Raw genomic sequence first — 56,279 nt, 5'->3', positions numbered from 1 at the left:
ATGATCTTCATGCAGCAGGCCGTGCAGCTGGACCAGACCAGCGTCTACACGCTGATCCTGATCGGGTTCATCATCGGGGCGCCTACCTTCGTGCTGTTCGGCTGGCTGTCGGACCGCATCGGCCGCAAGTGGATCATGATGGCGGGCCTGTTCATCGCGGCCATCGGCTACCACTCCATGTTCGACGTGCTGCTCAAGGCGGGCAATCCGGCCCTGGCGCAAGCCATGCAAAGCACGCCGGTGCGCGTGCATGCCGACGTGAGCGGCGGCGCCTGCGATTTCGGGCTGCAGGCCGCGATGATCGGCAGCCATGCCGACCACAAGAAGGTGTGCGTGCAGGCCAAGAAGTTCCTGGTCGGCAAGGGCATCAATTTCGAGTACGCCGCGCCGCTGCCGGGGCAGGAAATCGCGATGAGCGTAGGCGGCAAGACCGTCGACGGCTTCGACCGCGCCGGCTATGCGGCCGCCCTGTCCGCTGCGGGCTATCCCGAGCGCGCCGATCCCGCGCGCGTCGACAATGCGACCATCGTGTTGATCCTGGTGCTGATGACCGCCGTCGTGGCCATGGTCTACGGCCCGGTCGCATCCTACCTGGTTGAATTGTTTCCCGCCCGCATCCGCTATACGGCGCTATCCTTCCCGTACCACATCGGCGCCGGCATCTTCGGCGGTATCGTGCCCTTTACCGCGACCTACCTGGCCCAGGCCAGCGGCAATATTTTCGGCGGCCTGATGTATCCGGTCGCCGTGACAGCGGTAGTCGGCGTCATCGGCAGCCTGTTCCTGCCGAACACCCGCGCCCGCGCCATTGACGAAGACGCCGCACACTGAGAGAAAGGAGAGACATGTCCGCGCAACAGAGCTTCAAGGCCGCCGTCATCCAGGCCGCATCCATTCCCACCGACAGCATCGCCTGCGCCCAGAAGGCGGCGTCCCTGATCCGCCAGGCGGCGGAGCAGGGCGCCCGTGTGCAGGTGTTCCCCGAGGCGTTTCTCGGCGGCTACCCCAAGGGCAATTCCTTCGGCGCGCCGATCGGCATGCGCAAGCCCGAAGGCCGCGACGCCTTCGCCAGCTATCACAACCAGGCCGTCCGGCTGGATGGCGAGGAAGTGGCGCTGATCGCCGAGGCCGCCGCCGAGACCGACAGCTTCGTGGTGATGGGCTGCATCGAGGCCGATGGCGGCACGCTGTACTGCACCGTGCTGTATTTCAATGGCAGGAACGGGCTGGCGGGCAAGCACCGCAAGCTCATGCCCACCGCGGGGGAGCGCTTGATCTGGGGCTTCGGCGACGGCTCCACCATGCCGGTTTTCGACACGCCCTACGGCAAGATCGGCGCGGTCATCTGCTGGGAAAACTACATGCCGATGCTGCGCATGTACATGTACAGCCAGGGCGTGGCGCTGTATTGCGCGCCCACCGCGGACGATCGCGATTCATGGATCCCCAGCATGCGGCATATCGCGCTGGAAGGGCGCTGCTATGTGTTGACGTCCTGCCAGCACCTGCGCCGCGACGCCTACCCCGACGATTTCGAATGCGCGCTGGGCGACAAGCCCGACACGGTGCTGATGCGCGGCGGCAGCGCCATCATCGATCCGCTGGGAGAGGTGCTGGCCGGCCCCGACTTCTCGGGCGAGACCATCCTCTACGCGGATATCAACCCCAAGCAGATCCTGCGCGGCAAGTACGATTTCGACGTCTCCGGCCACTATGCGCGGCCCGACGTGTTCCAGTTGCAGGTGGACACCCGCGCCAAGCGCGCCGTTTCCGCCATCGACGACGCCCAGCAGCAGGAGGCTTGATTCATGCATTTCGATTTCAGCGCCTTGCCAGCGCAGACGGTCTACAACGTGCTGACATCGACCGTCACCCCGCGCCCGATCGCGTGGGTCACCACGGTATCCGGCAAAGGCGTCGTCAACGCGGCGCCGTTCAGCTTTTTCAACGTCATGGGGCACCAGCCCCCTACGGTCGCCATCGGGCTGATGCGCCATGCCAATGGCGAACTGAAGGATTCGGGCGCCAACATTATCGAGAACGGCGAGTTCGTCGTGAACCTGGTGCCGGAATCCCTCGTCCAGCAGATGAACCAGACCTGCGCGGACTATCCGCCGGACGTGGACGAGTTGGCGGCGGCCGGCCTGGCCGCGAAGCCCGCCATCCACGTGCGTCCGCCCTTGATCGAGGGCAGCCCCGTGTCCCTGGAGTGCGTGAGCCAGGCGACGGTCGTCACCGGCCCGCGGCAGATCGTGGTGATCGGCCGCGTGCTCGGCGCGCATGTCGATGACGCCTATGTGCAGGACGCCGCCCGCGGCTATGTGGACACGCCTTCCATGGCGCTGATCGCGCGCATGCACGGCGGGGGGTGGTACGCGCGCAGCTCGGACCTGTTTCAGCTGGCCCGGCCGACGGCGCCGGTCTGACGGAAAGCAAAAGGCCAATCCCATGGGATTGGCCTTTTTGAATCGGGAGCCTTGCTGGGAAGGGGGGCGTGCTCCTGCGCTCTAAGATAATGTAGCGGTGCTTAACTAACGCTCCGCGACTTAAAGGTTCGGTAATCTTATCTATTTACACAGGAGATTCTATGGCGTATCCCAAGAACATTGAGAACCCCGGCATGTATATGGCTTGGGGTGTTTTGAAAGACCGTGATGGATGGGACCTGCGCGGTCCTTACGATTCGAAGGAAGCAGCAGACCAGGTGTTTGAATTGTGCGGGGATCCATATGAAGTCGTATACGGATCGTGGCGCGCAGGTACCGACGAGTTCATCCGCAAGCCGAGCGATAACTAAGAATTAGTAGGCCGCCTCTCGGCGGCTTCTTTGTGTCCAGAGAGCAGGGGTCAGAGAGACCGTACGCCGCGCTGAATAGGCTCCGGCTGGCAGACATAAAGCTCCGGTTTGATCCCAATGCGGGGTGCGATAAGAAGTCCGGGAACGCGTCAATATTTGCGTTCCGCTGTTTCGGTTTGGCCCCGACTAAGTAGTTTACGGTCCTCGACCGGTGAATGAGTCGGTGCAGATAACGGCTCCACTGCATTCGACTTGAGAAGTTCAGCCCTGGCTAGGTCGGAATCGAAGCTCGCTCGTTCAAAGGGGTGGAGGTCTAGGTGCATCGCCAGTTTGATGCGATTGTGGCCAACGCGCGGCAAGTTATCCAACAGCGCATACCGATGGACGTATGCGTTGAACTTTCTTCCCTCAGGTAGAAACCCATTGAAAAAGATAGCCCGCAGTTCTGGGCCCGAAAGCCGAGCTCGTAGGATCAACACAGCGTCCCACTTTTCCGCCCAGCTCACATTCGGGTGTGAATCCACCCACCTCAGCAACGAATAGAGCGTTCTAACAAGCGCGCCTAGCTGAGGCTCGTTCTGCAAGAATACGCGCTTCCACCGATCTGCGGCCTCGATCTTTTGCTCAGATCGAAGCCTGTCTTGCTCCGCTTTGCTGGCAGCTTGATACTGTTCTATCAACGTCGCAGTCTGAAAGTTATTGAGTGCGCAGCCTCGAATGATCGCGTCGAGCGCAACTACACCCCCTGTACGTGGGTCATCCTCGGTGCCGGCGCCGTACTGCAACTCTGCAATCAATTCTCGGTAGCTGCTCGTCCAGCCAAAGAATGATTGGTCGAAGGCTTGCTTGGCAAGCTGCCTGCGCTGCTCCTCCAGCTCGTCCTGTTGCGAGCGTAACGTGAGTACGAGTAGCACGATCGTCACAAGGCCCGCGATGGGGTTGACAATTCCTCCCAGAAAGTCGCCAAACGTGCCCCAATCTCCGGTTTCTGGAGAGAGCGACCGGCCATGAAACTTATAGATGAATAACCCTATGGCGATTGTCGCGACCGTAGCGGGGAGTGCGAGAAAGAGCATGATTAACCGGCGGGTTTTCGCAGTTTTGGTTCGCTGCCGCTGGGTAGTTGGATGCATTTTTTGTTTGTACGAAATAGGCACAATGGGAATATATTCAGTATGGCGCTAACAGACAAACAGCGCCGCTTCGTGGATGAGTACCTCGTTGACCTCAACGCCATGCAAGCGGCGATAAGGGCGGGTTATTCCCAAAAGACTGCGAATGAGCAGGGAGCGCAGCTCTTAGCAAAACTTAGTATCCAAGATGCCGTGAAAGCGGCTCAGGATAAGCGCTCAGCGCGGACCGAAATTACCCAGGATATGGTCTGCGGGAGTTGGCCAAGATTGGCTTCAGCGACATCCGCAAGATCGTGCGCTGGGGGAAGACTGAGCGTCGTGTTGCCGACGACGAGGACGATGGCAAGACTGCCCCAACAAAGCCAACACCAAAATGGGCTTTTGTTGCAGGTCGCAAAACCCTACAGGCCCCCTACAGTCTGAATGACCATCGCTCGGTCGAATTAGACTAAAGGCACTTCCGAATGGAGCTCATAACGCCCGCCGGCCATTCAACCTGGAGTAGGTGTAAAGAATCCTGGGATGGCGAGAACCCGTCAAAACCTGACATGGCCCCCGCTACGAAGTCGTCAGCCTGTTGAGGAATGTTGAGGTCGGTGGAACAGGGACCCTGATACCTAAGTGAACCGCTCTCAATGCTTGCGGTACCAGTTCTAAACCCACCTACGCGGCAGACAAGCGCAGTCAGAACCGCCTCACCGCGGCAGAGTAGCTGCAAGCCTGCCGCCCGAACCCGGCGGAGCCCCCCAACGCTCGCCGGAGCGATGCCGGCGTCGCGGGCTCGGCCCGCCGGGATGTACCCGGCACGGCCCCGCAGGTCGGACAAGAACATGCTGGTCCAGCGCAAAGCGGCAAGTCGCTACGCCTTAAGGCGATTCCGATCTGCTGTACCTTGAAAAGGTCGCTTACGCAGCGCTCATTGCGATTTAGGGTACCCGGGTAATACCCTACCAACTGCCAAGTCGTGGGGGGGCAGCAGTGTCAGGGGCCGATTTTGAAGCATTCCAGCGATTCGTCAGTACAACGCACCAGAGATTTAAGTCCATCGCATGGAAGACACACAACGAGTACACACCTGAAGATATCGAGGGCGAAGCTTGGTTGATGGCGCCCGTGGTGGCTGAAAAGCTGGGCGTAGCACTCAACTTCGATGACTCGTTTTTTCAAGATCGACTAGTTGCATTCCTATACAACGAGTTGACGACCTATGGCGAGACTGTGGTGCGCCACGCCGTCAAGCTGGATCGTCACATCGACGGCGAAGAAGTCAGCATCGATGACCACCCGGCAATGCGCAAGCTGGCCGCGAATGGCTTCAGCGATCCTCTGCTGCACTTGATCGCGGCAGAAGAAGCTATGACAGAGCCCAGAGAACACGAGCCGCACGAATCGAGAGCTGGCGCATACCTCCACCTGCTGCGTAGGTTCGACAACAGGATGAAAGAGGTGGCCGACCACCTGCTGATTTCAAGTTCCTATTGCTACTTCCGATACAACGAAGCGCTTGCCATGGTTCAGCGTCAATTGCCGCTGCCGGCAGAGGGCTTGATCAGTGATTCTGCAGGAGAACCCAAGCCCTGGCGGCCTTTCCGGGCGGTGCGCCGATGGGTGCAGGTTGAGTTTGATTTCCATCCGACCACCGAGCTTTCAATTCAAGCCCCGTAGGCGTGCCTGGCCAGGGCCACCTATCTCCCGCTGGGGTCAGCCTTGCCTCCCGAACAAGAGCCCACTCACGGCAGGCTGGTTGGGCACTCCAGCGCAGAGAGCGCCTACGGAACTGGTACCGGCCTTTCTGTTGGCCAAGTCGACACTGTCCCAAACCAACCTCGGAAGCGGCAACGTGTGAGCATCAAACTGATTGGAATGGAGGTGGTGAGCTATGGCGACGGGTGTAGCGCGTCCTGTTAAGTTCCGTGCTGTTCATGACCGAGCGGGGTGGCGGAAGGCCACTTTTGCAAGCATCGCCGATGCAAAAGAAGGGCCGCGAGGCGCGAAGAATAGGTTCGTGGACCGAGGCTGGCGAAGCTTCGAGGAAGAGGACCAGGCGCGCTTTATTGTGATTTGGGGCCCGGAAGGCGACAGTGCCGGTTGGATTCTGACGCACGACCGGTCGGTGCCGCTGGGTTACCGAGAGGCCGAGGTTCCGATGGGAGTTTTGTTGGACTTTGAGGCGCGCGGCGGCGCATCACAGGAAGAGTTGAGAGGATATTTCTAGCACCACCCTGAGCCCAGAGTCTGGCGGCAAAAGGCACAAAGCAAAGCCCCTTCTGAGGGGCTGTTCTGTTTCGCTGGAAGCCGCTCAAATGAAAAAGCCACCCGGAGGTGGCTTGGAGCATGGGTGCCGCTGCTAACTATCTTCCTTGGGGAGGCTGAGCGGGAACTGGAACCGGTGCTGGAGTCGGCGTCGGTACCACCTGCGGAGCTACTGCTTGCGGATATCCTTGGGGTGGGACTACAGGCGCTAACCGCTGAATGCCGAAGTAAATTGCCCCAACCACCGCGATGATGCTGACAATCCATTTGTAGATGTCGGTGTGAGCCTTCTCCACTGACGCGCGAATGCCACCAATATCGAGCTTTGCATCAATGCTGGCGAGCGTGGTTTTTATCGTGTTGACGTCGGACTTCAGAGTACTGACATCCCCCTTTAGGGTGTCCACGTCCTTCTCGATCCGGCCGAGTCGGCCGTCGATGTCGTCGACTCGCTTTTCAAGGTGATCAAGGCGATCCATGCCACCATTGTCGCCGCCACCGCCTCCTTGTGCAACCTGCCCGAAGGAGGCAGATCTCCCGTATGGACCGCGGTCCTTGAGAGGAACGTTGTAGGCGTTACTCATCTGCGATTTCCTTCGATGCCCCTTCTTTGTTCTTTTGCGCCTTCCATTTTTCGAACGTTCTATAGCTATGAAACCGCAAGAAACCGCAATTATTACATTCGGCGATGATTACCCGGCTTGCCATACGCGTCGTGTTGCCGTCTACGGTCAAGCCGCGCGTGGGGATCACTGGCCAAAGCGAGTTCTCGGCATCCTCAGTCCCAATTAGATCCCACGAGGCACTTCCGCATGCAGGACATTTGGTAGATACCTTCTTGGCCGCCATGAATGCAACGATATCTCGGAACAATGTTGGTTCTTCGGCGTCTGAATCATCAATCGGGTCCGTCATTCGATCATCTCATTCGTAATGCAAACTTCGGGATCTTTGCTCATGGACTAGCTCCCGAACTTGTCGACAGAAAAATTGCGAGGGTTCTTTAAAACTGATGGGGCGACTCCGACGATACCAGCCCGCTAAAGCAAGAGGAAAAAGGGCGTCCTAGCTCCGCAACCACTGCCCAGCTTCATCATCCCGGAGCTAGGCGCCCGCGCAAAGCATAGATGCTACTTGAGAACGTTTGATGGGGTTGGGCTGAAGCAACAGCGAACACGCATGAAAAAACCCCACACGTGGGGACACATGTGGGGCTGATTTTTCAGTATGTCGTTTTTTTATTAAAAATCAACAACATACAAACAATACTTGGCGGAGAGGGTGGGATTCGAACCCACGGTACGGGGATACCGTACGCCTGATTTCGAGTCAGGTACATTCGACCACTCTGCCACCTCTCCTTTCCACTACTTGGTTTCGAAAACGGTGGAAAATCAATTCCACGAAAGAATCCCTGGTCGGAAGGATCTACGTCGTCGAAGTAGCGAAGCCCGCAATTCTACAGGATTTTTTTCCTTTGTGTAAAGCGGCGCCTGAAAGACGCCCATAGCGGGTTTCAACGGACTTCCGGCGGCGGCATTCTTTGCCCAGAATCTTGGCAGAGCCGGCCTTTCCGCGCCGTGCGTCCCACCGTCCACCCGTAGCCCATCGCCCCATGGATCTGATCCTCATCCTCCTGCTAGCGGCCGTGCTTTGCGTACCCGTGACCCAGCAGTTGGGCCTGGGCGCCATCCCGGGCTACCTGATCGCGGGCGTGCTGGTGGGGCCGTCCTGCCTGAAGCTGGTCACGAACGTCGACACCATGATCGGAGTGTCCCAGTGGGGCGTGGTCATGATGCTGTTCATCATCGGGCTGGAGCTTTCGCCCAAGCGTCTATGGGCAATGCGCAACGAGGTCTTCGTACTGGGATCCCTGCAGATGCTGGTCTGCGGCCTGCTGCTGGGGGTGGTGTTCGGCGCGGCGTTGCGGCACCTGGCCGGAATGGAATGGCAGGCGGCGGTGCTTTGCGGCCTGTCGCTGGCGCTGTCGTCCACGGCGGTGGCCTTGCGCCTGCTCGAGGAGCGCGGGCTGATGCGCATGCCGCTGGGGCGCTCGGCGCTGGGGCTGTTGCTGTTCCAGGACATGGCGGCGATTCCGATGCTGGTGGCGGCCGGCCTCCTGGGCACGGACGGCACGTCGGCGCCGTCCTTCAAGGAGGCGCTGATCGCGGTGGTCGTGGTTGCCGTGGCTCATCGATTGCAGCTCCTGGGCTGGGCGGCCAGGGCGCAGCTGAACGAGCTGTTCACCGCCGCGGCCCTGCTGATGGTGGTGGGCGCCGCGCAATTGTTCGACTACGCCGGCCTGTCGGCGGGCCTGGGCGGATTCCTGGTCGGGGTGCTGATGGCCGAGTCCCGCTACCGGGACGAACTGGAAAAAGCGATCGACCCTTTCAAGGGCTTGCTGCTGGGGCTGTTCTTCGTGGCCATCGGCATGTCCGTGAACCTGAAGGTGGTGGAGCACCATTGGGTCTTCATCATCGCCGGAGTGACGGCGCTGCTGCTCGTCAAAGGACTGGTGCTGTATGGATTCGCGCGCTTCCTGGGGCTGCCTCGCTACCACCGCCTGCTGTTCGCGGTCGCGCTGGCGCAGGGCGGCGAGTTCAGCTTCGCCATTTTCAACGAAGCCTGGGACAACCATCTGATGGATCTGGAGCAGCGCGACGTGCTGTCCGTGGTGGTGGCGATCTCGATGGGCGTCGTGCCGGTGCTCATCAAGCTGCTGGAGCGCATCCCCGAGAACCGGGGCGGCATGGCGGACCTTCCGGTCGCCGGTTCACCCGGCCCCGGAGCGCCGCCTTCCGGCCCCCCGGACAAGCCGCCTGCGGCGTGATCCGCAAGCCATTGCGGCATGGCATGATTGCCGTCTTGCCGGGCAGCTACACTTGACGCCTGCCTTGCTTCCCGTCCCTCATGCCAGATCACAGGAGATCGCTCATGCTCAAAGGAAAAGTCGCCCTAGTCACCGGTTCCACCAGCGGCATCGGCCTGGGTATAGCCACGGCCTTCGCCGCGCAGGGCGCGGACATCGTCTTGAACGGCTTCGGCGACGCCGCGGAAATCGAGAAGGTCCGGGCCGGATTGGCCGAAAAGCATGGCGTGAAAGTGATCTACGACGGCGCCGACCTGTCCAAGGGTTCGGCCGTGCGCGATCTGGTCGAGAACGCCGTGCGCCAGATGGGCCGCATCGACATCCTGGTCAACAATGCCGGCATCCAGCACACGGCGCAGATCGAGGACTTCCCGGTCGAGAAGTGGGACGCGATCCTGGCGCTGAACCTGTCGGCGGTGTTCCATGGCACCGCTGCCGCGCTGCCGCACATGAAGAAGCAGGGCTTCGGCCGGATCATCAATATCGCTTCGGCGCACGGCCTGGTGGCGTCGGCCAACAAGTCGGCCTATGTGGCGGCCAAGCACGGAGTGGTGGGCTTCACCAAGGTCACGGCGCTGGAAACGGCCGGCCAGGGCATTACCGCCAACGCTATCTGCCCGGGCTGGGTCCGCACCCCGCTGGTGGAAAAGCAGATCACGGCGCTGGCCGAGAAGAGCGGCGTGGACCAGGAAACCGCGGCGCGCGAGCTGCTGGGCGAAAAACAGCCCTCGCTGCAATTCGTGACGCCGGAACAACTGGGCGGCACCGCCGTGTTCCTGGCTTCGGACGCCGCCGCGCAAATCACAGGAACGTCCGTCTCGGTCGATGGCGGCTGGACGGCGCGCTGAACAAAAAGGAAATCCCGCAATGCTGTTTCTGCTTTCTCCCGCCAAGAAGCTGGACTACGACTCGCCGCTGCACGTCGAGACCCATACCCAGCCGTTGTTCGTGGATCAGGCCGCGGCCCTGATCAAGGTGCTGAAGACCAAGTCGGCCGAGGACATCTCCGCGCTCATGAGCCTGAGCCCGGCCCTGTCCGAGCTGAACGTCCAGCGCTACGCCCATTGGAAGCGCAGCTTTACGCAGGCCAATTCGCGCCAGGCGGTGCTGGCCTTCAACGGGGATGTGTACGAAGGGCTGGAGGCTTCCACCCTGTCGGCCAAGCAACTGGATTGGGCGCAGGATCACGTGGCCATCCTCAGCGGCCTGTACGGCGTCCTGCGTCCGCTGGACCTGATGCAGCCGTATCGCCTGGAAATGGGCACGCGCCTGGCCACGCCCAAGGGCAAGAACCTGTACGAGTACTGGGGGTCGGCCATCGCCGACTACCTGAACGAACGGCAGGCGGGCCAGAAGGCGCCGGTGATCGTCAACCTGGCGTCCGAGGAATACTTCAAGTCGGTCGATCTGAAGACCCTCAAGGCGCGCGTGGTGCAGTGCGTTTTCCAGGACTGGAAGAACGGCGCCTGGAAGGTCATCAGTTTCCACGCCAAGCGCGCGCGCGGCCTGATGGCGCGCTACGCGATCCTGCACAAGGTATCCAAGCCGGAAGGCCTGCAGGGTTTCGACCTGGAAGGCTACAAGTTCGACGCCTCGGCTTCGTCCGAAGACAAACTGGTCTTCAGGCGCAAAGCGTAGGATGGGTCAAGCGCGGCAGTTCCCAGGTAAGAACCTGGATGCTGAACGCGCGCAACCCATGCTGCCGCAAGAGACGGTTTTCCGGCCCGACCCGGGCGCTGTCTGCCCGCAGCCGCATGGGTTGCGCGCGTTGGAGTTCGATGTTCTAGCTTAAGAACTCTCGCGCTACACCCATCCTACGGTCCGGGATTCAGGCTGCGGCCGCCACGGGCGGCGTGTGAGCCGGGTCTGCCAGGGCCTGCAGTTCCTGGCGGATCATGTGGGCGGCCTTGAGCATCTGCTTCACGGGGTAGACCAGCGCCGCCTGTTCCCCTTCCGTCTCGAACTGCGTGGGGAGGTTGGCGGGCGCCTGGGCGCGTTTTTCGTCCAGCAGGTCCACCATGCCGGTCAGCGCCCGCTGCACGGCGTCGGGCGTGGCGGGCAGGGCGGCCATGATGGGCACCGCCGCCGTGATCTGCGAGGCCAGGATGTGGTTCTGGATCAGCAGGTTGTTCAGTTCGGGCACGCTCACCTGGTGCGACTTGGGCTCGCTCATCATCCGGTAGAAGGCCTCGGCGAAATTGCTGAACGAGATGTGCACGTTCTTGCGCGCGAGCCTCCAGGCCAGGTCGGCGTCCGTGACCGCCGGGGTTTCGCCGGCCGAAGCCCCGACCGGGGCGCCGTGGGCCTGCATGGCTTCGACGTAGCGCAGGCCCGCCATCAGGTATTCGCGGTTGGCCCGCGTGGCGGCCGCGGCAAGCGGCCTGAGGTAGCGGGCCTCCCACCACGGCAGGATATAGCTGCACACCAGCGCCAGCGCGCAGCCCAGCAGCGTGTCGATGGCGCGTTCGCCGATCACCGACATGGAGACGGTGCCCGGCGACACGAAGTGGAACACCAGCACCACGAACAGCGTGTTGAAGATGGCGCTGGCCATGTAGTTCAGCTGCACCAGGCTGTTGCCCATGATGCACGCTCCCAGCAGCACGGCGAAGAGAATCCCGGGCCGGTCGGTCAGGTTGAACAGCAGCAGGGCGCAGAGGCAGCCGATCACGGTGCCCATCAGGCGCCAGCCATTGCGCTGGCGTGTCAGCGCGAAACCGGGCTTCATGATGATGACGATGGTCAGCATGATCCAGTAGTTGTGCGCGGAGAATTCCGGCGACAGCCAGCGGCTGGCCAGCGTCATGGCGATGGCCGCGGCGGCGGTCACGCGCAGCGCGTAGCGGAAATGCGGCGAATCCAGGCGCAGGTTGCTCGTCAGCAGCCCCACGCGGAACTCCTGGCGCGAAATGAAGCGCGTGAGCGACTTGTTGATGCGCAGCACGTCGGTGGGCTTGGCATCGGGCGAGGCCGCGGTGTGGTCGGCCAGCCTGTCCACGATGCGCGCCGAATTGCGCAGGCGGCGCAGCACCTGGACGATCAGCGCCAGCATTTCGGGCTCGCGCTCCCCCAGGCCCTGTTGCTTGAGCTGTTCGATCTCGTACTCGATGGCGCGCAGTTCGGCCTTGGCGCTGCTGCGGTATTGCACCTTGCGCCCGCGCGAGACGTCCAGCGCGATGCGATTGAGCTCCAGCGACATCTTCACCAGCGCGTCGCGCATGAACATCAGGCAGTCGCTGCCGGCCAGCGCGCGGCGCAACGCGGCGTAGTCGGTATGCGTGGCCACCAGCGTATCCAGGAGCTGCAGCATGTCCACGAACATGTTCCAGATCATCACGCGCTGGCGGTCGCCCAGGCCCTTGCCGCGGGGCAGGGCGCGCAGCACCATGTCGCGCGCCGCCTGGTGCTTTTCCGTCATGACGGACTGGCGCTGGATCAGCGTCCGGTAGGCCTCGTCCAGGTCGGCGGTGTCGTCATAGAAAGTGGCGCGGGCGGCGACGTAGTCGGCGGTCGCGAACAGCGCCACCGACATGGCCTGTTGTTCTTCCCGCAGCCAGAACAGGCGGGAAAAGCCCAGGCTGAACGCCACGTAGAACAGCGCCCCGCCCAGCGTGGCCGCCGCGTGCGCCAGTACTTCATGGGGTTCGAGCGGCGAGTGCATGGTCAGCGTCATCAGCAGCAGGCCGGCAAAGCCGATCAGCCCGCCGCGCTTGCCGAACACGGTGAACATGGAATAGACGAAGCATTGGACGATGACCGCCAGCCAGATCAGCACGGGGTGCGAGGAGGCCAGCCCGGTGACGACGACGGTCAGGGTGCCCAGCGCGGCGCCGCCCAGCATTTCGTTCGTGCGATGGCGCTGCGGGCCGCCGGGCTGGTCGATGATGGCCAGGCACTGCGCGCCGAAGGTCGCCACCAGCCCGGTCGTGTAGTCGCCGAAGATGCCGCCCAGCACCAGCACGGGCAACAGCATCCCCACCCCCTGGCGCACCCCGCCGAAGAAGTAGTGGCTGTAGAGGAAGCGGCGGATGCTGGCGATGCGCAAGTCCATGGGCGGCGATGAGGTTCTGGATAATGGAATCAAGTATAGAGAGAGTCGTGCTTTTTTTGGGGTCAGATGGTTACCGAACCTTCTGCGCAACGGTTGCGGAAAAGCCGATTTGCCACCTTTGACGCAACGCGGTAAATTGCTCCACTTGCGCCGGCCTGCCTATCCGAAGCCGGTGCGTTGAGGCGGATGGCCAGGGTCACCTCCCACCCCATCCCGCAGCAGTTACACCTGCCGTTGGCCGCGCCACAAGCGTGTGTTGCCAAGGCTTCCATTTCGACCTCCAGCGTCCCCCAGGGGCGTTTGCACTGCGTTCTGTCGAGCGTGTGCCGGGTCGGCAAGGTGTCCGGGTGGCGTGGCTCCGTGAGCCGCTAAGCGCCGGATCATGTTGTCGTAGCCGGTATGGGTTCAGTTGCCGCCGTATCCGGGCGAGCAGCAGTCAGGGTTTGCAGGGCCGGTTTTGAAAGGAATGACAACATGGAACTGAATGGCGCCGATATCGTCGTGCGCTGCCTGGCCGAAGAAGGCGTGGAACACGTTTTCGGCTACCCCGGCGGCGCGGTGCTTTACATCTACGACGCGATTTTCAAGCAAGACAAATTCCAGCATATCCTGGTGCGCCACGAGCAAGCTGCCGTGCACGCCGCCGATGCCTATTCGCGCTCGTCGCAGAAGGTCGGCGTCTGCATCGTGACCAGCGGCCCGGGCGTGACCAATGCCGTCACCGGCATCGCCACCGCCTACATGGATTCCATCCCGATGGTCATCATCAGCGGGCAGGTGCCCACTGCGGCCATCGGCGAGGACGCCTTCCAGGAATGCGACACCGTCGGTATCACGCGTCCCTGCGTCAAGCACAACTTCCTCGTGCGCGACGTCAAGGACCTGGCCGAGACCATGCGCCGCGCGTTCTACATCGCGCGCACCGGCCGTCCCGGCCCGGTGCTGGTGGACATCCCCAAGGACATCACCGTTGCGCAGTGCAAGTACGCGCCGCCCAAGGGCGAGATCTCGATGCGTTCCTACGCGCCCGTAAACAAGGGCCACCAGGGGCAGATCAAGAAGGCCGTGCAGATGCTGCTGTCGGCCGAGCGCCCGATGATCTACACGGGAGGCGGGGTCATCCTGTCGAATGCAGCGCCCGAGCTCAACAAGCTCGTGACGCAACTGGGCGCGCCCTGCACCAGCACCCTGATGGGTCTGGGCGGCTATCCGGCCAGCAGCGGCCAGTTCGTGGGCATGCCCGGCATGCACGGCACCTACGAAGCCAATATGGCGATGCAGCATTGCGACGTCCTGCTGGCCATCGGCGCGCGCTTCGACGACCGCGTGATCGGCAATCCCAAGCATTTCGCGCAGAACGCACGCAAGATCATCCATATCGACATCGATCCCTCGTCGATCTCCAAGCGCGTGCGCGTGGATGTCCCGATCGTGGGCAACGTGAAGGACGTCCTGGCCGACCTCAGCGCGCAGTACGACATCGCAGCGGCCGAGCACAAGCCTGCCTCCATCACCAAGTGGTGGGAGCAGGTCGAGACCTGGCGCGGCAAGGAATGCCTGAAGTTCGCCAATTCGGACGAGGTCATCAAGCCGCAGTACGTGGTGGAAAAGCTCTGGGAAGTGACCGGCGGCGACGCCTTCGTCACGTCCGACGTGGGCCAGCACCAGATGTGGGCGGCGCAGTACTACAAGTTCGACAAGCCGCGCCGCTGGATCAACTCCGGCGGCCTGGGCACCATGGGCGTGGGCCTGCCGTACGCAATGGGCGTGCAGATGGCCAATCCGGGGCACGACGTGGCCGTCATCACCGGCGAAGCGTCGATCCAGATGAACATCCAGGAATTGTCGACCTGCCACCAGTACCGCCTGACGCCGAAGATCGTCTGCCTGAACAACCGCTTCCTGGGCATGGTCCGGCAGTGGCAGCAGATCGACTATGGTTCGCGCTATTCCGAGTCCTACATGGATTCGCTGCCCGATTTCGTCAAGGTGGCCGAGGCCTATGGCCACGTGGGTCTGCGCATCGAACGCCCGGCTGACGTCGAGCCGGCGCTGCGCGAAGCGTTCAAGAAGCACAAGGACCGCCTGGTCTTCCTGGACTTCATCACCGACCGCACCGAAAACGTGTGGCCGATGGTCAAGGCCGGCCGCGGGCTGACCGAAATGCTGCTCGGCTCTGAAGACCTGTAAGGAGGCCACCCATGAAACACGTGATTTCCGTCCTCCTCGAAAACGAACCCGGCGCGCTGTCGCGCGTCGTGGGGCTGTTTTCCGCACGGGGCTACAACATCGAGACCCTGACGGTGGCGCCCACCGAGGATTCCACGCTGTCGCGCATGACCATCGTCACCACCGGTTCCGACGAGGTGATCGAGCAGATCACCAAGCATCTGAACCGCCTGGTGGACGTGGTCAAGGTCGTCGACCTGACCGAGGGCGCGCACATCGAGCGCGAACTGATGCTCGTGAAGGTGCGGGCCGTGGGCAAAGAGCGCGAGGAAATGAAGCGCATGGCGGACATCTTCCGCGGCCGCATCATCGACGTGACCGACAAGTCCTACACCATCGAACTGACGGGGGTGCAGGAAAAAGTGCAGGCCTTCCTCGAGGCCCTGGACCGCAGTGCCATCCTGGAAACCGTGCGCACCGGCGTGTCCGGCATCGGACGCGGTGAACGGATTCTGAAGCTTTGATCGACCGCACCCTACATCTGAACCAAACAAATATCCAAAATACTGGAATCTGGAGCACAACCATGAAAGTTTTCTACGACAAAGACTGCGATCTCTCCCTCGTCAAGGGCAAGACTGTTGCCATCATCGGCTACGGCTCGCAAGGCCACGCGCACGCGCAGAACCTGCATGACTCGGGCGTGAAGGTCGTGGTCGGCCTGCGCAAGGGCGGCGCCTCGTGGAACAAGGCCGCCAACGCCGGCCTGGAAGTCAAGGAAGTCGCCGACGCCGTCAAGTCGGCAGACATCGTCATGATGCTGCTGCCCGACGAGAACATCGCTTCGGTCTACAACAAGGAAGTGCACGCCAACATCAAGGCCGGCGCCGCCCTGGCGTTCGCCCACGGCTTCAACGTGCACTACGGCCAGGTCGTGCCGCGCGAAGACATCGACGTCATCATGATCGCGCCGAAGGCCCCGGGCCACACGGTTCGCAACACCTACAAGCAAGGCGGCGGCGTGCCCCACCTCGTGGCCGTGTACCAGGACAAGTCGGGCGCCGCGCGCGACGTGGCCCTGTCGTACGCCAGCGCCAACGGCGGCGGCCGTGCCGGCATCATCGAAACCAACTTCCGCGAAGAAACCGAAACCGACCTGTTCGGCGAACAGGCCGTGTTGTGCGGCGGCACCGTCGAACTGATCAAGGCAGGTTTCGACACGCTGGTGGAAGCCGGCTACGCGCCCGAAATGGCCTATTTCGAGTGCCTGCACGAACTGAAGCTGATCGTCGACCTGATCTACGAAGGCGGCATCGCCAACATGAACTACTCGATTTCGAACAACGCCGAGTTCGGCGAGTACGAAACGGGCCCGAAGATCGTCACCGACGAAACCCGCAAGGCCATGCGCCAGTGCCTGACGGACATCCAGACCGGCGAATACGCCAAGAAGTTCATCCTGGAAAACGCCGCCGGCGCCCCGACGCTGACCTCGCGCCGCCGCATCAACGCGGAATCGCAGATCGAAGTGGTGGGCGGCAAGCTGCGCGCCATGATGCCCTGGATCGCCGCCAACAAGCTGGTGGACAAGTCCAAGAACTGATCCTTGCCACTGCGCGGGGGCGACCCCGCGCAATCAGGGTCGAAGCGGCATGCCTGCGAGGGCATGCCGCTTTTTTCTGGCTTCTCCGTCGATTTGGCCGGGCACGCGGCTTGCTCCGCTCCGCAAGCGGGGCCAGATGGGTTAACCTTTCAATGTTCGTTGTAAGTTATTGAGACCATGCCCAATTTTTCCATGCGCGATTCCGAGAACCGCCACCGCAGCATCTATCTGCTGCCCAACGCGTTCACCACCGCTGCACTGTTCGCGGGGTTCTATGCCGTCGTGCAGGCCATGAACGACCGCTTCGAAGTGGCCGCGATCGCCATTTTCGCGGCCATGGTGCTGGACGGCATGGACGGCCGGGTCGCCCGCCTGACCAACACCCAGTCCGCCTTCGGCGAGCAATACGATTCCCTGTCCGACATGACCTCCTTCGGCGTCGCGCCCGCGCTGGTCATGTACGAATGGATCCTGAACGACCTGGGCCGCTGGGGCTGGCTGGCCGCATTCGTCTACGTGGCCGGCGCCGCGTTGCGCCTGGCCCGCTTCAACACCAACATCGCCGTGGTCGACAAGCGCTACTTCCAGGGCTTGCCCAGCCCGGCCGCGGGCGCTCTGGTGGCGGGCTTCGTCTGGCTGGCGGTGGACAACAAGCTGCCCATCCATGACAGCCTGATGGCCTGGGCCGCGTTCACGCTGACCATGTACGCCGGCATTTCCATGGTGTCGAACGCGCCGTTCTTCAGCGGCAAGAGCTTCGCCCTGGGCCGCAGCGTGCCGTTCTGGGGCATCCTGCTGGTGGTGGCCGTGTTCGTGTTCGTGTCCAGCGATCCTCCGGTCGTGCTGTTCGGCCTGTTCGTGCTGTACGGCCTGTCGGGCTGGATCATGTGGGCCTGGCGCTGGAACCGCGCGCGCCGCCTGACCCAGGAGCGCCGCAGCCAATCCTCCTGATCGGCGGCAGCCCAGAAAGACAAAACCCGCCGGCTGGCGGGTTTTGTCTTTCTGGGGGGAGGAGTCAGTGCCACATGAGCCGGTCGTCGTCGTACATGGGGTCCGGGCCGGGGTGGAAGTGCGTCACCTTGCTGCCGTCACGGCTCATGTACACGTACATCAGGGAGTTCCAGACGCCGTTTTCCTTGTAGCGGTACGACCAGACCACCTCGCGCTTTTCGCCCAGGCCGGCTTCCTCAATCTTGGCGGGGGGGCCGAATTCGCAGCGCACGCGGTCGGGACCCCATACGCCTTCGTTCAGCACCTTGAAGTGCGCGTCCGTCAGCAACGGCAGCACCTGGCCCACGCGGCCGTCGGCGCCGACGTTGGTGCCCCAGGCATATTGGCCCATGGGCTGCTGCGTCCAGATCACGCGGCGCCCGCCATTGGCCTGCGGGCATTCGAAATTGGGGCGGCCGAACTTGGCCATGACCTCGGCGTAGGGCGTGCCCGGCGGCACCTCGGCCATGTTTGCGCACGCCGCCAGGCCGGCCAGCGCCGCCGCGGCGAACGCGGAACGGGCGATTCTGTAATATTTTGACATATCATTCTCCTGCGGAGGTCGGGGCGCGGCGGCCTGATCCAGGAAAGGGGACAGACGGGCGTATTGGGGTAATTCTAGCGAATCGGCTATAATCATCGAGCTTTATCAAGTGTATTGATTCTGCAAGATATTTTGCGCTGGCCACGGAGGCCTGGAAACCCAAGCGCGCGCCCGGTGCCGAGCACCGCGCTTCGCGTCTATTGTCCAGGTGCCGTTTGAGTCATCATTGGCAGCAGTGAGAAAGCGAATTCAGCCAGGTTCGCGCAAATTTTTTACAAACCACGTCAGGGCGCCTCGGCCCTGTCGCATGTCCGAAGAGGTCATCAATGTCTGTAGCTGACATCAAGAAATCCGATATCGTTGCGCAATTCCAACGCGCTCAAGGCGATACCGGCTCCCCCGAAGTTCAGGTGGCTCTGCTCACCGCCCGCATCAACGAACTGACCGGTCACTTCAAAGAACACATGAAGGACCATCACTCGCGCCGCGGTCTGCTGCGTATGGTCAGCCGTCGCCGCAAGCTGCTCGACTATCTCAAGGGCCGCAATCCCGATTCGTACCGCGCACTGATCGAAAAACTCGGTCTGCGCAAGTGATCGACGGGGCTGGCTCCCCATGACGCAACCGTGGTCGGTGCGACGCATGTCGCGACGGCCACGGTTTTTCATTTGTAAGGAATAATCGTCATGTTCAATAAAGTGACTAAATCGTTCCAGTACGGCCAGCACACGGTCGTCCTGGAAACTGGCGAGATCGCCCGCCAGGCCTCCGGCGCCGTGGTGGTGTCGATCGAGGACACCGTTGTCCTGGCCACTGTCGTGGCTTCCAAGAAGGCCAAGCCGGGCCAGACGTTTTTCCCGCTGACCGTCGACTACATCGAAAAGACCTACGCCGCCGGCCGCATCCCGGGCGGGTTCTTCAAGCGTGAAGGCAAGCCCTCCGAAAAGGAAACGCTGACCTCGCGCCTGATCGACCGTCCCCTGCGTCCGCTGTTCCCCGAGGATTTCTACAACGAAGTCCAGGTGGTCATCCACACGCTGTCGGTCAACCCCGAGATCGATCCCGACATCCCCGCCATGATCGGCGCCTCGGCCGCGCTGGCCATTTCGGGCATCCCGTTCAACGGCCCGATCGGCGCCGCGCGCGTGGGCTACATCGACGGCCAGTACGCGATCAACCCCACCGCCTCGCAACTCAAGTCCTCGAAGCTGGACCTGGTTGTCGCCGGCACCGAAAACGCCGTGCTGATGGTGGAATCGGAAGCCGACCAGCTGTCGGAAGAAATCATGCTGGGCGGCGTGGTCTACGGCCATGAGCAAATGCAGGCCGTCATCAACGCCATTCACGAGCTCGTGAAGGACGCCGGCAAGCCCGATTGGGACTGGCAGGCTCCCGCCAAGGACGAGGCCCTGATCGCCGCCGTCACCGCGGCCGCCCAGGACGGCCTGAACGCCGCCTACCAGGTCCGCGAAAAACAGGCCCGCACCACGCAGCTGCGCGAAGTCTACGCCGACGTGTCGGCCAAGCTGAACGCCGCCGCCGCCGAGAAGGGCGAGCCGGCGCCGGACGCCGTGACCGTCGACAACATCCTGTTCTCGCTGGAGTCGGCAATCGTCCGCGGCCAGATCCTGAACGGCGAACCGCGTATCGACGGCCGCGACACCCGCACCGTGCGTCCGATCAGCGTGCGCCTGGGCGTGCTCCCGCGCGCTCACGGCAGCGCCCTGTTCACCCGTGGCGAAACCCAGGCGCTGGTCGTGGCCACGCTGGGCACCAAGCAGGACGAACAGATCATCGACGCGCTCATGGGCGAGTACCGCGACCGCTTCATGCTGCACTACAACATGCCTCCGTTCGCCACCGGCGAAACGGGCCGCATCGGCGTGCCGAAGCGCCGCGAAATCGGTCACGGCCGCCTGGCCAAGCGCGCGCTGATCCCGCTGCTGCCGGCACCGGAAGACTTCCAATACACCATCCGCATCGTGTCGGAAATCACCGAGTCCAACGGCTCGTCGTCGATGGCTTCGGTCTGCGGCGGCTCGCTGGCCATGATGGACGCCGGCGTGCCGGTCAAGGATCACGTGGCCGGCGTGGCCATGGGCCTGATCCTGGACGGCGGCAAGTTCGCCGTGCTGACGGACATCCTGGGCGACGAAGACCACCTGGGCGACATGGACTTCAAGGTCGCGGGCACCGAGAACGGCGTCACCGCACTGCAGATGGACATCAAGATCCAGGGCATCACCAAGGAAATCATGCAGGTCGCGCTGGCTCAGGCCCGCGAAGGCCGCCTGCACATCCTGGGCAAGATGAAGGAAGCGCTGGACGGTTCGCGCGGCGAGCTGTCGGCTTTCGCCCCGCGCATGCTGACCATCAAGATCAACCCCGAGAAGATCCGCGACGTGATCGGCAAGGGCGGCGCCACCATCCGCGCGCTGACCGAAGAAACCGGCACCCAGATCGACATCTCCGACGACGGCACGATCGTGATCGCCAGCGTCGACGAAGCGCAGGCCAAGGAAGCCCAGCGCCGCATCGTCGAGCTGACCGCCGACGTCGAAGTGGGCCAGATCTACGAAGGCTCGGTGCTGCGCCTGCTGGACTTCGGCGCCATCGTGCAGGTGCTGCCGGGCCGCGACGGCCTGCTGCACATCTCGGAGATCGCCAACTACCGCATCGCCAACATCAACGATGTGCTGAAGGTCGGCCAGCAAGTCCGCGTCAAGGTCATCGAGGCCGACGACAAGGGACGCCTGCGCCTGTCCATCAAGGCCATCGGCGGCATCGAGCAGCAGCAGCCCGCTGCGGCGCCCGAAGCCGCCCCGCAATCGGAACCGCAAGCCGAATAAGCCTGCGTAACCGGTAGCACAAGACGGCGCCTTCGGGCGCCGTTTCTTTTTTGGGCAGGCTGGGCCTGCACAGGCGCCTCCCAAATTCCCCCACTTCCTGTAAAGTCTTGCGCGAAGAGCAAGGCCCGCCAGCCCAGAGCGCGGCCTTCAGGCGTACTCGCGGGGGGAAATGGATGAGCAAGGCATGACCGGACGGCTGAGATCCGCTGGCGCCGCGGCGCTGCTTGCAATGTTGCTGGCCGGCTGCACCAGCAGCCCCGGGCCAGGCCAGCGCGGACCCAACAGCGAAGGCATGTCCGCCGACCAGTTCGGCCAGACCGATTTCAACCGCACCGTCACGCTGGAGGTGCGGGACAACCTCGCCAGCCTGTACGTCCTCCTCGACAAGCTCTACCGCCGCAATCCCAGGGAATGGCGCAAGACCGGCGTGGCCGACCAGGCGAAGGCGATCGAGCTCGTCAAGCATTCCATCGAAGTCCGGATCCCTCCCAGCGATCTTGCGGGCCTGCGCGACGTCCAGATCCTGGCGGTGGCGCTGGACCCGAATTACTCCGGCGACCGCGTGGCCGCATTCATCTACGGCCTGGCCGACACGATTATTGCCGCGCACAACGGGAAAACCCGCCTGTACGCTACGGACGCATTGGACGGGCAGCGGATTTACAATGCCGCACGTAACGTCGAGGCGGCCGCCTGGCTGCTGGCGTCGCGCCGGAACAGCCAGGGCGAACCCCTGCTGCTGGCCAATGAAATGTCCTTGAACGCCACGAACCTCAGTTTTGAGCGCGAATTCGGCGCCATCATCGGCCGGTTGGACCTGATCGCCAACCTGCTCGGCGAGAACACGCGGCGCATCGGGATCAACTACGCGCAAGGCCTGCTGCTATTCAATTTCCTGCCGGTGCGCTAACAGGATTCTCCACCGTGATCGATATCGCCTCCATTCAGACCGCCCGCGAAAACCTGCGTGGCCAGGTGCTGAAGACCCCGTTTACCCTTTCCCGCACGCTGTCCGACATCTTCGGCGCCGAAATCTGGCTGAAGTTCGAGAACCTGCAGTTCACGGCGTCGTTCAAGGAACGGGGCGCGCTGAACCGCATGCTGACGCTGTCGGACGCAGAGCGCGCCGCGGGCGTGATCGCGGTGTCGGCAGGCAACCACGCCCAGGGCGTGGCCTACCATGCGCAGCGCATGGGCGTGCCGGCGGTGATCGTGATGCCGCGCTTCACGCCGACCGTGAAGATCGCCAATACGCGCCGTTTTGGCGCCGAGGTCGTGCTGGCGGGCGACACCTTCGATGACGCCAAGGCGCGCGGCTACGAACTGGCGCAGGAACGCGGGCTCACCATGATCCACCCCTATGACGACGAGGCCGTCATTTCGGGGCAGGGCACGGTGGCGCTGGAAATGCTGGAGGACCAGCCGCAGCTGGACACGCTGGTCATCGCCATCGGCGGAGGCGGCCTGATTTCGGGCATCGCCACCGCGGCCAAGGCGCTCAAGCCCGGCATCGAGATCGTCGGCGTGCAGACCGAGCGTTTTCCTTCCATGTACGCGGCCGTCAAGGGCGTGTCCATGCCGCAGGGGGCCTACACCATCGCGGAGGGCATTGCCGTCAAATCGCCCGGCGAGCTGACCCGGCCCATCGTCGGCCAGTTGGTCGACCGCATCGAACTGGTCAGCGAAAGCGATATCGAGCACGCCATCGTGGTGTTGCTGGAAATCGAGAAATCGGTGGTCGAAGGGGCTGGGGCCGCGGGCTTGGCCGCACTGTTGCGCGCGCAGGAAGAAGGCAGCGACCGCTACAAGGGCAAGCGCATCGGCTTGGTCCTGACGGGCGGCAATATCGACCCGTTGATGCTGGGCGAACTGATCGAGCGCGGCATGGTGCGCGCCGGCCGCCTGGCCCGCATCCGCGTGGACCTGCGCGACCTGCCGGGCGCGTTGGCTCATGCCACCAAGCTCATCGCCGATGCGCAGGCCAACATTACCGAGGTGCACCACCAGCGCGCGTTCACCTCATTGCCGGTGCGCAATGTCGAAGTGGACTTCGTGCTTCAGACGCGCGGCCCCGAGCATATCCAGGAAGTGATCGAGGTGCTGAACGCGGCGGGCTTCGCCGCCAGCAACCACGACCACTGAGGACGTCAGGCCGCGCTGGCGGAGACGGCGTCGCGCGCCAGCAGGTTCTTCAGGCCGTACAGCCGCTCGCGGTGCAGCGTCGCCGACAGCGGCTCGGGCTCGCGCCCCAGCGCGACGTAGTCGGCGGGCACCTGCGCCGCGGCTTCGCGGATGCGGTCCGCGCCGGCTTGCCACCATTGCACCAGCATGCGGTCGGGGTTGTAGACATCCAGGCCCTGGCGGCGCAGTTCCGAACGGTTGAAGTCTTTCAGGTTCCAGGTCAGCACCTGCACCACGGGCGGCTGCTGCAGGCCGCAGCGGGCGCGCCGCGCCAGGCCGGCCGCGATCACGTGGAAATCCTTGGGGTCGCTGTAGCGCAAGGACGCCTCGTAGACCTGCGTATCCATTTCCCGGGCGGCGGGAAAGCGCGCATTCATGTCGTCCCACAACTCGGTCATGACCTCGGGCGGTATCTCCCAGATGCGCGAGGCGTTGCGGCGCCATTCCTCTCCGATGCGGTCGGTCCAGACTGGCTCGAACACGCCCGCCTCGGCCAGCCGGAGCAGCAGGCGGCGCAGGATGCCCGACATGAGGACGCAGGCGTCGAGGACGATGAAGGGCGGGGAAGCGTTCGGAATGGTCAAGGCGGGTGGGGTGTGCAGGGCGTTCAGGGCGTTCGGCGCGGCCGGGATGGGGCCGCAACCGTGCAGTGTAAGCGCTTCCGCCGGAACGCCGGCCTTCAAGGTTGAGCCGCGACCTCCAGCGCGCGTTCCAGCGATGCTCGGATCATTTCGCCGTGGCCGAATTGCGGGAAGGCCTCATAGCTGGCGTCGGCGCCTGCCGACTTCAAACCCAGGGCCATTTCGCGCACGGCGGCGCGTGGATCCTCGCCCGCGGCAGGCGCGGCGCCGCCGGGCATGGGGCGGTTGGCATCGCGCGGCTTGGTGCCGACCAGGATCGCCACGCGCTTGCCGGCGGCCTCGCGGGCGTCGAACCGCCGCCATTCTTCGATCAGCGCGCCGTCATGCCACCAGGCCGAAGGGTCGCCGACGATGTAGCGGGCGAAGGCCTGGGGGCGCGTAAAGAGCACGTGCAGCGTGAAAAGGCCGCCGTAAGAATGGCCCCACAGGTATTCGCGGTCCGGGTCGATGGCGGCGCGTTCCCGCACCAGCGGTTTTACCTTGCCGCGGATCAACTCCAGGAAAATGTCGGCGCCGCCGCCAACGCGGCCGCGCACCACGGGAGCAGGCACGGGCTTGCCGTTCTCGAACACCGGCGGCGTGTAGTCGTAGGCCCGCGACACCACGTCGTTGCGCGTGTCTACGTCGTAGCCCAGCGCGACCAGCACCGGCGCGCGGCCCTGTCCCAGCCGGTCCAGGTCGGCCGGCGTCAACGTGGCCAGGGCGGCGTTGCCGTCCAGCATGTAGAGCGCCGGGCTGCCGCCGCTTTCGGGCGGCTTCCTGGGAATGGCGATCTGGATACGATAGTGGCGCTTGCCATCGTCCGAGTCCAGATTGTGCGTTTCGAACCGATAGACCGCCGAGGGGTGGTCGGCCACGGTTTCCCCGAGGGGCTGCATGCCCGGGCGCAGCGGAGCGTCGGGCGCCGCCGCGGGCGCTTGCGCCTGCGCCGCCGTGGCCAGGATGCACGCCAGTACGGCGGTGGAAATCGGACGCGAGATCTTGTTTTTCATCGGAGGCCTACCAGGTGTAGAACGCCAACAGCCAGGCATGGTGTTCGCGGTACATCGACGCGACCACGTCGCGGTCGGCCGCCGCAGGGGTTGAGGGCACTCCACGTTGGGGAAAATTATTTGCGAATAAGAATCAGACGCAATTCTAGCTTTGGCTTGCTTATGTGAGAAGCGGACCGGTCGGGAAGGGGGCGGGGGCAGTAACAGGCGCGCAAAAGCGCGCCGATGGAGGCAGGGTGGGTGGTGCCCGAGACCGGAATCGAACCGGTACGACCGCGAGGTCGAGGGATTTTCTTACCACTTCGGCTTTCGCCGCCAGCGCGGGCTGTTCGTGGTCTGGAGCACGCCTTCACCTTAGCCTTGCAGCCTTAGGTGCCCGCCGTCTGCTCTCTACACCTTCCCCGGTTTTGCAAGCGGGGCTTGGCTCGGCGTTGGCTCGGAACGTGTCCAGGGCATTCGCCGAGTTTGACGGGCTACACCTTTGGAGTTTCCTCCAAAGGGCTCAAATTAGTTCAAGTCCCTTGTGTCTACCAATTTCACCACTCGGGCATTGCGCAGCCCTCGAAGGGCTGGCAGCGGGCGAGACTATACCATCCCGGGGCCCGGCTCAGCGCCGGGCCGACTTTGGCTTCAGGAGATGAATTGCACCGGCGGGCGGGGCCGTTCATCGACAGTCAGCGAGAACACATCGGGGCGCGAATAGTGCCCCACCACGTCGAAATCGTAGCGGGCGCGCACCAGCTCCCCGATATCCACCTGGGCGGTCAGCAGTCCGGGCTTGCCGCGCAAGGGGCCCGCCAGGACGTCGCCCAGCGGGCCGACGATGACCGATCCGCCGTTGATCAGCGGCCGGGCGGCGTCCCAGCCCGGCACGTCCTGGCCCAGTTCGGCGGGCGAGGGCTGCACCTGGCAGGCGCTGACGACGAAGCAGCGGCCCTCGTGGGCGATGTGGCGCATGGAGCATTGCCAGATATCGCGTTCGTCCACCGTGGGCGCGCACCAGATCTCGACGCCCTTGGCATACATGGCGGTGCGCAGCAGCGGCATGTGGTTTTCCCAGCAGATGGCGCCGCCGATGCGGCCGGCGGCCGCGTCGATGACGGGCAGGGTCGAGCCGTCGCCCTGGCCCCAGATCAGGCGCTCCGTGCCGGTCGGCATGAGTTTGCGGTGCTTGGCGGCCAGGCCGGTCCCGGGCTCGAAGAAGAGGGCGGTGCAATACAGCGTGCTGCCGCCGCGTTCGATAACCCCTACGACCAGGCTGGCCCCGGTGCGTTGCGACAGGCCGGCCAGCGCTTCCGTTTCCGGACCTGGCACGTCTACCGCGTTCTCGTAGTAGCGGGCGTAGGCCTCGCGGCCCTCGGGCAGGCGATAGCCCAGGCGCGTGCCGAACATCTCGCCCTTGGGATAGCCGCCCAGAAGCGCTTCCGGCATGACGACGAGGGACGCGCCGGAGGCCGCGATCTCGTTTTCATAGGCGAGGATGTTCTCCAGGGTCTGGGCCTTGCCTTCCGGGGAAGAGCCGATCTGCAGCGCGGCAACGGTTTTGGTGGTCATGGCGGTATCTCCGTGCATGGGAGGAATGTCGTGTCCCTAGTGTCCGGCTCCCCCTAAAATGAATCAATCCCGCCCAGAGATAAATGATATGAACAGAATTGATATCGAATCGACGGATCTGAACCTGCTGAAGGTTTTCGAGGCGATCTATGACGAGGGCGGGGCAGGCCGGGCGGCCCTGCGCCTGGGCGTGACGCAGTCGGCCGTCAGCGCGGCGCTGGGCCGCCTGCGCGCGCTGTATGGTGATGCCCTGTTCACCCGGACGGGCCGGGGGCTGGCGCCCAGCCTGCGTGCTCGAGAGTTGCGGCCCGTCATCGGCGAGGCGCTCGACAAATGCCGCCAGAGCCTGGCGCTGGCGCGGCCGGGCGCGGCGGACTTCGCCGGCCGGTCCGTAACGCTGGGCCTGTCGGACGATTTCGAGATCGCGCTGGGACGCGAGGCAATCGGCGTCCTGGCGGAAAGCGCGCCGGGCCTGCGCATCATTTTCCGGCAGACCCATAGCCGGTTGGCCGCGGACATGCTCATGGCGCGCGAGGCGGATCTGGTGATCGCTTCAGGCGGCCTGGCCTCGCACGCCTTGCAGCGCGTAACGGTGGGGCAGGGCGGCTATGCCTGTCTGCTGGATCCGGCAAGCCTGAAGCCGGGCCAGCAGTCCCTGTCGGTAGCCGAATTCGTCCGTCGCCAGCACGTCCTCGTTTCCTCGGGCGGTTTCATCGGCGTGGTGGACGAAGTGCTGCACGGCCTGGGGCTGACGCGCCGCGTGCAGGCCTCCACCACGCATTTCTCCGCGCTGGCCTTCCTGCTGCGCGGAGGCGATTCCCTTTCGACGCTGCCCACGCACGCGGCGCGCGGCCTGGCCGCGGCCACGGGCCTGCGCATGCTCCCCTGTCCGATAGCCATGCCGGGCTACGCCATCGAAATGGGATGGCGGGGAGATGCGTTGCGCGACGAGGCGGTGGCGGCGGTCAGGCGCAGCGTGCTGGGTTTGCTGGAAGGCTACGATTGGGCGGATTAGCGCCGATCTCAGCGGTACACCATCACCGGCAGTGTGGAGTGCGCCAGCACTTTTTGCGTCTGGCTGCCCAGCAGCATGGCCGCCATCGCGCCGTGGCCTCGCGACGACATGGCGATCAGGTCGCAGCCCTCGGTCATCGCCAGGTCGATGATCGCCTGGTAGGGGTTGCTGCTTTCGCGCATTTCCGTCGTGCAGGCCACGCCGGCGGTTTTTGCCCGGGCCGCGGCGTCCGCCAGGTAGGATTGGGCCAAGTCGCGGGCGTGGCGTTCGTATTCCGTGCGCACCCCTTCCAATTGCACGGTTTCCATGGAAATCGTCTGGAAGGGGCTGTAGACAGTCAGCACCGTGACGCTTGCGCCCAGCGCGCGGGCCAGGCCCAGCCCTTGGTCCAGGCCGGAATAGGCCAGGGCGGATCCATCGATGGGGATGAGTATGTGCTTGTACATGACAACCTCCTGAAGGTGAGGAGGGCGCGCGAGTCCGGGCGCCCTCCGAGGAGCGTGAACAGCAGCAGCACTATCCATACTACCCCTTGCGGGGACATTCCGGGGCATGCCCGAGGCCAAATGAAAAAGCCCTTGCGGAGCAAGGGCTTGATTCCATATGTTGGCGGAAGCGGTGAGATTCGAACTCACGAACGGTTGCCCGTTGCCGGTTTTCAAGACCGGTGCAATCGACCACTCTGCCACGCTTCCGGGTCGTGCATGGACCGCGTATCGTCCGGCAATCCGGCCATCTGGCAAACAATCTGCCCGAAGCGGACGCGATCCGCAGTAAAGGGCGCAATAATAATCCATTTGCTGCAAAGGAGGCACGCGATGCACGCCGTAGAAATCTCTCGCCCTGGTGGCCCCGAGGTCCTGGTCCCCGTGGAGCGTCCCACGCCGGAAACCGGCGCGGGTGAAGTCCTGATCAAAGTGAGCGCCGCGGGCGTCAACCGCCCGGACGTGTTCCAGCGCAAGGGCAACTACGCCCCGCCGCGCGGCGCCTCGGACCTGCCGGGCCTGGAAGTGGCCGGCGAGATCGTCGGCGGCGACCTGGCCGGCAGCGGCTTCGCCGTGGGCGACAAGGTCTGCGCCCTGGTGGCGGGCGGCGGCTACGCGGAGTACTGCGTGGCGCCCGTGGAGCAATGCCTGCCCATTCCCAAGGGTCTGTCCGACATCGAGGCCGCCGGCCTGCCGGAAACCTATTTCACCGTCTGGAGCAACGTGTTCGACCGCGGCCGCCTGGCCGAGGGCGAGGCCCTGCTGGTGCACGGCGGCGCCAGCGGCATCGGCACCACGGCGATCCAGCTGGCCCGCGCCATGGGCCACAAGGTCTACGCCACGGTCGGCAGCGACGAGCGGGCCCGCGCGGTGGAAGCCCTGGGCGCCGAGCGCGGCATCAACTACAAGACCCAGGACTTCGTGAAGGAAGTGCTGGACGCGACCGGCGGGCGCGGCGTGGACGTGATCCTGGACATGGTGGCCGGCGACTATATCGCCCGCGACATGCAGTGCCTGGCCGACGACGGCCGCATCGTTATCATCGCCCAACTGGGTGGATCCCACGCCAACGTGGACACGGCCCAGGTCATGCGCCGCCGCCTGACCATCACCGGCTCCACCCTGCGTCCCCGTCCGGTCGCCTTCAAGGGCGCCATCGCCCGCGCCCTGCGCGAGCAGGCCTGGCCGCTGCTGGAAAAAGGGGCCATCAAGCCCATCGTGCACGCCACCTTCCCGTTGGCGGAGGCCTCCCGCGCCCATGCCATGATGGAAAGCGGTGAAAACATCGGCAAAATCATCCTGACAATGTAAGAATCGCGCGGCGTTCGGCGTAGCGCCGCGCAACAGGATACAATCACGGGTTTCGCCTGGAATTTTTTCCAGGCAGGCCCGTGGGCGCTTGCCGTCCGCAATTCCTCTAGGCCCCTCTCTAGACAATTCGCCATGACTTCAGTCGAAAACCGCGCCCGCCTCGTGCTGGGCAACTGGAAGATGCACGGTAACCTGGCCGAGAACGCCGCGTTGCTGACCGAGCTGCGTGCCGCGGATGCTGCGAGCCACTGCGAAATCGGCGTCTGCGTTCCGTTCCCGTACCTGGCGCAAGCCGCTTCGGCCCTGACCGGAAGCAGCGTGTCCTGGGGGGCGCAGGACGTCAGCGCGCACGACAAGGGCGCCTACACCGGGGAAGTCTCCGGCTCCATGCTGAAGGAATTCGGCTGCCGCTGGGCCCTGGCCGGCCATTCCGAGCGGCGCGTGCTGCACGGAGAAACGGATGAAGCCGTCGCCGCCAAGGCCCAGGCCGCCCTGGCCGCCGGCCTGACTCCGGTGGTTTGCGTCGGGGAATCCCTGGCCGACCGCGATGCCGGCAACACCCTCGCCGTGATCGAGCGCCAGCTCAAGCCCGTGCTGGCCCTGGGAGCCGAGGCCGTGTCGCGCATGGTCCTGGCCTACGAGCCCGTCTGGGCCATCGGCACGGGCCGCAGCGCCAGCCCCGAGCAGGCGCAGGAAGTCCACGGCGCCATCCGCGCCGCCTTGCGCGCCCTGGGCGCCGGGCAGGTGCAAGTGTTGTACGGCGGCAGCGTCAAAGCTGCCAACGCCGCCAGTTTGTTCGCCATGACTGATATCGACGGGGCCCTGGTCGGCGGCGCGTCGCTTGTGGCCGAAGAATTTCTGCGAATCGCCGCCATCTAAGTTTCCGTTCCGGAGTCTGCAATGCCCTTGATGCTCAAACTTCTGCTGGCCGTCCAAGTGATATCGGCGCTGGCTATCATTGTCCTGGTCCTGCTGCAGCAGGGCAAAGGCGCCGACATGGGGTCCGCTTTCGGCAGCGGCTCGGCCGGCAGCCTGTTCGGCGCTACCGGCGCGGCGAACTTCCTGTCGCGCGCAACCAAGTGGGCGGCCGTCGTCTTCTTCGCGTCCACGGCCGGCCTGGCCTACGTCAGCCACAAGGGCTCGACCAGCTCCGCCGTCGAGTCCGGCGTGATGCAGAGCTACCCGGCCGACCGTTCGGTTCCCCAGGTGCCGGGTTCGACGCCGGCGACTCCGTCGGGCTCCTCGTCCGTGCCGGGCGCAGCTTCGGTTCCCGCGGCTCCGGCCAAGCCCGACGCGTCGGTGCCCTCGGCCCCTGCAGCGCCCGCCGCTCCGGCTCCGGCCACAGGCGACAAGCCGGCTGAAACGCCCGCGAAGTAAGCCACAGCAAGCGAAAAGGCCGGCTCATGCCGGCCTTTTTTCATCGCCGGGCCTGCCGGGGGGAAACGCCCTCGTAGTGGGGGCGGCAAGTCCGCACGGCGGGCGGTAAGGTATCGTTGCGTTCGCATCCGCCTCTCCGATCATCGACCCGCCATGGCTACATCCAAACGCTCTTCCCGAATTCCGTCCGCCGCCGCCGATGCGCAACGGGGCTCGCCGCAGGCCATGCTGTCCCGCATCCAGAGCCTGTTGCCGTCGATGGGGGCGGCTTCGCAGCGCATAGGCGAATTCGTCATACGCCATCCCGCCGAAGTGGTTCACATGTCGGTGAGCGAGGTGGCGGAACGCACCCAGTGCAGCGAAGGCAGCGTGGTGGGCTTCTGCAAGCTGCTGGGCGCCACGGGCTTCCAGCAATTGAAGATCGCGCTGGCGCAGCAAATCGTGCAGCCGGTGCAATACATCCATGAAGACCTGGCCGCCCACGACACGCCGGCGCAGGTCATCAGCAAGATCTTCCACAGCAATATCCAGACCTTGCAGGAAACCGAATCGGTGCTGGACGTGGCGGCGCTGTCTGCGGCGGTGGATCTGATCCGCGGCGCGCGCCGGGTGGAGATCTATGGGATCGGCAGCTCGGCGGTCATCGCCCACGACGCGCACTACCGCATGCTGCGTATCGGCCTGCACGCCACGGCAGTCACCGATTCCCACGTGCAGGCCATCAGCGCATCGCTGACCGGGCCGGACGTCGCGGTGCTGACGATTTCCCACTCGGGCAGCACGCATGAGACCGTGCTGGCGACGCGGCTGGCCAAGGAGGCCGGCGCGCGCACGGTCTGCATCACCAATTTCGGCAAATCGCCGATCCAGGAATACGCCGACGTGGTGCTGCACACCATGTCGCGCGAGACGCGTTTCCGCACCGAGGCGATGACCAGCCGGCTGGCCCAGCTGGCCATCATCGATACCCTGATCGCCTGCCTGGCCCTGTCCGATTACGACAAGGCCGTCTCCACGCTGCGCAGCACCTTCGACGTGCTGTCGAACAAGCGTTATTGATCGCCCTCGATGCCCGCCGGCAGCTCATGCCGGCGCGCGCATGCGCTATCCAGCAGGCTGGCTACGTCCGGGGCGTCCGCGTAGGGCGCATTGCCGACCAGCAGGTAACCGATACCCAGGCGTACCGCGCCCAGCGCATCGGTGCGCACGTTGTCGCCGATGACCGTGGTGTCGGCCGGCGTCAGGCCCAGCCGGCGCATGCCTTCCTCCAGCAGCATGGCGCCAGGCTTGCCGAACACCTGCGGCCGCACGCCGGGCACGCAGGCCAGCACCGACTGCAGCAGCGCGCCCGTCTCGGGGACGACGACCCCCTGCGGACCCGGGTGGGTGAGGTCGCCATTGCTGGCCATCAACACCGCGCCATGCGCAAGCTCCCGCGCCAGGGTCTGCAGCGTGCCATAGCCAAAGGCGAGATCGCGCGCCAGCAGGACGATGTCCGCGTCGCGGGACACCGGCGTCAAGCCCAGGCCGGCGGCGCAGGCGTGCATGGCATCCGAGGCGCAGAGCATCAGCCTGGCGCCTGGATGCTGGCGGGCGATATGGCGCAAGGCCTGTTCACCGGCCAGGACCAGCGCTTCGGACTGCACCGGCAGGCCCATTGCCCGTAAACGCGGCGCCAGGCCGGCCGCCGTATCGGTGGAGTTGTTGGACACGATGACATAGCGTCCCGCCCAGCGGGTCAGCAGTTCGCTGGCGCCGGGTATCACTTCAGGCCCGCGTATCAGGGTTCCGTCCAGATCCAGGATCAGGCCGCGCGAGCGCGTGGTCCAGGGCGGCTCGGCGGTTGGGGCTTGCGGGGGGGAAGAGAGGGGAGTGCAGGCAATGCGGGTCATGGATCGGCGAGGAGGCGTCGAAGCGCGTGCGGGTTGAGGGAGTGGGCGCCCGCGACGATTCAGGCATACCCGGCGGCTGTGATTTTATCTGAACAAAATTCAAAAATTCATTTTTTTGATTTGAGTAATTTTCATTTGCCTGTCATGTGCGATGACTAACCTGCGTTCCGGAATCAGGGCCGCGCCCCCTTGCGCCCCGATGGCAACTTCTCCAAGACCAGGAACATGCAAATGAAAATCCGCACCTGCGCGCCCGCTCTGGCGCTGCTTTCCCTGCTGGCCGCCGCGCCCCTCGCCCAAGCCCAATCCCAGCCCGACGGCTCGCAACAGCGTCCGCTGCGCGTGCTGCTCATTCCAGCCGATGGCGGCACCGAGTCGGGCACCAAGGCCGACTACGCCCCGATCTTCAACGCCATCACGCGCAGCACGGGCCTGCATTTCCAATTGACGGTGGGCCAGTCCTACGGCGCCGTGGTGGAAGGCATGTGCAATCAGCTGGCCGAGGTGGCGTTCCTCGGTCCCGTTTCCTACGTGCAGGCGCATGAGCGCCATTGCGCGCAATTGCTGGCCGTGGGAGTGCAGAAGGGCGAATCCGCGTACTACGCCGCGATGTTCGCCAAGGCGGGTTCGCCGATCAATTCGCTGGCCGACCTGAAGGGCAGGCGCGCCGCGTTCGGCGACGTGAATTCGGCCTCCAGCTTCACCTTCCAGGTTGCGTCCATGATCAAGGACGGCATGGACCCCGCCAAGGACCTGGCGGCGCTGCAGCTGACCGGCAGCCATGCCAGCAGCCTGGCCGCGCTGGTGCAGGGCCAGGTCGACGCGGCCGCGCTGTCGTTCGATTCCTTCGACAAGGCCGTGCGCCAGGGCGCGGTGGATCCGAAGTCCGTGAAGGTGATTTTCAAGAGCGAGCCCATTCCGTACCCGCCGCTGGCGATGAACACCAAGCTGCCGGAGCCGCTCAAGGCCGCGCTCAAGCAGGCATTTTCCAAGGTGCACCAGGCGCCCGGCGTGACCCCGGACATGGTGCGCGGCTATGGCGGCGCCAAGCTCGACCGCTTCGATACCGAGTTTTCCGAGGCGCAGTTCGCCGGCCCCGCGTCGAAGATGGCCCTGCTGACCGACGAAATCAAGGGCGAAATCCTGCAGAAGGCGGCACAGCGGTGACCGCCGGGGCAAGGGAAATGGACATGCTGCGCTACGAATCCGTGGGCATGCGCTACGCCGACGGCACAACCGCGCTGGATTCGGTTTCGCTGCGGGTGCCGCGCGGCCAGTTCTGCGTGATCCTGGGCGCGTCGGGCGCTGGAAAATCGACCTTGCTGCGCATGGCCAATGGGCTGATCGCGCCGACACAGGGTGAAGTGTGGGTCGATGGCACGCAGGTGCAGGCATCGACGCTGGCGGCCGTGCGGCCGCGGATCGGCATGGTGCATCAGCACTTCAACCTGGTGTCGCGCGCCACGGTGGCGACCAACGTACTGTCGGGCGCGCTGCCGCGCCTGCCGGCATGGCGCGCCTATCTGATGCGCTTTCCGGCAGAGTTGCGCGAGCGTGCCTGTCGGCTGGTGCGCGAGGTCGGCCTGCAGCCCGAACACCTGCAACGCCGGGTGAGCGAATTGTCAGGCGGCCAGCAACAGCGCGTGGGCATTGCCCGCGCCTTCATGCTGGCGCCCGCCTTGCTGCTGGCCGACGAACCCGTGGCCAGCCTGGACCCGCGCATCAGCCGCGACATTCTGGAGCTGTTGCGCAATCAGGCGCGGGAGCGCGGCGCGACCGTGCTTTGCAGCCTGCACCAGGTCGACCTGGCGCGGGAGTTCGCTGACCGCATCGTTGCCTTGCGCCACGGCCTCATGATGTTCGACGGGCCCGCCGGCCAGTTCGATGAGGCCACCGCCCGCGCGCTGTACCAGGCCGCGCGGCCGGAGGGCGGCGCCATGCCGCCCGGACTGGCGAGCCCAGGCGCCGCCAGCCCGCGCTCCGCCCCATCGATACGGCCGGTAGCCTTGTCCGCGGGAGGCGCGCAATGAACACTCGTGCGGAAAGCGCCGGATGGCGCCTGGATCCGCCCTACGGCGCCAGGGCACTGCTGATCGTCATTACGGCGCTGATGTTGTTCCTCTACACCGGCCAGCGGGTGGAAATGGGCCGCATGGCGGCATTGACCCTGGACGGCGCGCTGGCCGCGGTCGGGTTGAAGGAGCAGTCCCAGGTGACGTCGGGCCTGGGCGCCTTGGCCGGCAACCTGTTCCCGCTACAGGTCTCGTATCGCACGGAGACTTCGCGCATCGAAGGCTTCGATCCTGAAAAGCTGCCTTGGCTGTCGCGCGTGGAAACGGTGCAGGCGACCGAAAGCCGGTTGAATCCGCACACGCTGAAAATGGAAGACGAGGTATCCACGCAGACCTACCTGGTGGAACCGCTGGGCTATCTGTGGCGGGTGGCGGTCAAGATGGTCGAGACCTTCGAGATCGCAATCTGGGCGACGCTTCTGGCTGTGCTGGGCAGTGCGCCGCTGGCCTATTGCAGCGCGCGCAACTACGCGCCCAACCGTCTGCTCTACGTGGCGGCGCGGGCAGTGGTCAGCATGTTCCGCGCCATGCCGGAATTGATCTGCGCACTGTTCCTGGTGCTGGCCTACGGCTTCGGTCCGATCGCCGGAGTGCTGGCGCTGGCCATTCACTCGATGGGATTCCTGGGCAAGTTCTACGCCGAGGACATCGAGACGGCCGATACCAAGCCGCAAGAGGCGCTGGCCGCAATCGGGGCCGGCAAGCCGCGCGTGCTGGCCTACGCGGTGCTGCCGCAGGTAATGCCCAAGTTCACTGGCTACACGCTGTACATCCTGGACCGCAACGTGCGCATGGCCACGGTCGTGGGACTGGTGGGCGCGGGCGGCATCGGGCAGGAACTGAAAGGCCGCTACGACATGTACCAGTACGCCCACGTCGGGACCATCCTCGTCGTGATCTTCATCACCGTGTTCTTGCTGGACCAGGTTGCCGCGCGGTTGCGGCGCCGCTTGAGCTGAGCCGGCGCGGCGGCCAGCCCGGCCGCCGCGCCCCGATAGGTTTCCTGCCGGACCGACCCGGCAACGTTCCATGACCAGGAGTTTTCATGACCCCGTACTTTGCACTGGGCCGCGCCCTTTTTGCGGCCATCGCCCTGAGCCTGACCCTTGCCGCTTGCGGCGGCGATGACGACTCGGATGACGACACGGCCTCGCCGCCCGAGACCGAGCAGCCCGAGCCGCAGCCGCCCGCGCCGCAACTGCGCTGCGCGCCTTGAACGTCCGTTCCGCCCAACCCAACGCATGAGTAGCCCCATGACCAAGACCCATACCTCGCATCCCGCCAGCGCGTCCCCGTCCTTGCCGGGGCGCCGCCAGTTCTTCCGCGCATCGGCCCAGGCGGCCGGCGCATTGTCGGCGATGGCGTTGCTGCCCGCCTCCATCCAGCGCGCGCTGGCCATTCCCGCAGCGGTCGACAGCGGCACGATCAAGGACATCAAGCACATCGTGATCCTGATGCAGGAGAACCGCTCGTTCGACCATTATTTCGGCACCATGCGCGGCGTGCGCGGCTTTGGCGACCGCTTCCCGATTCCGTTGGCCAGCGGCAAGTCGGTGTTTTTCCAGCCCGATCCCAAGGGCGGCCAGGACATCCAGCCCTTCCGCCGCGATTCCCGCACCAGCAATGCGCTGATCGGATCGGGCACGCCGCACAATTTCCCCGATCAGCAAGCGGCCTGGAACCAGGGGAAGATGGACCAGTGGATCCAGTTCAAGAACCAGGCAACCATGGGCTTCTTCATGCGCGAGGACATTCCGTTCCAGTTCGCGCTGGCCGACGCGTTCACGGTGTGCGACGGCTACCACTGTTCCATCCTGACCGGCACCGACCCGAACCGCATCGTGTTCTGGTCGGGCGCCAATGCCAACCCAGAACTGCGCAAGCTGGGCATCAATTGCACGGACACCGATTCCGAGCCCGTCAACTCGCGCTGCTGGCCCAGCCCCTCCAACTGGATGGCGGGCCGCGCGCAGGAAGCGGACGGCTCTGGCCAGATCGACCCCGTGACGGGCGCCTACAACTACAAGTACAAGAACAGCGCCTTCAAGTGGGACACCTTGCCCGATCTGCTGCAGCGCGCTGGAGTCAGCTGGCACATCTACCAGAACATGAACAACAACTGGACGGGCGCGATGCACGGCTGCCTGGCTTTCCAGAGTTTCCGCACCGCGCAGCCGGGTTCGCCCATCTATGAGCACGGCCTGACGGGCGGCCCCGAAAAGAACGACGGCGCCGTGAATTTCCTGGCCCAGCTGAAGCAGGACGTGGCCAATGGCACTTTGCCGGAGGTGTCGTGGGTGCTGCCCACGCAGGCCCTGGCCGAGCACCCGGGCAGCAGCGAAGGCGTGGCCGGCGCGGCCGATTTCATTGCCGACGTGCTGGACGCGCTGACCTCGAACCCCGACGTCTGGAGTAAGACCGCGCTATTCGTGACTTTCGACGAGAACGACGGCTTCTTCGACCACGCGGCGATGCCGGCCGTGCCGTCCTATGACGCCAACGGCGTGTTGATGGGCAAGTCCACCGTGCCGCTGGAGGGCGAGTATTTCGATGCCTCCGTGGGCAACTACCTGAAGGCAGAGGACACCATCACCGGCAATATCCGTCCGTGGGGCCTGAGTTCGCGCGTGCCGATGTACGTGGTGTCGCCGTGGAGCAAGGGCGGCTGGGTCAATTCGCAAGTGTTCGACCACACCTCGGTGGGCCGGTTCCTGGAGCAGCGCTTCGGCATCCAGGTGGACGCCATCAGCCCCTGGAGCCGCGCGGTCTGCGGTGACCTCACCACCTGCTTCGACTTCGCCAATCCCAACGATCCAAGCGTTCCCAAACTGCCCGACACGAGCAACTATCCCGCCATCAATGCGGCGCAGAAACTTCTGCCGACCACCGCGGTGACCCAGGCGCCCGCCATTCCGCAACCGCTGTACCAGGAGGCCGGCACGCGGCTGTCCCGCGCGCTGCCCTACGAGCTGCACACCAGCGCCCGCCTGGGCCAGGACGGCGCCGTGGAACTGCTGTTCAGCAACACGGGCGAAGCTGGCGCCGTGTTCCATGTCTACGACAAGCGCAATCTGGACTTGATTCCGCGACGCTACACCGTTGAAGCGGGCAAGACGCTGTCCGACACGTGGACCGGGGGAGACTACGAGCTATGGGTCTACAGCAGCAACGGCTTCGTACGGACCTTTGCCGGCAACACGCAGCGGGGTGCGGCCCTGGAAGTGCAGGTCTGCTACGAACCCGCCGGCAGCGCGCTGTACGTGAAGGTGTCCAACCGCGGCACGGCCCGCCTGCAGGCGGCGCTGCAGTCCAACGCCTACCGCACGGATGGCCCCTGGACCCTGGCGGTCGAGCCGGGCGCGGTGGCGGAACACCATTGGTCCATCAAGGAAAGCGGCAATTGGTACGACTTCACCGTGACCGCCGAAGGCTTCGAGCGGCGTTTCGCCGGGCGCATGGAGAACGGCCGTCCCAGCGTCAGCGATCCGGCCATGGCGCTTCACCTGTGACCTGCGAGGCATAAGCGGGCCGGGCGCGCATCGGGGTGCGGGCCCGGCCGGTCCAGAACAACAAACGACCAAATACACATGAAAAACACATATGCAATTCTTGCCGCCAACGGCTTGTCCGTGGCGGTCCTGGCGGGAGCGCTGGCGGGCGGCTCGGCCGCGCATGCGCAGACCGCGCCGCCCGTGCAGTGGGATGGCAGCAATCTTGGCTACGGGCCTGGCGCGGGCCAGGGCGTGACGGGCAAGGGCAATCATGCGATAGGCAAGAACGCCGGCGCCAATGTGGCGGGCAGCAACAACATCGCCCTGGGCAACGGCGCGGGCAAGGACGTGTCCACCAACTGGAATCTTGCGATTGGCGAGGGGGCCGGTTCCAAGGTCGGAGGCAAGAACGCCAACCAGGCCATCGGCTACTACGCCGGCACCAATGTGCAGGGTGGCTGGAACCAGTCGTTCGGCCGCAGCGCAGGCCAGAACGTGACGGGCGACTACAACGATGCCTACGGGTTCTGGGCAGGCACGGACACCGTGGGCAACAACAATGCCGCCTATGGCACCAACGCCGGGCGCAACGTCGCCGGCAATGGCAATTCGGCCTTCGGCCAGGAGGCCGGCCGCGATGTTGTCGGAGACGGCAATCTGGCCCAGGGCCAGAACGCGGGCCAGCATGTGGAGGGCGACGGCAACCTGGCGCAGGGCAGGAATGCCGGGCAGAACGTGACCGGTTCCAACAACCTGGCCGCCGGCGCCTATGCGGGCTACGGCGTGAAGGGCGACGGCAACACGGCAAGCGGCCTGGCCGCCGGCCGCGACGTCGTCGGCAACCGCAACGTGGCGCAGGGCGCCGCCGCGGGCTCGGGCATGCGCGGCAGCGACAACGTGTCGATCGGTTCGAACGCGGGGCGGGGTTCCGTTGCGGACCGCAGCGTGTCGGTGGGCGCGGAATCGGCTGCGGCCACTCAGAGCGTCGCAGTCGGCGCTGGCGCCGTGGCGGCAGCGGGCAACAGCGTGGCGCTGGGCGCCGGTTCCACGGCGGCGCGCGGCGCGCAGGAGAACTACGAGGCCTATGGCATGGCGCAGCCCCAGAACTCCTCGGGCGAAGTAAACATGGGCGGGCGCCAGGTGACGGGCGTGGCCGCGGGCAGCGAGGACACCGATGCCGTCAATGTGGCGCAGTTGCGCGCCGTCGGCAGCGCGGGCGAGGCGCGGGTAGGCGCGGTCGAGCGTTCCCTGCAGAACCTGCGCAGCGACCTGGATTCCCAGGAGCGCATGCTGAGCGCGGGCGTGGCCGCGGCCATGGCGACGGCCTCCCTGCCGCAAGCCTATCTGCCCGGACGCAACATGCTGTCCATGGCCGGCGGCACCTGGAATGGCGAATCGGGCTATGCCCTGGGCCTGTCGCGAGTTTCCGGCGGCGGTCGCTGGGTCTACAAGGTTTCCGCCAACGGCACGTCGCGCGGCGATTTCGGCGGTGCGGCGGGGGTGGGATACCAGTGGTGAGGCCGGGCCTGCGATAATGCCGCAAGCGCTGCGGCCGGCGATGGGTTGCAGACCGCCGCCAGCACAGTCATACCCGGATCGGCCCCATGGAAAAGCGTTTGATGCCATCGATGATGGCGCTCCAGTGTTTCGAGGCGGTGGCGCGGCACATGAGCTTTACGCGCGCCGCCGAGGAACTGCACATGACCCAGAGCGCGATCAGCAAGCAGATCGCGCAACTGGAGGCGCTCCTGCGCAATCCGCTGTTTCTGCGGGTGCGGCGACGCCTGCAGTTGACGCCGGCCGGGGCCTTGTACCAATCGGAGGTGCGGGCCATCCTGAACCAGGTGGACATGTCCTCGCGCTACATCCTGACCTACGGCAGCGAAACCCAGGTGCTCACCATCGGCACCCAGCCCACGTTCGGCGCGCGCTGGCTGATACCGCGCCTGCAAGGGTTCATGGCCGCGCACCCGGACATCCAGGTCAAGGTGCGCAGCGAAACCCGGCCCTTCGACCTGATGCAGGCCAAGATCGACATTTCCTTCTTCTTCGGCCACGGCACCTTGCCCGGCGCCCAGTGCCGCGAACTGTTCGAGGCCGAGGTCGTGCCAGTCTGCGCGCCCGGCTTCCTGCCGGGAGATCGGGTGGACAGCCTGGAGGCGCTGAGCGAACAGGCGCTGATCCAGTGCGCTTCGCGGCCCGAGGCCTGGCACGACTACTTCTCGCGCCAGCATTTCCAGTCCGACCGCAGCTACCACGGCCCTCGTTTCGACACCTTCTACATGTGCGTGCGCGCGGCCGAAGGCGGCTGCGGCATCGCCCTGACGCCGCGGCTGCTGGCCGAAGACGAGTTGCAGGCCGGCAAGCTGGTGATTCCCTGGGGCTATGTGCAGCCCAGCGACGGGGCGTACTTCGTCGCCTATTCGGAGCATTCGGCGGAAGTTCCGAAGATCAAGCAATTCGTCGCCTGGGTGGAGAAAGAGGCAGAACAGAAGCGCGCCCTGGACGCCCGGCGCGCGCGGTCCATGAAAAAATGGACTGATTAAGCCGATTTTTTTCATTTGATTGCGGCGGCGCGTCATGATTTCATGCGGCCATCCTTTGTCTACCGATGTGCCGAGCCCGCCATGAGTCAGAATTTCGTCAGCCCGGACCAGATCCGCGCCTGGTTCTCCCGCGCCATGTCCGACATGTACAAGTCGGAAGTGCCCCTGTATGACACGCTGCTGGACCTGGTCGCCCAGGTCAACGCCCAGACGCTGGCCGAACAGCCCGAACTGGCCGCGCAGCTGGCGCGCACGGGCGAGATCGAGCGCCTGGACATCGAGCGCCACGGCGCCATCCGAGTGGGCACGGCCGAGGAACTGGCCAACATGCGCCGCGTGTTCGCCGTGATGGGCATGCAGCCCGTGGGCTACTACGACCTTTCTCCGGCCGGCGTGCCCGTGCATTCGACCGCCTTCCGCGCCACGCACGAGGCCGCGCTGCAGGCCAGCCCGTTCCGCGTTTTCACCTCGCTGCTGCGCCTGGAATTGATCGGCGACGCGGAGCTGCGCGAGAAGGCCGCCCGCATTCTCGCGGCCCGCCAGATCTTCACCGCGAGGGCATTGGAGCTGGCCGCCCGCTTCGAGTCCGAAGGCGGCCTGGACGAAGCCAGCGCCCGGGAATTCGTGGGCGAGGCCCTGCACACCTTCCGCTGGCACGGCGAGGCCACGGTCAGCCTGGACGACTATCGTGAGCTGCATGGCCAGCACCGCCTGATCGCCGACGTGGTGGCCTTCAAGGGCCCGCACATCAATCACCTGACCCCGCGCACCCTGGACATCGATGAGGCCCAGGCGGAGATGCCGCGCCGCGGCGTATCGGCCAAGGCCGTGATCGAGGGCCCGCCGCCGCGCAAGTGTCCCATCCTGCTGCGCCAGACCAGCTTCAAGGCGCTGGAGGAGGCCGTGAGCTTCACTGGCGCCGATGGCCGCTCCGCGGTTGGCAGCCATACGGCCCGCTTCGGCGAGATCGAACAGCGCGGCGTGGCCCTGACGCGCAAGGGCCGGGCGCTGTACGACCATCTGCTGGACCTGGCGCGCACCCGCATCAGCGGCGCGCCCAATGAAAGCAACGCCGCGGCCTACATGCAGAACCTGCAGGAATGCTTCGCCGCGTTCCCCGACGATTACGCCGAACTCCATGCCCAGGGGCTTGCCTACTTCCGCTATTACCTGACGGGCAAGGAGGGCGCGCCTTCCGAGACCGATGCGCAATCGCTGATAGCCCAGGGCTACATCCGCTTCGAGCCGCTGGTGTATGAGGACTTCCTGCCGGTCAGCGCCGCAGGCATCTTCCAGTCGAACCTGGGCGACAAGGCGCAGGCCGAGTACGCGCAGAACGCCAGCCAGGCCGCCTTCGAGCAGGCCCTGGGCGCTGCGGTGCTGGATGAGCTGGCGCTCTACCAGGACACGCAGGACCGTTCGCTGGCCGCCTGCCTGCAGGCGCTCAGCGCGCCGGTGGCCGCATGAGCCGGTTGGACCGCTGCCTATCGGTGCGGGACTTCGAACGCGAGGCGCGGCGCATCATGCCGCGCTGCGTCGAGGGCTACGTCTGCGGCGGCACCGAGGATGGCGCGTCGCTCGACGAGAGCGTGCGCGCCCTGCGCGACATCGGTTTCCGCCCGCGCGGCCTGCGCGTGGTTGACCAGCGCGACAGCCAGGCCAGCCTGTTCGGGCAGGACTACGCCATGCCCGTGGGCTTCGCGCCCACTGGGTTTTCGGCCATCGTGATGCACGAGTGCGATCTGGCGCTGGCGCGCGCCGCCCAGGAGGCGCGGATTCCGTTCATTATCAGCGGCGCCTCCAGCGTGCCGCTGGAACGCCTGCAGGAGGCCACGGGCAAGCGCTGCTGGTACCAGGCCTATCTGCCGGGCAACATCGAACGCATCGCCAGATTGATGGCCCGCCTGCGGCAGGCCGAGATACCGGTGCTGGTCGTCACCATCGACACCTGCGTCGGCGCCAACCGCGAGAACCTGCAGCGGCTGGCCTTCACCGTGCCCTTCAAGATGAGCGCCAGCGTTGTGCTGGACGGCATGCTGCATCCGCGCTGGACACTGAATGTCTTCATGCGCACGCTGTTCGGCAGCGGCGTGCCGCGGTTCTCGAACCTGTACGAGGAAATCGGGCCGCCCATCACGCAGGACCCGCCCAACGGCTTTCGCGGCGAGCGCGACAAACTGTCGTGGGAGCACATCCGCTGGATCCGGAAGAACTGGCCCGGCAAGCTGGTGCTCAAGGGCGTGATGCACGCCGACGACGCGCGCCAGGCCTGCGAGGCCGGCGCCGACGGCGTCATCGTTTCCAATCACGGCGGACGCCAGCTCGACGGCTGCATTTCGCCGCTGCAGGCGCTGCCCGACGTCGTGGCGGCGGTGCCGCCAGGTTTTCCGGTCATGGTAGACGGAGGCTTTCGGCGGGGATCCGACGTGCTCAAGGCAATCGCGTTGGGCGCGCGCATGGTCTTCACCGGCCGGCCGCAGCTTTTTGGCGCGGCGGTCGGCGGCAATGCCGGCATCCGGAAAGTGGCGGAGATATTCCGCAGCGAGATCTCGACCAACATGGCGCTGCTCGGCTGCCGCACGCTGGCCGACGTCACGCCGGACTTGATCGCGCCGATACGTCCCGCCTGCCCCGCGTAGGGCGGACGGGGCCGCGGCGCGGCCCAAAGGGCGGCCTTGCCCAGACAACAACAAAAATAGCGGCGCCCATTCGGGCGCGCTCATTCGTTTTCGACAGGAGGAAACATGAAGAAAACCTATACCAAACTGGCTGGCGCCGTGGCGGTGCTCGCTTGCTTCGCATCCGGCCCGGCCCTGGCCCAGGCCGGCGCCTATCCGTCCAAGCCGGTCCGGCTGGTCGTGGGCTATGCCCCGGGCGGCACGACCGATATCAGCGCGCGCATGATCGCCGACGTGCTGGGCAAGGAATTCGGCCAGACCTTCGTTGTGGAGAACAAGCCCGGCGCCAACAGCAACATTGGCGCCGAGTCCGTCGCCCGTTCGGCGCCCGACGGCTACACCCTGTTCGTGGGCTCCATCTCCACCGCGATCAACCAGTCGCTGTACTCCAAAATGTCCTACGACGCGCTCAAGGACCTGGACGCCGTCGCGCTGCTGAATGTGGTGCCGAACATCCTGGCGGTCAACGCCAGCGTGCCCGTCAAGACCGTGCAGGAATACATCGACTACGCAAAGAAGAATCCCGGCAAGCTGACCTGCGCCTCGCCCGGCAATGGTTCGTCCGCGCACCTGGGCTGCGAGCTGTTCAAGATGAAGACCGGCATCGACATCCTGCACGTGCCTTACCGTGGCAGCGGTCCGGCCGTGGCGGACCTGCTGGGCGGGCAGGTGGACTCGATCTTCGACAACCTGCCGCCGCTGCTGCCCCACGTCCGCGCGGGCAAGCTGACCGGCCTGGCCGTCACCACCGGCTCCCGCGTCCCGTTCGCGCCGGAAATCCCGACCATCGCCGAATCCGGCGTGCCGGGCTTTGACGTGGCGGCGTGGTTCGGCCTGTTCGCGCCCGCCGGCACTCCGCCGGAAATCGTCCAGAAGGTCAACGCCGCCGTCAACAAGGCCCTGACCTCCGACGCCGCCCTGGCCGCCAGCTACCAGACCAACGGCTTCCTGATGCCTCCGCCGCCCAACACGCCGCAAGCGTTCAAGGCCTTCATGGAAAGCGAAACCCGCAAGTGGGGCGAGGTCGTCAAGGCGACCAATCTGCAAATCAACTGAGGCAAGGCGCCCCGGGGCGCTCCAAAGGCCGAGGGGATGGGTGGTGCCCGGATGGCAAAATAGGGCCGGGCTCACCCGAAATCCAATTTGCGTGATAGAATGCTCGACTTTCCAGGAAAGCTTGTCTTTCCGGGTGGAATAGCCGACGTGGTGAAATTGGTAGACACGCTATCTTGAGGGGGTAGTGGCGAAAGCTGTGCGAGTTCGAGTCTCGCCGTCGGCACCAAGAATTTGTTCCAGGGCATACCTGGAAGTGTAAAGAACCCGCATCTCTCCTATGAGGATGCGGGTTTTTTGTCGCTGGGCCGTCCCAAGACAAAAACGCCCCCTTGGGGGGCAGCAAGCAGGCGAAGCCTGCGTGGCGTGGGGGCTCTTTTTTGTCGCTGGGCCGTCCCAAGACAAAAACGCCCCCTTGGGGGGCAGCAAGCAGGCGAAGCCTGCGTGGCGTGGGGGCTCTTTTCCCGCGCAGGAGCCGGGCTGAAGCGGCAGGCCTCATCCCCGTACAACTCTCGTACAACCCCGCAGTTGAGCCGGGCTGGGCGCGGGAACCGTGGTGCGGCTAGGCGGCGCCCCAGCGGGCGGCCGAGAACTTTTCCGCCATCATCAGGCCGCCGCGCCCCGTCGCCATCTCGGCGATGACCTCGCCCACGGCCGGCGCGATCTGAAAACCTCCACCCGAGAAGCCGAAGGCATGCAGCAGGCGCGGCGTTCGCGGGCTGAAGCCGATGACGGGGTTCTTGTCGGCAAAATAGCCTTCGATGCCGGACCAGCAGCGAATCACGCTGGCGCAGGCCAGCGCGGGCAATACGGACGGAGCGGTGCGGCCGAGTTCGGCGAGCGCGGCGCGGCCGGGCCGGCTGCGGTCTCCCGGCAGCGCGTTGCCGTAGCCGCCGCCCATGACGACGTTGCCGCGCGCGACCTGGCGGGCATAGAAGCCGCCGCCTTCCACGCCCAGCGACACGCCGATCTGGGGGGTGAGCGGCTCGGTGACCAGCATGGTCGGATACTTGACCTGCAAGGGCAGGTCGTCGCCGAACCAGCGGGCCACCGCCGCGCCCCAGGCGCCCGCGGCATTGATGACCGTGGCGGCGCGTATGCGCCGGCCGTCGGCGGCGGTCAGCAGGAAGTCGCCGCCCCGGGTGTCCGCCTGCGCGATGGCGCAGTGTTCGAGCAGGCTGGCGCCGGCGCGAGCGGCGGCGCGGGCGAAGGCGGGCGCGACCAGGCGCGGATTGGCCTGGCCATCCTGCGGGCACAGCGAGCCTCCGGCAAGGCCCGGCCCCAGCGCGGGAAAACGGCGGCGCAGCTCGGCTGCGTCGATGAGTTCCAGGCCCAGGTCGAAGTCGCTGACTTTGTCGCGGTAGGCGCGGAGCTTTTCCAGGTCGGACTCGGAGCGCGCCAGTTTCAGGTGGCCGCTGCGCACGTATTCCGCATCGGTGCCGATCAGTTCCGGCAGGCGCGACCAGATGCCGTGCGCGCGTTGCGCCAGGTAAAGCTGTTCGATCGAGCGTCCTTGCCGGCGCACGCCGCCGAAGTTGACGCCGCTGGCGCGTGCGCCGCTCGCGCCGCTGTCGACCAGCGCCGTGGCGACACCCAGGCGGCGCAGCGCCAGGGCGGCGCTGGCTCCCACCAGGCCGGCGCCAATGATGGCGACTTCGGTGTGCAGCGGGTTCATGGTTCCACCTTGCCTAGCATGGCCAGATTCAGGGGTTTGACCGGCGCCTGGCCGCGCAGGCGTCCTATGTCCGCCAAGGCCAGTCCACGGCAGTCGGCAAGCAGTTCGGCCGCGCCCGTCTGGCACATGCGCCCCTGGCACAGTCCCATGCCGATGCGAGTCAGCGCCTTCAGCCGGTTGAGGTCGTCGATGGCGTATTGCGCGGCTGCGGCGCGCAACGCGCCGGCACGCACTTCCTCGCAGCGGCAGACCATGACCGAGTCGTCGCAGGCGGCACCCGCGCCGGGCAGGGGAAAGGCCCGGTCCAGGCCGCGCCGAAACCGCGCCCAGCGCGCTTGGCGGCGGGCCAGCCACCGTACCCGGGCAGCGCTGACCGCGATGCCGCTGTCGGCCAGCATGGCCAGCGCGGCGCGTTCGCCAGCAAGCTCGGCCAGGATGGCGCCGCCTATGCCTGCGCCGTCACCGGCGAGGTAGACGCCAGCCGCCGAGCTGCGGCCGTCGGGATCGCGGCGCGGGAGCCAGGCGCGCTGTGTCGCGTCGAAGTCGAAGGCGCAGTCCAGCAAGTCTGCCAGCTGCGTTTCCGCGCGTAGTCCGTGGCCGACCGCGAGCGCGTCGCAAGGGATGGCGTGCGACTTGCCGTCCAAGGTTGCAAGCGCGCTCTCGACGCGGCCCGCGCCCTCGGCCGCGTCCAGCCGTGCTCCATGGTGCACGGGTACGCCGTGGGCGCGCAGCCACCCCAGGTAGTACAGGCCCTTGGCCAGCATGCCGGGTTGGCTCAACAGGGCCGGCGTGGCGCGAGCCTGTCCGCCCAGGGGCGCGCAATCCAGCACGGCTTGAACCTGGGCGCCGGCGCGCGCGTATTGGTAGGCGACCAGATAAAGCAAGGGACCGGTGCCGGCGAACACGATGCGCGGCCCGAACGTGCAGCCCTGGCTCTTCAGCGCGATCTGCGCGCCGCCCAGCGAGTAGACGCCGGGCAGCGTCCAGCCTGCGAAGGGAAGCACGCGGTCGGTGGCGCCGGTGGCGAGCAGCAGGCGGGAGTAGGGCAGAGTTTGCAATTCGCCGTCGCGGACCAGGTCCAGGATGCCCGGCGAGGCGTTCCACACAGCGGTAGCAGCCCGGTAGTCGGCGCGGGCGGCAAGATCCGCGCCCGCCGCGTGGATGGCTTGCGCACGCTTCCATTCGAAGCCATAGCGCTGGCGCGCGGCGCCGCGTGGCGTTGGGCTTTGGCGATAGATCTGACCGCCGGGCAAGGCGGCTTCGTCGACGATCACTGGCCGCAAGCCGTGGCGCAGCAGCGTCTGCGCGGCGCGTACGCCCGCGGGGCCCGCGCCGACCACCACCATGCGCGGCGCGTCGTCGGCGTCGGGCGGATTCATTTGCATGCGAGTTCTCCGGGCTGGGCGCTGAGCAGCTCCATGCCGTCTTGGGCTGCGGTGGAACAGGCGCGCAGGCGCGCGCCGTTCGCCGTCTGCACCCAGCAGTCCTGGCACGCGCCCATCAGGCAGAAGCCGGCGCGCGGCGCGCCTTCGCCCAGCGTGACGCGCAATTGCTGCGAGGCCAGCAGCAGCGCCGTCAGCACGGTGTCGCCTTCATGGGCCTGCAACGGCAGGCCGTTCCAGGTCAGGCTCAGCGGCGCCGAGGCGGGCGCCGACACACGGCGCAGCAGCGGCTTCATGCGGCGGTCTCCGCGCGGCGCAGTTGCGACAGGGTGCGGTCGGGCAGGATGATGTCGGCGTCGTAGCGCAGCTCCACGATGGCCGGCAGGCGATGCTCCCCCGCGTATGCCAGCGCGGCGTCGTAGACCGGCGCGAAATCCTCCGTGCGCTCGACCGTGGCGCCGTAGCCGCCGTAGCTTTGCGCCAGCCGCGCGAAATCGGGGTTGATCAGTTCCGTCGCCAGGGCGCGTCCGGGATAGGCGCGTTCCTGATGCAGGCGGATGGTGCCGAACAGGCCGTTGTTGAAGACCAGCACCACGATGCCCAGCCGGTACTGGACTGCGGTGGCCAGTTCCTGCATGGTCATCTGGAAACAGCCGTCGCCAGCGAAGCAGACCACGGCCGCAGCGCGGTCGCGCAGCTTGGCCGCGATGGCCGCGGGCAGGCCGTAGCCCATGGCGCCGACGGCGGGCGCGAGCTGGCTGCCCGGCCCCTTGAAGGCGATATGCCGGTGCGCGTAGAGCGCATAGTTGCCCGCGCCGACGGTGACGCAGGAATGCCGCGGCAGCATGGCCGCGACGTGGCGCGCCGCCGCGTTCAGGTCCAGCGGGCCAGGGGTGGGCGGCAGCTCAGGCGCCGCGGCCACCGCGTCGGCGCCGCGGCGGCGAGGCCGCCAGCCCGGCGTCGGCGTGAGTCCGGCGGCGGCCAGCGCGAAGCCATCCACGCTGGCGACCATGCCCAGCGCCGGGGTGCACAGCCGCCCGATCTCGTTGGCGTCCGGGTGGATGTGGACCAGGGTCTGGCGCGGAGTGGGAGTGGCCAACCATTCATAGTTGATGGTCGTCGGCTCGCACAGGCGCGTGCCCAGCGCGATGACCAGATCGCTGTCCATGACGGCGCGCTTCTGGTGCGCGGGCATGCTGGCGCTGACCTGGCCCACGAAATTGGGATGATCGTTGTCGAACAATTCCAGGCGGCGCCACGCAGTGGCCACGGGCAGGTCGAAGCGCAACGCGAAGTCGCGCACGGCTTCGCGCGCGGCCGCCGGCCAGCGCGACCCGCCCAGCAGCAGCAAGGGGCGTTCTGCGGCTTCCAGCAGTTCACGCAGGCGCAGCATGTCTGCGTCTGCCGGACGGGCGCAGGGCGGCTGCGGCGGGGCGGCCAAGGCTACGTCGGCGACGCTGGACAGCATGTCTTCGGGCAAGGAGAGGACCACGGGCCCCGGCCGGCCGCTAGTTGCGATCGCCCAGGCGCGCGCCAGGTATTCGGGAATGCGGTCGGCCCGTTCGATCTGCGCCACCCATTTCGCCAGGGGCGCGTACATGGCGCGGTAGTCCACTTCCTGGAAGCACTGGCGGTCGGCGGTATCGCCGCCGACCTGGCCGATGAACAGGATCATGGGCGTGGAGTCTTCCCTTGCCGTGTGCACGCCGATCGCCGCATTGGTCGCGCCTGGACCGCGCGAGACGAAGCAGATGCCCGGCTGGCCGGTCAGCTTGCCGTGCGCCTCGGCCATGTAGGCGGCGCCGCCCTCCTGGCGGCAGACTACCGCTTCGATTGCGCCGCGTCGGGCGTAGAGCGCGTCGATGCAGGGCAGGAAGCTCTCGCCCGGCACCATGAACACACGCTCCACGCCATAGGCCTGCAACTGCGCGACCAGCAGTTCGCCGCCGCTGCGGACGCCCGGGGCCGGCGCGCTCATGCCGCGTCTCCTTGCAGGGCGCGGGCCACGAGCTCCGCGCCGTAATCGCGTTCCGCCGCGGCCCTGCTGACCTTGCCGCCCAGCAAGTCGTTGCGGATGGCGGCCGCGCCGCGTTCGGCCGGGGCGCCGTAGCCGCCGCCTCCGGGCGTCTCCAGGCGCACGGACTGGCCGCTGGCCAAGGCGTGGCCGGCGATCTTGTTGGGCAGGCGCTGCTCGTCTTCGCGGCCGGGGTTCTGCACCACGCGCGAGGTGCCTCCCGTCAGGCCGCCGTTCAGGCCGGCGGCGCCGAATAGCGCGGCGTCGCAGCGGATGGTGCAGATCAACTGGTCGTGCAGCGAACGGATCTGGCGTGCGATGCCCATGCCGCCGCGGTGGCGTCCCGCGCCGCCGCTGTCGTTGACCAGTGCGTATTCTTCGACCAGCAGGGGGTACTCGATCTCCAGCGCTTCGGCGGGCAGGTTGGAGGTATTGGTTACGTGCACCTGTATGCCGTCCATGCCGTCGCCCTGCGCGCGTCCGCCCGCGCCGCCGCCGAGCGTCTCCAGGTAGACGAAGGTGCCCTTGCCGTCCTGCATGGGCACGGAGAACAGCATGGAAGGCATGACGTCGTTGCACGAGGCCATGGCGCGGTCGGGCGGCAGCAGCTGGCCCAGTGCGCCGATCACGGTGCCGGCTACGCGCTGCGCGGTGGTGACACGCGCGCCTACCGCCGCCGGAAAGCGCGGGTTGGTAATGGTGCCCTCGGGGGCGGTGATGGTGATGGGCTGGAACAGGCCGTTGTTGGGCATGAGCTCGGGGTCGAGCATGGCCTTCACGGCGAAGTAGACGCTGGCGTTCAGGGCGCTGGCGGGCAGGTTGAAGGCGCCGCGCGCCTGCTTGCTGGTGCCCGTGAAATCCACATGGAGCTGTCCGTCGCGCGCCTGCACGTTGGCCTGGATGGTGACGGGGTCGCCGCCCATGCCGTCGTCGTCCATGCGCTCGGTGAAGGTGTAGGTGCCGGACGGCAGCTGCGCGATCCGGTTGCGCAGGCGCCGTTCCGTGTACACCATGATGCTGTCGATGGCGGACAGCACGGTATGCAGGCCGGATTGCTGCACCAGTTCCAGCATCAGCCTGGCGCCTTTGTCGTTGGTGGCGATCTGGGCGCGGATGTCGTGCATCCGGTTGTCCGGCTCGCGCGTGTTGTGCGCGATCATCTCCAGCAGGTCCATGTCCAGCTCTCCCTCGCGCACGATGCGCATGGCGGGTAGCCTGATGCCTTCCTCCCACACCGTCTTCAGATGGTGCGAGGTGGAGCCGGGGACCGCGCCGCCCACGTCGGTATGGTGGCCGATGTTGGCTGCGAAGAAGCGCAGCACGCCGTCGTGGAAGATAGGCGTGATGACAGTGATGTCCGGCGCGTGAGTGCCGCCGGCCAGATAGGCGTCATTGCACAGGAAGGCGTCGCCGGGACGCACGCCGGCCGCGCCATAGCGCCGCAGCACGGCGTCGATGCCGCCGGACAGCGATCCCAGGTGGACGGGCACGTGGGCGGCCTGCGCCACCAGGCGTCCAGCGGCGTCGAACAGCGCCACGGAGCAGTCCTTGCGTTCTTTGATGTTGGTCGAAAAAGAGGAGCGGATCAGCGTGTTGCCCATTTCTTCGGTAATGGACAGCAGGCGGTTGCTGAAGACCTCCATTTCAATGGGGTCGAAAGCGTCCGTGCCGGAGGCGGATGTCGATGGGGTGCTCATGGCGTTCGCCTTAGATATTGAGGTTGACGACGAGGTTGCCGTATTCGTCGGCGCGCGCCTGCTGGCCCGGCAGCACGACGGTGGTCGAGCTCATTTCCTCGATCACGGCCGGCCCGTTCACCGGCGTGTCCACCGGCAGCAAGGCGCGGCGCAGGATGGGCGTGTCCACCCAGCCCGAACCCTCGAAGTACACGTTGCGGCGTTCCTTCAGGGCGCCGGCCACGCTGTCGCCGCCCTGCACGCGGGCCAGGGGCGCGCGCGGCACCAGGCCGGTGGCGCGCACCCGGCAATTGACGATCTCCACCGGACGGCCGGCGGCGTCATAGCCGTATTCGCGCACGTGCGCCGCGCTGAATGCCGCGACGAACTCGTCCAGCGGCATCAACCTCATGCCGTCCAGCGGTACGGCGATCTCGAAGTTCTGACCCTGATAGCGCGCGTCGATCACGGCGGACAGGCGCTGTTCCGAGACGTTCACGCCCTCGCTGGACAGCCAGGCCCGCGCCTTGCCGGCCAGGGTTTCCAGCGCTTCCTGCACCGCCGTCCAGCCGCTGGCGGTGGCGTGAGCCATCAGCGTCTGCACGAAGTCCATGGAAATGTCGGACAGCAGGATGCCGCGCGCGCACATGGTGCCGGGCTCCTGCGGAATCAGCAGGGTGCTTATGCCGCAGTCCCGCGCCAGTTCGGCGGCATGCAGGCCGCCCGCGCCGCCGAAGGCGCACAGCGCGAACTTGCGGATGTCATGACCTCGTTCGGTGGAGACCGCGCGCACCGCGCGCGCCATGTTGGAGTTGGCGATGCGCAGGATGCCGTAGGCGGCTTCCTCGACGCTCAGTCCCAGCGGGCGGGCGATCTGCGCTTCCAGCGCCTCGCGCGCCTGGCGCGCATGCACGGCCATGCGGCCTTCCAGCAATGCGACCGGATTCAGGCGGCCCAGCACGACGTGGGCGTCGGTGATGGTCACGACCTGGCCGCCGCGGTTGTAGGCGATGGGGCCAGGAACCGCGCCCGCGCTCTGCGGGCCGACCTTGAGCGCGCCCGCGTCATCGATGCGCGCGATGCTGCCGCCGCCAGCGCCGATGACGTGCACGTCCACCATCTGGGTCTTGACCGGATAGTCGGCCACCAGGCGGCTGGAAGTGAACAGCGGCCGCAGCTCGGCCACCAGCGACACGTCGGTGCTGGTGCCGCCCACGTCGAAGGTGATCAGGTTGGGCAGGCCGGCCACGCGGCCCAGCTCGGTTGCGCCGATCACGCCGGCGGCCGGGCCCGACACGCAGGTGCGTACAGGGGCCGTGAGCACCGATTCCACCGACATCAGGCCTCCGTTGGAGTGCACCGTGGTCGGCTCGGCGGCCACGCCCATGCCGCGCACGGAGCTCACCAGATTGCGCATGTAGCCGGCCATGCGCGGGCCCACATAGGCATTGAGCGCGGTGGTGGACATGCGTTCGTATTCGCGGAACTCCGGCAGGATCTCGCTGGACACGCTCAGGTAGACGCCCGGCAGATGTTCGGCCAGGATGTCGCGGGTGCGGCGTTCATGCGCATTGTTGCGGTAGCTGTGCATGAAGCAGATGGCGACCGATTCGACGCGGGCCGCGGCCAGTTCGCGCGCCACCGCCACCACCTCGTCCTCGTCCAGCGCCTGTAGCACGGAGCCGTCGGCGCCGATGCGCTCGGTCACTTCGAAACGCCACTCGCGCGGCGCCAGCGGCTGCGGCTTGGTGACGTTGTAATCGTACAGGTGGGGGCGCGTCTGCCGGCCGATCTCCAGCACGTCACGAAAGCCGCGCGTGGTGACCAGTGCGCAGCGCGAGCCTCGACGCTCGATCACCATGTTGGTGGCCACCGTGGTGCCGTGGCCCACGTGCGCCAGTTCGGAGCCGGCGATCTCGTATTCGCGGATCAGGTGGGCCAGGCCTGCCTGAATGGCCTCGGACGGATCGTGCGGCGTCGAAGGCACCTTGAAATAATGCAGCTCGCCGGTGTGCTCGGCAAGCAGGGTGAAATCGGTGAACGTGCCGCCTACGTCGAAGCCGACGCGAAAACGGCGGGCGCCCGGGGCGGATGCGGTCTGGGTCACGCTGGTCTCCAGGATGCTGGCGCCCAAGGCGCCGGGAGTGGGATGACCAGAATGCTATTGATGCACCATCATTCGGTCTAATCAAAGATTGGTATCAGTGATTATCACTGTTGTGAATGATTTATCAGTACGAATGCGACTCCGCAGGCTGGGCCTGGTCGAACACCATCCCTTGCGCCTGGCAGACCTTGAGGATCTCTTCGCGCAGCCAGCGATGCGCGGGGATATTGTCCGAGCGCTCGTGCCAGATCAGGTTGACGGTGCGCGGCGCGAACGGAAAAGGAGCTTCGACCGCTTCCAGCAGATGGCTGTAGGGGCTGTTGCGCACGGTGTTCAGGGGCACCACGCAGATCAGGTCGGTCTCGGCCAATAGGCGCGGGGCCAGCGCGAACTGGTTGATGGTGAGCACCACATTGCGCTTGTAGCCGTGGGGCGCGAGTTCGTGGTCGATCAGGGTGGGCGTGCCCAGCAGGCTGACCATCAGGTGGCGCGCGCGCAGGAAACTGTCCAGCGTGAAGCGCGGCTGCGCCAGCAGCGGGTGCCCCTTGCGCATGGCGCAGACGTAGGTCAACGTTTCCAGCGGCAAGGTGCGCAGCGACGAGCCGAAGTTCGAATACACGCCGGCCGCCATGTCGACTTCGCCTTTTTCCAGCAGCACGCCGGCATTGTCGAGCGAGTAGGGATGGAGGTGAATGCGCACATTGGGCGCCACGGTCTGCTGCTCCACGAACAGCGGCCGGATGACCTGATCCGCCACATAGTCGGACATGGCCATGCGGAACACGGCCTCGGAGCGCGCCGGATCGAAATCGTTGCGTTCCAGCGTGTCGGCAATGCGGGCCAGCGCGTCTCGGATTGGGGGCCACAGCAGCTCGGCGCGCTGGGTGGGCAGCACCCCGCCCTGGATTTTCACGAACAGGGGATCCTTCAAGGTCAGGCGCAGCCGGTTGATGGCATTGCTGACCGCAGGCTGCGTCATGTGCAGCGCCGAGGCCGCGCGTGTGACGTTGCGTTCGGTCATGACCGCGTCGAAGATGCGCAGCAGGTTCAGGTCCATCGAGGTCAGCATCGCAGTCTCAGGTGATTATCAACTTTGGTGATAGAGATCTATTTTAATTGTTGATTAGCCATATAACGTGGGACCGCTTAATCTTCCCCGGGTGCAAGCGCAGTCGTTACACCACGAGGGGAAATCATTGATGGTCAAGCACCTGAAAACTCTGGCCGCTGCCTGTCTGGCGGCCGGGATCGCCGCGCCCGCGATGGCCGCGGATTCCTATCCCAGCAAGCCGATCACGATCGTCCTGCCGTACGCGACGGGCGGATCCGCCGATATGCTGGCGCGCTTTGCGGCGCAGGCTCTGCAGACCGAACTGGGCAAACCGGCCATCGTCGAGGCCAAGCCGGGCGCCGGCGGCGTGCTGGGCACCGAGTTCGTTTCGCGCGCCGAGCCCGACGGCTACACGCTGGCGCTCACCGCCAGCGGCACCATGGCCGTCAATCCCTACGTCTACAAGCTGCGCTACAAACCGCTGGAAGACTTCAAGCAAATCACGGTGCTGGTGGACCTGCCTTTCGTGGTGGTCACGAATAACGAGTTTCCCGCAAAGAACCTGCAGGAATTCATCGAGTACGGCCGCAAGAACCCGAACAAGATCACCTTCGGCAATGCCGGCCTGGGCACCCAGCAGCACCTGACCCAGCTCATGTTCGCGCGCGCCGCCGGCATGCAGGTCAACATCGTGCCCTACAAGGGCAGCAGCCCGGCCATGAACGACCTGCTGGGCGGCCACATCGACGCCGTGCTGGACAACACCGGCGTGCAGACGCCCTTCATCAAGGCCGGCAAGGTGCGGCCTTTGTTCGTCACCAACCCGGAGCGCGTGGCGGCCTTGCCGGACGTGCCTACCGCGCCGGAAGCCGGCCTGCCAGGGTTCTCCGCGGTCGCCTGGTTCGGCCTGGCCGCGCCCAAGGGCACGCCGGACGAGATCGTCGACAAGATTCAGCAGGCCCTGGCGCGCGAGTTCGCCAAGCCGGAAATGAAGCAACGCCTGCTGGACCTGGCCATGATCCCGCGCGTGTCCACGCCGGCTGAAACCACGGCGCGGGTGAAGAGCGACCTGGAAACCTTCGGCAAGATCGCCAAAGAGGTCGACCTGAAGCCGATGTGACGGCGTTGCCGCGATTGCTTGCGTAGACGGCGAAGCTGTAGGCCTGGTTCCCAATCCAGCGGCATTGCGCCATGCTTCGCTCCCCGCGCCCTCACTTCACGCTGATCAGCCAATCGGAAAAAAGGCTGAAGGGCGGGCCGCTGGCCCGCGCGGGGTTGCTGACCAGGTAGTAGCCATTGCTGCTGCGCGCGGCCTGGGGCAGGGGCTGGACCAGGTGGCCGGCGGCGAAATCCTGGGTGATGTAGGCCCGCTGGGTGACCGCGATGCCCAGCCCTTCGGTCGCGGCCTGCAGGCACAGGACGGCGTTGGCCAGCGGAATGAAGCGGGTGTCTCCGCTTGCGGCCAGGCCCGCGGACTGTAGCCAACGGTCCCAGCAATCGGGGGCGATCATGGATTTGAGCAAGGTTTCGCCCAGCACGTCTTCGGGGCCGCGCAGCCGCTTGGCCAGCGCGGGCGAGCAGGCCAGCACGAGTTCATCGGAGAACAGCAGGTCGGCGCGCAGTCCCGGCCAGTCGCCGCCGCCGCAACGCACGACGAAGTCGGCGTTGTGCAGCTCGGTGTCGTCGGCGCGCGAGACCGTGGCGATTTCTATGTCGATGTCGCCATGCCGCAGGTACAGCGAACCCAGCCGGGGCATAAGCCACTTGATGGCGAAACTGGGGATGACCTTGACGCGGATGCGCCGATTGGCGCCCGCTTCGGCCGCCT

Annotated in this window: 51 protein-coding genes and 3 tRNA genes (2 of these 54 only partly in view); 34 read left to right on the top strand and 20 right to left on the bottom strand. The window is 65.7% G+C overall.

Going from position 1 to position 56,279, the window contains the following annotated elements; translation table 11 throughout:
* The 4 genes from JL37_RS09910 to JL37_RS09895 all read left to right on the top strand — a co-directional run.
* Nucleotides 1–831 carry the 3' portion of an MFS transporter gene (locus tag JL37_RS09910; RefSeq protein WP_043543667.1) on the top strand. The gene continues 822 nt to the left of window position 1, outside the view, so the window shows 831 of its 1,653 coding nt (coding positions 823–1,653); its start codon lies off the left edge, out of view; the stop codon is at nucleotides 829–831.
* A 14-nt stretch (nucleotides 832–845) separates the two neighbouring features.
* Nucleotides 846–1,805: a carbon-nitrogen hydrolase family protein gene (locus JL37_RS09905; protein ID WP_043543665.1), complete on the top strand. Its 960-nt coding sequence runs from the start codon at nucleotides 846–848 to the stop codon at nucleotides 1,803–1,805.
* A 3-nt stretch (nucleotides 1,806–1,808) separates the two neighbouring features.
* Nucleotides 1,809–2,426, top strand: coding sequence for a flavin reductase family protein (locus JL37_RS09900; RefSeq protein ID WP_043543663.1), 618 nt, complete (start codon nucleotides 1,809–1,811; stop codon nucleotides 2,424–2,426).
* A 161-nt stretch (nucleotides 2,427–2,587) separates the two neighbouring features.
* Entirely contained in the window at nucleotides 2,588–2,797 is a 210-nt protein-coding gene (locus tag JL37_RS09895; RefSeq protein WP_043543662.1) for a hypothetical protein, read from the top strand.
* Between the two features lie 149 nt (nucleotides 2,798–2,946).
* Here JL37_RS09895 and JL37_RS09890 read toward each other — a convergent pair whose 3' ends face one another.
* Nucleotides 2,947–3,930, bottom strand: a complete 984-nt coding sequence (locus tag JL37_RS09890) for a putative phage abortive infection protein (RefSeq protein WP_081955019.1) — start codon at nucleotides 3,928–3,930, stop codon at nucleotides 2,947–2,949.
* On the opposite strand from JL37_RS09890, the gene JL37_RS29995 reads away from it, so the two are divergent.
* On the top strand, nucleotides 3,925–4,353 hold the full coding sequence (locus JL37_RS29995; protein ID WP_369798534.1) for a terminase small subunit: 429 nt from the start codon (nucleotides 3,925–3,927) through the stop codon (nucleotides 4,351–4,353). The two genes, JL37_RS09890 and JL37_RS29995, sit on opposite strands and share 6 nt — an antisense overlap.
* A gap of 555 nt (nucleotides 4,354–4,908) precedes the next feature.
* Complete coding sequence (locus JL37_RS09880; RefSeq protein ID WP_156124260.1) at nucleotides 4,909–5,595, top strand: hypothetical protein; 687 nt, start codon at nucleotides 4,909–4,911, stop codon at nucleotides 5,593–5,595.
* Nucleotides 5,596–6,281: 686 nt separating this feature from the next.
* Here JL37_RS09880 and JL37_RS30380 read toward each other — a convergent pair.
* The 3 genes from JL37_RS30380 to JL37_RS09870 form a co-directional block, all read right to left on the bottom strand.
* A complete protein-coding gene (locus tag JL37_RS30380; protein WP_156124259.1) occupies nucleotides 6,282–6,767 on the bottom strand; it encodes a hypothetical protein in 486 nt (161 codons plus the stop codon).
* A complete protein-coding gene (locus JL37_RS30375) occupies nucleotides 6,760–7,098 on the bottom strand; it encodes a hypothetical protein (RefSeq protein ID WP_156124258.1) in 339 nt (112 codons plus the stop codon). The genes JL37_RS30380 and JL37_RS30375 overlap by 8 nt, the downstream gene beginning before the upstream one ends.
* 355 nt (nucleotides 7,099–7,453) lie before the next feature.
* Nucleotides 7,454–7,544: transfer RNA gene (locus tag JL37_RS09870), tRNA-Ser, on the bottom strand.
* Between the two features lie 254 nt (nucleotides 7,545–7,798).
* On the opposite strand from JL37_RS09870, the gene JL37_RS09865 reads away from it, so the two are divergent.
* The 3 genes from JL37_RS09865 to yaaA all read left to right on the top strand — a co-directional run bounded on the left by JL37_RS09865 (nucleotide 7,799) and on the right by yaaA (nucleotide 10,690).
* Nucleotides 7,799–9,013 (top strand): cation:proton antiporter, encoded by a 1,215-nt coding sequence (locus JL37_RS09865; protein WP_043543657.1) that lies wholly within the window; start codon nucleotides 7,799–7,801, stop codon nucleotides 9,011–9,013.
* A 104-nt stretch (nucleotides 9,014–9,117) separates the two neighbouring features.
* Entirely contained in the window at nucleotides 9,118–9,900 is a 783-nt protein-coding gene (locus JL37_RS09860; RefSeq protein WP_043543656.1) for a 3-hydroxybutyrate dehydrogenase, read from the top strand.
* Nucleotides 9,901–9,919: 19 nt separating this feature from the next.
* Nucleotides 9,920–10,690 (top strand): peroxide stress protein YaaA, encoded by a 771-nt coding sequence (yaaA, locus tag JL37_RS09855; protein WP_043543654.1) that lies wholly within the window; start codon nucleotides 9,920–9,922, stop codon nucleotides 10,688–10,690.
* Nucleotides 10,691–10,880: 190 nt separating this feature from the next.
* Here yaaA and JL37_RS09850 read toward each other — a convergent pair whose 3' ends face one another.
* A complete protein-coding gene (locus JL37_RS09850; protein WP_043543653.1) occupies nucleotides 10,881–13,103 on the bottom strand; it encodes an FUSC family membrane protein in 2,223 nt (740 codons plus the stop codon).
* 399 nt (nucleotides 13,104–13,502) lie between these two features.
* Here JL37_RS09850 and JL37_RS09845 point away from each other — a divergent pair, with 399 nt between their 5' ends.
* The 4 genes from JL37_RS09845 (at nucleotide 13,503) to pssA (ending at nucleotide 17,826) form a co-directional block, all read left to right on the top strand.
* Entirely contained in the window at nucleotides 13,503–15,293 is a 1,791-nt protein-coding gene (locus JL37_RS09845) for an acetolactate synthase 3 catalytic subunit (RefSeq protein WP_369798533.1), read from the top strand.
* Between the two features lie 11 nt (nucleotides 15,294–15,304).
* The gene (gene ilvN / locus JL37_RS09840) at nucleotides 15,305–15,796 is read left to right on the top strand and encodes an acetolactate synthase small subunit (RefSeq protein WP_043543651.1); all 492 of its coding nucleotides are present in this window, start codon (nucleotides 15,305–15,307) and stop codon (nucleotides 15,794–15,796) included.
* A 62-nt stretch (nucleotides 15,797–15,858) separates the two neighbouring features.
* A complete protein-coding gene (gene ilvC, locus JL37_RS09835; protein WP_043543650.1) occupies nucleotides 15,859–16,875 on the top strand; it encodes a ketol-acid reductoisomerase in 1,017 nt (338 codons plus the stop codon).
* Between the two features lie 177 nt (nucleotides 16,876–17,052).
* Nucleotides 17,053–17,826 carry a CDP-diacylglycerol--serine O-phosphatidyltransferase gene (gene pssA, locus JL37_RS09830; RefSeq protein ID WP_013391930.1) on the top strand — a complete coding sequence of 258 codons (774 nt, stop codon included), beginning with the start codon at nucleotides 17,053–17,055 and terminating at the stop codon, nucleotides 17,824–17,826.
* A 64-nt stretch (nucleotides 17,827–17,890) separates the two neighbouring features.
* Here the strand turns inward: pssA and JL37_RS09825 are convergent, their stop codons facing one another.
* On the bottom strand, nucleotides 17,891–18,409 hold the full coding sequence (locus tag JL37_RS09825; protein ID WP_043543649.1) for a hypothetical protein: 519 nt from the start codon (nucleotides 18,407–18,409) through the stop codon (nucleotides 17,891–17,893).
* Between the two features lie 326 nt (nucleotides 18,410–18,735).
* Here JL37_RS09825 and rpsO point away from each other — a divergent pair, with 326 nt between their 5' ends.
* From rpsO to JL37_RS09805, 4 genes are all read left to right on the top strand, one after another.
* Complete coding sequence (gene rpsO, locus JL37_RS09820) at nucleotides 18,736–19,005, top strand: 30S ribosomal protein S15 (protein WP_006223612.1); 270 nt, start codon at nucleotides 18,736–18,738, stop codon at nucleotides 19,003–19,005.
* Nucleotides 19,006–19,095: 90 nt separating this feature from the next.
* Nucleotides 19,096–21,258, top strand: a complete 2,163-nt coding sequence (pnp, locus tag JL37_RS09815) for a polyribonucleotide nucleotidyltransferase (protein WP_043543648.1) — start codon at nucleotides 19,096–19,098, stop codon at nucleotides 21,256–21,258.
* 184 nt (nucleotides 21,259–21,442) lie between these two features.
* Nucleotides 21,443–22,168 carry a hypothetical protein gene (locus JL37_RS09810; protein WP_043543647.1) on the top strand — a complete coding sequence of 242 codons (726 nt, stop codon included), beginning with the start codon at nucleotides 21,443–21,445 and terminating at the stop codon, nucleotides 22,166–22,168.
* Between the two features lie 14 nt (nucleotides 22,169–22,182).
* Complete coding sequence (locus JL37_RS09805; RefSeq protein ID WP_043543645.1) at nucleotides 22,183–23,400, top strand: threonine ammonia-lyase; 1,218 nt, start codon at nucleotides 22,183–22,185, stop codon at nucleotides 23,398–23,400.
* A gap of 5 nt (nucleotides 23,401–23,405) precedes the next feature.
* Here JL37_RS09805 and JL37_RS09800 read toward each other — a convergent pair whose 3' ends face one another.
* The 3 genes from JL37_RS09800 to JL37_RS09790 all read right to left on the bottom strand — a co-directional run bounded on the left by JL37_RS09800 (nucleotide 23,406) and on the right by JL37_RS09790 (nucleotide 26,626).
* On the bottom strand, nucleotides 23,406–24,023 hold the full coding sequence (locus JL37_RS09800) for a PIN domain-containing protein (RefSeq protein ID WP_043543875.1): 618 nt from the start codon (nucleotides 24,021–24,023) through the stop codon (nucleotides 23,406–23,408).
* Nucleotides 24,024–24,118: 95 nt separating this feature from the next.
* The gene (locus tag JL37_RS09795) at nucleotides 24,119–25,072 is read right to left on the bottom strand and encodes an alpha/beta hydrolase (protein ID WP_043543644.1); all 954 of its coding nucleotides are present in this window, start codon (nucleotides 25,070–25,072) and stop codon (nucleotides 24,119–24,121) included.
* Between the two features lie 630 nt (nucleotides 25,073–25,702).
* Complete coding sequence (locus JL37_RS09790; protein WP_043543642.1) at nucleotides 25,703–26,626, bottom strand: carbon-nitrogen hydrolase family protein; 924 nt, start codon at nucleotides 26,624–26,626, stop codon at nucleotides 25,703–25,705.
* Between the two features lie 88 nt (nucleotides 26,627–26,714).
* On the opposite strand from JL37_RS09790, the gene JL37_RS09785 reads away from it, so the two are divergent.
* On the top strand, nucleotides 26,715–27,641 hold the full coding sequence (locus JL37_RS09785) for a LysR substrate-binding domain-containing protein (RefSeq protein WP_043543641.1): 927 nt from the start codon (nucleotides 26,715–26,717) through the stop codon (nucleotides 27,639–27,641).
* Nucleotides 27,642–27,649: 8 nt separating this feature from the next.
* On the opposite strand, the gene JL37_RS09780 is transcribed toward JL37_RS09785, so the two are convergent.
* Together JL37_RS09780 and JL37_RS09775 are read right to left on the bottom strand one after the other, a co-directional pair.
* A complete protein-coding gene (locus tag JL37_RS09780; RefSeq protein ID WP_043543640.1) occupies nucleotides 27,650–28,087 on the bottom strand; it encodes a universal stress protein in 438 nt (145 codons plus the stop codon).
* A 161-nt stretch (nucleotides 28,088–28,248) separates the two neighbouring features.
* A tRNA-Ser gene (locus JL37_RS09775) sits at nucleotides 28,249–28,336 on the bottom strand.
* Nucleotides 28,337–28,459: 123 nt separating this feature from the next.
* Here JL37_RS09775 and JL37_RS09770 point away from each other — a divergent pair.
* From JL37_RS09770 to JL37_RS09755, 4 genes are all read left to right on the top strand, one after another.
* Entirely contained in the window at nucleotides 28,460–29,437 is a 978-nt protein-coding gene (locus JL37_RS09770) for an NAD(P)H-quinone oxidoreductase (RefSeq protein ID WP_043543639.1), read from the top strand.
* 132 nt (nucleotides 29,438–29,569) lie between these two features.
* A complete protein-coding gene (tpiA, locus tag JL37_RS09765) occupies nucleotides 29,570–30,316 on the top strand; it encodes a triose-phosphate isomerase (protein WP_043543637.1) in 747 nt (248 codons plus the stop codon).
* A gap of 21 nt (nucleotides 30,317–30,337) precedes the next feature.
* Nucleotides 30,338–30,814 (top strand): preprotein translocase subunit SecG, encoded by a 477-nt coding sequence (secG, locus tag JL37_RS09760; RefSeq protein WP_043543635.1) that lies wholly within the window; start codon nucleotides 30,338–30,340, stop codon nucleotides 30,812–30,814.
* 153 nt (nucleotides 30,815–30,967) lie between these two features.
* Nucleotides 30,968–31,873 (top strand): MurR/RpiR family transcriptional regulator, encoded by a 906-nt coding sequence (locus tag JL37_RS09755; protein ID WP_231570322.1) that lies wholly within the window; start codon nucleotides 30,968–30,970, stop codon nucleotides 31,871–31,873.
* Here the strand turns inward: JL37_RS09755 and JL37_RS09750 are convergent.
* The gene (locus tag JL37_RS09750; protein WP_043543632.1) at nucleotides 31,867–32,706 is read right to left on the bottom strand and encodes an HAD-IIA family hydrolase; all 840 of its coding nucleotides are present in this window, start codon (nucleotides 32,704–32,706) and stop codon (nucleotides 31,867–31,869) included. The two genes, JL37_RS09755 and JL37_RS09750, sit on opposite strands and share 7 nt — an antisense overlap.
* A gap of 231 nt (nucleotides 32,707–32,937) precedes the next feature.
* Between JL37_RS09750 and JL37_RS09745 the strand changes: the two genes are divergently transcribed.
* The 11 genes from JL37_RS09745 to JL37_RS09700 all read left to right on the top strand — a co-directional run bounded on the left by JL37_RS09745 (nucleotide 32,938) and on the right by JL37_RS09700 (nucleotide 44,775).
* Complete coding sequence (locus tag JL37_RS09745) at nucleotides 32,938–33,873, top strand: phosphate/phosphite/phosphonate ABC transporter substrate-binding protein (RefSeq protein WP_043543630.1); 936 nt, start codon at nucleotides 32,938–32,940, stop codon at nucleotides 33,871–33,873.
* 23 nt (nucleotides 33,874–33,896) lie between these two features.
* Nucleotides 33,897–34,736, top strand: a complete 840-nt coding sequence (locus JL37_RS09740) for a phosphonate ABC transporter ATP-binding protein (RefSeq protein ID WP_197064590.1) — start codon at nucleotides 33,897–33,899, stop codon at nucleotides 34,734–34,736.
* A complete protein-coding gene (phnE, locus tag JL37_RS09735) occupies nucleotides 34,733–35,737 on the top strand; it encodes a phosphonate ABC transporter, permease protein PhnE (protein WP_043543627.1) in 1,005 nt (334 codons plus the stop codon). The genes JL37_RS09740 and phnE overlap by 4 nt, the downstream gene beginning before the upstream one ends.
* Nucleotides 35,738–35,823: 86 nt before the next feature.
* On the top strand, nucleotides 35,824–35,994 hold the full coding sequence (locus JL37_RS30660) for a hypothetical protein (protein WP_197064589.1): 171 nt from the start codon (nucleotides 35,824–35,826) through the stop codon (nucleotides 35,992–35,994).
* Nucleotides 35,995–36,031: 37 nt separating this feature from the next.
* Nucleotides 36,032–38,287 (top strand): phosphocholine-specific phospholipase C, encoded by a 2,256-nt coding sequence (locus tag JL37_RS09730; protein WP_052097043.1) that lies wholly within the window; start codon nucleotides 36,032–36,034, stop codon nucleotides 38,285–38,287.
* Nucleotides 38,288–38,365: 78 nt separating this feature from the next.
* Complete coding sequence (locus tag JL37_RS09725; protein ID WP_081955018.1) at nucleotides 38,366–39,787, top strand: YadA-like family protein; 1,422 nt, start codon at nucleotides 38,366–38,368, stop codon at nucleotides 39,785–39,787.
* 86 nt (nucleotides 39,788–39,873) lie between these two features.
* On the top strand, nucleotides 39,874–40,815 hold the full coding sequence (locus JL37_RS09720; protein ID WP_043543624.1) for a LysR substrate-binding domain-containing protein: 942 nt from the start codon (nucleotides 39,874–39,876) through the stop codon (nucleotides 40,813–40,815).
* 81 nt (nucleotides 40,816–40,896) lie between these two features.
* Nucleotides 40,897–42,282 carry a VOC family protein gene (locus JL37_RS09715; protein WP_043543623.1) on the top strand — a complete coding sequence of 462 codons (1,386 nt, stop codon included), beginning with the start codon at nucleotides 40,897–40,899 and terminating at the stop codon, nucleotides 42,280–42,282.
* Complete coding sequence (locus JL37_RS09710; protein WP_043543621.1) at nucleotides 42,279–43,454, top strand: alpha-hydroxy acid oxidase; 1,176 nt, start codon at nucleotides 42,279–42,281, stop codon at nucleotides 43,452–43,454. Before JL37_RS09715 ends, JL37_RS09710 begins: the two co-directional genes overlap by 4 nt.
* Nucleotides 43,455–43,559: 105 nt before the next feature.
* Nucleotides 43,560–44,549 (top strand): tripartite tricarboxylate transporter substrate binding protein, encoded by a 990-nt coding sequence (locus tag JL37_RS09705; protein ID WP_043543620.1) that lies wholly within the window; start codon nucleotides 43,560–43,562, stop codon nucleotides 44,547–44,549.
* A 141-nt stretch (nucleotides 44,550–44,690) separates the two neighbouring features.
* Nucleotides 44,691–44,775: transfer RNA gene (locus JL37_RS09700), tRNA-Leu, on the top strand.
* A 333-nt stretch (nucleotides 44,776–45,108) separates the two neighbouring features.
* Here JL37_RS09700 and JL37_RS09695 read toward each other — a convergent pair.
* From JL37_RS09695 to JL37_RS09665, 7 genes are all read right to left on the bottom strand, one after another.
* On the bottom strand, nucleotides 45,109–46,221 hold the full coding sequence (locus tag JL37_RS09695) for an FAD-binding oxidoreductase (RefSeq protein ID WP_043543619.1): 1,113 nt from the start codon (nucleotides 46,219–46,221) through the stop codon (nucleotides 45,109–45,111).
* Complete coding sequence (locus JL37_RS09690) at nucleotides 46,218–47,606, bottom strand: NAD(P)/FAD-dependent oxidoreductase (protein ID WP_052097040.1); 1,389 nt, start codon at nucleotides 47,604–47,606, stop codon at nucleotides 46,218–46,220. Before JL37_RS09690 ends, JL37_RS09695 begins: the two co-directional genes overlap by 4 nt.
* Nucleotides 47,597–47,899: a (2Fe-2S)-binding protein gene (locus JL37_RS09685; RefSeq protein WP_043543618.1), complete on the bottom strand. Its 303-nt coding sequence runs from the start codon at nucleotides 47,897–47,899 to the stop codon at nucleotides 47,597–47,599. Before JL37_RS09685 ends, JL37_RS09690 begins: the two co-directional genes overlap by 10 nt.
* Entirely contained in the window at nucleotides 47,896–49,581 is a 1,686-nt protein-coding gene (locus JL37_RS09680) for a thiamine pyrophosphate-dependent enzyme (protein WP_043543617.1), read from the bottom strand. Before JL37_RS09680 ends, JL37_RS09685 begins: the two co-directional genes overlap by 4 nt.
* A complete protein-coding gene (locus tag JL37_RS09675; RefSeq protein ID WP_043543615.1) occupies nucleotides 49,578–51,314 on the bottom strand; it encodes a hydantoinase B/oxoprolinase family protein in 1,737 nt (578 codons plus the stop codon). Before JL37_RS09675 ends, JL37_RS09680 begins: the two co-directional genes overlap by 4 nt.
* 10 nt (nucleotides 51,315–51,324) lie before the next feature.
* Entirely contained in the window at nucleotides 51,325–53,400 is a 2,076-nt protein-coding gene (locus JL37_RS09670) for a hydantoinase/oxoprolinase family protein (protein WP_052097058.1), read from the bottom strand.
* A gap of 124 nt (nucleotides 53,401–53,524) precedes the next feature.
* A complete protein-coding gene (locus tag JL37_RS09665; RefSeq protein ID WP_043543613.1) occupies nucleotides 53,525–54,469 on the bottom strand; it encodes a LysR family transcriptional regulator in 945 nt (314 codons plus the stop codon).
* A 130-nt stretch (nucleotides 54,470–54,599) separates the two neighbouring features.
* Here JL37_RS09665 and JL37_RS09660 point away from each other — a divergent pair, with 130 nt between their 5' ends.
* A complete protein-coding gene (locus JL37_RS09660; protein ID WP_043543612.1) occupies nucleotides 54,600–55,571 on the top strand; it encodes a tripartite tricarboxylate transporter substrate binding protein in 972 nt (323 codons plus the stop codon).
* A 91-nt stretch (nucleotides 55,572–55,662) separates the two neighbouring features.
* Here JL37_RS09660 and JL37_RS09655 read toward each other — a convergent pair whose 3' ends face one another.
* Nucleotides 55,663–56,279, bottom strand: partial view of a LysR substrate-binding domain-containing protein gene (locus JL37_RS09655; RefSeq protein ID WP_043543611.1) — the 3' portion only. It continues 256 nt past the right edge of the window; the window shows 617 of its 873 coding nt (coding positions 257–873); its start codon lies beyond the right edge, outside the window; the stop codon is at nucleotides 55,663–55,665.

Source organism: Achromobacter sp. RTa (assembly GCF_000757485.1).
Classification (GTDB): Bacteria; Pseudomonadota; Gammaproteobacteria; order Burkholderiales; family Burkholderiaceae_B; genus Achromobacter.
The sequence above is the reverse complement of the archived record's forward strand: the minus strand, read 5'-3'. Positions and strand labels throughout refer to the sequence as shown.

Coding starts and splice junctions, on each gene's coding strand:
- JL37_RS09720 (WP_043543624.1), top strand. CDS start 39,874: ATGGAAAAGCGTTTGATGCCATCGATGATGGCGCTCCAGTGTTTCGAG.
- JL37_RS30375 (WP_156124258.1), bottom strand. CDS start 7,098: ATGACGGACCCGATTGATGATTCAGACGCCGAAGAACCAACATTGTTC.
- JL37_RS30380 (WP_156124259.1), bottom strand. CDS start 6,767: ATGAGTAACGCCTACAACGTTCCTCTCAAGGACCGCGGTCCATACGGG.
- JL37_RS09690 (WP_052097040.1), bottom strand. CDS start 47,606: ATGCAAATGAATCCGCCCGACGCCGACGACGCGCCGCGCATGGTGGTG.
- JL37_RS09740 (WP_197064590.1), top strand. CDS start 33,897: ATGCTGCGCTACGAATCCGTGGGCATGCGCTACGCCGACGGCACAACC.
- JL37_RS09675 (WP_043543615.1), bottom strand. CDS start 51,314: ATGAGCACCCCATCGACATCCGCCTCCGGCACGGACGCTTTCGACCCC.
- ilvN (WP_043543651.1), top strand. CDS start 15,305: ATGAAACACGTGATTTCCGTCCTCCTCGAAAACGAACCCGGCGCGCTG.
- JL37_RS09705 (WP_043543620.1), top strand. CDS start 43,560: ATGAAGAAAACCTATACCAAACTGGCTGGCGCCGTGGCGGTGCTCGCT.
- JL37_RS09695 (WP_043543619.1), bottom strand. CDS start 46,221: ATGAACCCGCTGCACACCGAAGTCGCCATCATTGGCGCCGGCCTGGTG.
- JL37_RS09770 (WP_043543639.1), top strand. CDS start 28,460: ATGCACGCCGTAGAAATCTCTCGCCCTGGTGGCCCCGAGGTCCTGGTC.
- JL37_RS09785 (WP_043543641.1), top strand. CDS start 26,715: ATGAACAGAATTGATATCGAATCGACGGATCTGAACCTGCTGAAGGTT.
- JL37_RS09725 (WP_081955018.1), top strand. CDS start 38,366: ATGAAAAACACATATGCAATTCTTGCCGCCAACGGCTTGTCCGTGGCG.
- JL37_RS30660 (WP_197064589.1), top strand. CDS start 35,824: ATGACCCCGTACTTTGCACTGGGCCGCGCCCTTTTTGCGGCCATCGCC.
- JL37_RS09865 (WP_043543657.1), top strand. CDS start 7,799: ATGGATCTGATCCTCATCCTCCTGCTAGCGGCCGTGCTTTGCGTACCC.
- JL37_RS09810 (WP_043543647.1), top strand. CDS start 21,443: ATGACCGGACGGCTGAGATCCGCTGGCGCCGCGGCGCTGCTTGCAATG.
- JL37_RS09900 (WP_043543663.1), top strand. CDS start 1,809: ATGCATTTCGATTTCAGCGCCTTGCCAGCGCAGACGGTCTACAACGTG.
- JL37_RS09845 (WP_369798533.1), top strand. CDS start 13,503: ATGGGTTCAGTTGCCGCCGTATCCGGGCGAGCAGCAGTCAGGGTTTGC.
- JL37_RS09710 (WP_043543621.1), top strand. CDS start 42,279: ATGAGCCGGTTGGACCGCTGCCTATCGGTGCGGGACTTCGAACGCGAG.
- JL37_RS09780 (WP_043543640.1), bottom strand. CDS start 28,087: ATGTACAAGCACATACTCATCCCCATCGATGGATCCGCCCTGGCCTAT.
- yaaA (WP_043543654.1), top strand. CDS start 9,920: ATGCTGTTTCTGCTTTCTCCCGCCAAGAAGCTGGACTACGACTCGCCG.
- JL37_RS09665 (WP_043543613.1), bottom strand. CDS start 54,469: ATGCTGACCTCGATGGACCTGAACCTGCTGCGCATCTTCGACGCGGTC.
- secG (WP_043543635.1), top strand. CDS start 30,338: ATGCCCTTGATGCTCAAACTTCTGCTGGCCGTCCAAGTGATATCGGCG.
- JL37_RS09890 (WP_081955019.1), bottom strand. CDS start 3,930: ATGCATCCAACTACCCAGCGGCAGCGAACCAAAACTGCGAAAACCCGC.
- JL37_RS09660 (WP_043543612.1), top strand. CDS start 54,600: ATGGTCAAGCACCTGAAAACTCTGGCCGCTGCCTGTCTGGCGGCCGGG.
- JL37_RS09905 (WP_043543665.1), top strand. CDS start 846: ATGTCCGCGCAACAGAGCTTCAAGGCCGCCGTCATCCAGGCCGCATCC.
- JL37_RS29995 (WP_369798534.1), top strand. CDS start 3,925: ATGCATTTTTTGTTTGTACGAAATAGGCACAATGGGAATATATTCAGT.
- ilvC (WP_043543650.1), top strand. CDS start 15,859: ATGAAAGTTTTCTACGACAAAGACTGCGATCTCTCCCTCGTCAAGGGC.
- pnp (WP_043543648.1), top strand. CDS start 19,096: ATGTTCAATAAAGTGACTAAATCGTTCCAGTACGGCCAGCACACGGTC.
- JL37_RS09860 (WP_043543656.1), top strand. CDS start 9,118: ATGCTCAAAGGAAAAGTCGCCCTAGTCACCGGTTCCACCAGCGGCATC.
- JL37_RS09795 (WP_043543644.1), bottom strand. CDS start 25,072: ATGAAAAACAAGATCTCGCGTCCGATTTCCACCGCCGTACTGGCGTGC.
- JL37_RS09790 (WP_043543642.1), bottom strand. CDS start 26,626: ATGACCACCAAAACCGTTGCCGCGCTGCAGATCGGCTCTTCCCCGGAA.
- JL37_RS09850 (WP_043543653.1), bottom strand. CDS start 13,103: ATGGACTTGCGCATCGCCAGCATCCGCCGCTTCCTCTACAGCCACTAC.
- JL37_RS09715 (WP_043543623.1), top strand. CDS start 40,897: ATGAGTCAGAATTTCGTCAGCCCGGACCAGATCCGCGCCTGGTTCTCC.
- JL37_RS09730 (WP_052097043.1), top strand. CDS start 36,032: ATGACCAAGACCCATACCTCGCATCCCGCCAGCGCGTCCCCGTCCTTG.
- JL37_RS09825 (WP_043543649.1), bottom strand. CDS start 18,409: ATGTCAAAATATTACAGAATCGCCCGTTCCGCGTTCGCCGCGGCGGCG.
- JL37_RS09895 (WP_043543662.1), top strand. CDS start 2,588: ATGGCGTATCCCAAGAACATTGAGAACCCCGGCATGTATATGGCTTGG.
- JL37_RS09685 (WP_043543618.1), bottom strand. CDS start 47,899: ATGAAGCCGCTGCTGCGCCGTGTGTCGGCGCCCGCCTCGGCGCCGCTG.
- JL37_RS09745 (WP_043543630.1), top strand. CDS start 32,938: ATGAAAATCCGCACCTGCGCGCCCGCTCTGGCGCTGCTTTCCCTGCTG.
- phnE (WP_043543627.1), top strand. CDS start 34,733: ATGAACACTCGTGCGGAAAGCGCCGGATGGCGCCTGGATCCGCCCTAC.
- JL37_RS09755 (WP_231570322.1), top strand. CDS start 30,968: ATGGCTACATCCAAACGCTCTTCCCGAATTCCGTCCGCCGCCGCCGAT.
- pssA (WP_013391930.1), top strand. CDS start 17,053: ATGCCCAATTTTTCCATGCGCGATTCCGAGAACCGCCACCGCAGCATC.
- rpsO (WP_006223612.1), top strand. CDS start 18,736: ATGTCTGTAGCTGACATCAAGAAATCCGATATCGTTGCGCAATTCCAA.
- tpiA (WP_043543637.1), top strand. CDS start 29,570: ATGACTTCAGTCGAAAACCGCGCCCGCCTCGTGCTGGGCAACTGGAAG.
- JL37_RS09750 (WP_043543632.1), bottom strand. CDS start 32,706: ATGACCCGCATTGCCTGCACTCCCCTCTCTTCCCCCCCGCAAGCCCCA.
- JL37_RS09680 (WP_043543617.1), bottom strand. CDS start 49,581: ATGAGCGCGCCGGCCCCGGGCGTCCGCAGCGGCGGCGAACTGCTGGTC.